Raw genomic sequence first — 56,696 nt, forward strand, 5'->3', positions numbered from 1 at the left:
ATCAGCCCGCAACCTGCGCACAGTGCCAGTTCAATATTCCCGCATCGCGCATTTCGGGCCGCCTCTGGACTTTCGAACAATTGGTTGCACAGCACCGGTACTTCGCGGAACTCCGCAATTTTCCGGTCGCTCTCTCGCTGGCAAGACGGGCAAAACGGCAGCGTCACCTTCCACGCGCCTCTCGTTCACCAGCCGCTGCCGGCAGAGCTTGTGGGGTTTTCATCAGGGCTTGATCCGCTCTACAAACACGGGCCCGAAGTCCACCGCCGCCCGATGCGCAACGAGCGCCACGGCATGGGGTTGGTCGGTCACGGGAACGCTCGCATCGGTCAATTCAATCCAGTCGCTGATCTGCCCGGAAGCCGGATGCGCCCATTGCATCCGAAGGGAATAGCCAGCTGAACCCGTCGTGACATCCAAGGGGCCACGGGCCTCCGCGATGATACGATAGGTCTCTCCTTCGACAATGTCGCGTGCATCGTATTTGCGCACGGTCGTGTGCGGTCGCGCGCCATCTTTGCGCGAAAGCTCGACGCCAAATCCGTTCTGCACGTCATAATACCACGCGATTGCATACTCCCAGCCGCGTCTCGGGGAACGGGCGTCCGGGTCATTGTGCCCGCCCCAAAGAGGAATGACGCCAAACCCGAACGGGCGCCCCGTGTTCTTGCGAAACGTAACATCGACCGTCACCCGACGTGGCCCGTCAAATGGTGGCGCCACCAGCACCAGCCGGTCATAGCCTTCCGCTCCCTCGACGGGACCAAGCCGCCATCCCTCTGCTGTCTCCCTCCGTTCCCAGACACCGTCTTGGACCTCTGCCATATCTCGCGACCAATCCCAAGAGATCGGGAACGACACTGGCTCAGGTGCATACTCAAACGGGACATTTATCTGTCGTGTAAGGCCAAGAAAGCTGGTGAACACAACCTCAACCTCGTTGAGCCCGGGGATAAGTTGGTCCGAAGGAACCTCCAACAGGATAGCTCCGGAACTCAGCCTTGGTGACTTCTCGACGAACGCACGCCAGCCACCGTTGTTCGCACGGAACACCGTCCCATCGTGCAGACGCCCGAAGACCCCCCGTTCGCCGTTCAGGTTTGCTGACAAGTCACCCGTTTTCAGGCCAATCACGCCAGGCGGGTCAAAACGCGCAACCAAATGCTCAGGACCAACCAGGAACGTCGCCTCAAGGGTCGCAAGACCAACAACGACCGAGGCGAAGGCCGCGATCAGCAAGCGCTGAAGGATCTGTTTTACCGTCAATCTGATGTCTCTGTCCGTTCCCTGAACCGGTCATACTAGACCAAACGACCAAGTCCCCATTGCGATCGTATCGCGCGCAATAAGCAACCGCACGCGGAAACGCAGCGCTGCTTCATACATTCTTTGGTGGGTAATCGCGCAGCGTTCGCGCCCGAAATGCCCCTAAAGTGTCTGGAAGAAACCCGGTTTTGAACTTGGAACTTGCATCTCACGCAGCCATACATTTGCCCAGTAATTATTGGGAATGTTTCATGAAAGTAGCGATACTCGCGGGTGGCAAGGGCTCCCGCCTCGCGGAAGAAACCGTCACGAGGCCAAAGCCCATGGTGGAAATCGGCGGCATGCCGGTCCTGATGCACATCATGAAAATCTATGCGCATTACGGGCTTGATGAGTTCGTGATTGCGCTTGGACACAAGGGAAATTTCATAAAGCGCTACTTCGCCGACTACACGACCCTTGCCGGCAACCTCACCTTTCGCACCGCCGATGGCGGGCCGCCCATTCGCAACACACAAGACACACCGGATTGGACCGTGAACCTTGTAGAAACCGGGGAAGAAACGCTGACGGGCGGGCGCGTGAAACGCCTGAAACCCTGGCTGGGCAACGGCACTTTCCTTTTGACCTGGGGCGACGGCGTCTCGGACGTCGATATTGGCAAGCTCATCGCGTTCCACCGCAGTCATGGCAAGCTTGCGACGGTGACCGCAGTGCGCCCTCCGGCGCGATATGGACACATGAGGTTCGATGGGAACACCGTGACCGCTTTCGAAGAGAAACCGCAGACGGTCGAAGGCTGGATCAACGGCGCTTTCTTTGTGCTTGAGCCCGAGGTTCTGGATTACATCGAAGGCGACATGATGATGTTCGAACATGCCCCTTTGCGAAACCTCGCGCGCGACGGTCAACTCATGGCTTACTTCCACGAAGGCTTCTGGCTGCCGATGGACACGCTGCGCGACAAGAAAGTACTCGAAGATCTTTGGGAGACAGGCGGACGGCCTTGGGCCCTTTGGGAGAAGCCCTGATGCGCGTACTCGTCACCGGGCATCAAGGCTATATCGGCACGGTCTTGACGCCGATGCTGCTGGCTGCGGGGCACGACGTTGTGGGTATGGACAGCGATCTTTACGAACGCTGCACGTTTGCCGAAGGCGGCGAAATTCCCGACATCCAATGGGTCCGCAAGGACGTTCGGCAGGCAAACCCCGGAGATTTTCTGGGCGTTGATGCGGTACTGCATCTGGCCGGGCTTTCCAACGATCCGCTCGGGGACTTTCGGCCCGAAACCACGTTCTCGATCAACTATGATGGCACGATGCAGGTCGCGCGGGCGGCCAAGGCGGCGGGTGTGGGACGCTTTGTTTTCGCCTCCACCTGCTCCAACTACGGCGCGTCCGGCAGCAGCTTCATCGACGAAAACGCGCCCTTCAATCCGGTGACGCCCTATGGCGATAGCAAGGTGCGCTGCGAACTTGACCTGTCCGACCTGGCCGATGACGGTTTTTGCGTCACGAGTTTGCGATCCGCGACGGCCTATGGCCTTGGCCCGCGCATGAGGTTCGACCTGGTGCTGAACAACCTTGTGGCTTGGGCAGTTACGACCGGTCGCATACACATGAAATCCGATGGCATGTCGTGGCGCCCGATCACGCATATCAAGGATATCGCACTTGCCTTTCGTTGCGCGCTGGAGGCCCCGTGGCATACCGTTCAACGCGAGGCTTTCAACGTGGGCGTGACTGCGCACAACTACCAGATACGGGATCTGGCAGGCATCGTGGCGCAGGTGGTACCCGATTGCAGTTTGCAGTTCGCAGACGGTGCCGGGCCGGACAAACGGTCCTACCGCGTGAATTGCGACAAGATCTCTCGCGTGTTGCCGGGCTTCGTTCCGCAATGGTCACCTGAGCGCGGGGCGCAGGAAATCTACGAGGCTTGCAGGAACTCCGGTCTCACACTTGGAGAGTTCGAAGGACCGCGCTACCAACGCATTGGCCACATCCATCAGTTGATTGCAGACCGGATCATTGGCACGGATTTGTCCCACACAGAGACGGCACGCGCAAATTGGTCGCCTGCAGCAAATTCTGAGGCCCAAGACTTTGCCCAAGACGCCGCTTCCTGCGCGTGCATCTCTTGTGGAACGTCCGGCCTGTTGCCGGTGCTCGACCTCGGTCCCATGCCCCGGTCAGACGGATTGTTGCGTGCCGATGACCTCAAGCGTTCGGAAAACCTCGTGCCACTTCGGCTTGCATTCTGTCCGGTTTGCAGCCTGAGCCAACTTCTCGAAGTTCGCCCGCCGGAGGAGATGTTCGGAGACGACTACGTCTATTTTTCATCTGTTTCCGAAGATCTTCTGAAGCATAGTCGCGACCATGCCGCCGACTTGATCGCGTCGCATGACCTTGGCCCGGACAGCCTCGTGGTCGAGGTGGCGTCAAACGACGGATACATGCTGACGAACTTTCGAGATGCCGGGGTTCCGACCCTTGGGATCGATCCGGCCCCAGAACCTGCACGGATTGCGCGTGAAAAGGGGATCGAGACGATAAACGACTTCTTCGGCAAGGCCCTTGCAACCCGCCTTGTTGCAGAACGACGAAGGGCCGACCTGATTATCGCCAACAATGTCGTCGCACATGTCGAAGAACAGAATGATCTGGTGGCGGGCATGGCAGCGCTGGTGTCCGAGACCGGCGCGGTTGTCGTGGAGTTCCCCTACGTGCGTGACCTGATCGACCACGGGGAGTTCGACACGATCTACCACGAGCATCGCTGCTATTTCTCCCTCAGTTCTGCTCAATCCCTGTTTGAACGGCACGGGCTGCACATCCGGGATGTAAGACGTCTGTCCATTCATGGTGGTTCTTTACGGATCACGTTTGGCAAGACCGGCGCACGAAGCGAAACCGTTTCTGCATTATTGGACGAAGAACGCGCCCTTGGTCTTGATCGCCTCGCCTTCTACGAAGGGTTTGCCGACAAGGTTCGCGGCTTCCGCAGCCGTGCGAGACAAATGATCGGCGATTTGAAGGCCTCTGGCGCCCGCATCGCCGCATACGGAGCAGCGGCAAAAGGCACGATCATGCTGAACTATCTTGGTATTGACGGACGCGTTATTGATTATGCCGTTGACAAGAACCCGGCCAAACAGGGCCGGTTCATGCCTGGTGTCCGTGTGCCTATTGTCGGACCCGAGGTGCTGCAAACAGACCCGCCGGACGTTCTGATCCTGCTGCCCTGGAATTTCCGCGATGAGATTGTTCGGCAGCAACAGGATTTTCTTGCGCGCGGCGGGCGCATCGTCGTTCCGATCCCGGATCTTGAGATCGTACGCGCATGAGCGCACGCGCGACATGCCCGGCCTGTGGCGGGAGCGATCTTCGCGACCTCTACCATCTGCCTGCGATACCCGCACAAAGCGTAGTCTTGCTGGAGACCGCCGAGGCGGCGCAGAACTTCCCTACGGGCGAACTTACTCTGACCCTGTGCCACCTTTGTGGGTTCCTCTTCAACAGTACATTCGACGCCAGCCTTGTGGACTACGCCGGGACCACCGAAGAAAGCCAACACTTCTCAGGCACGTTCAACCGCTTCGCGCAGGGGTTGGCGCGCGAACTTACAGAGCGGCAGGATTTGTCGAACCGCTTCACGCTCGAGATCGGCTGCGGGAAGGGCGATTTTCTGACAGAACTGGTCAGCCAAAGCGGATCCCGGGCGCTTGGGATAGATCCGGGCTACATTCCTGAGCGTTCCGCAAAGGACATTGCACCCGAGATCCGCTTTCTCCGCGACTACTTTCATCCCGCGCAGGTCGCCGAAGTGCCCGACCTGATCGTCTGTCGGCACACTCTTGAACACATCGCTGATGTCCGCCCATTCATCGAGGATATGGTAGCAGTGACCGCGGGCCAATCACGCACCCAGGTCATGTTCGAGACACCCGATGTCGCTCGGGTCCTCGCCGAAGGGGCGTTCTGGGATATCTACCACGAACACTGCTCGTATTTCACCATCGGCAGCCATGCCCGGTTGCTAAGGCGCGCTGGACTAGATGTCTCTCACAGCCGCCTTGCCTATCACGGTCAATACATCATCCAGTATGCGACGCCGGGTCAGGGCATGCCACGGCCGGAAGAGGAAGATCTCGCGCAGATCCTGGCACTGGCCGAGGCGTTTCCCACCCGGGTCGCAGCTGCGCGCCGCACTTGGACAAACAAGGTGCAAAGCGCAGCGCGCGCAGGCGGTCGGGTTGCAATCTGGGGCGGCGGATCAAAGGGCGTGTCGTTCCTGACCACAAACAGCCTGGGCCCCGAAGTAAGCCATGTGATCGACATCAACCTGCACAAACAGGGAAAGTTCATGCCGGGGACCGGCCATGTGGTCTCCGCTCCAGAAGCGCTGCGAGACGCGCCACCCGACCTCGTGATCGTGATGAACCCGGTTTATCTGGCGGAGATACGCTCAGAGCTTGAGTTCATGGGCCTCTCTCCAGAGGTGGTTGCCTTGTGACCAGCGCCGTTTGCAAGCCGCGCGGACACTGGCATGTTCAAGGTCCGCCCCGTGGCGCGGTCAAAGGACAGAAACTGATTTGTGAGCTGGCTGGTTTGCAGGGCGGCCTCCACCAACTCGGCGCTACGCTTTTTGGCCGAGGTTTGGTCCGGCGCGTTTTGGACCGCTTCAACCGAGGCCAATATACCGGCCACCGGAGTCCGGAGCTGCTGAGCCGCAATGGAAACGAGTTCATCCTTCGAATTGATCGGTCGGGAAATGCGGTCCAGCAGCCTGTTCAGCGTCCTGACAAGAGCTTGGGCTTCCGCGGGGACTTCATGCCTGATCGGTTGGTGGAAGTTGGACGCACGACAACCGCGCTGGAGCTTCTGGACGCAGGCAACGGCATCGCACCCGTTCCGATTTCTGCGATGCACGACGCCAAAAGCTCGCGATAGAACATCGTCCTTTGACCGCGCCCACGCTGTCACGCCCGGTAGGGTTTCTGACCCGTACCGGCAAGGCGGCGAGTATTGTTGCAAACCACTTAGCGGATGCAATTCTCGGTATCTGCCGCACAAGGACAAGCGCCTTGAGGCAATGCGCGCGTATGGTTGCGTCGACAGCAAGAGGCTGGAATGCGATCCCGCGTCTGGATATGCTGTAGCCCGCACGAGAAAGATGTGTGCAACCCCAGTGAGGTTTGCGCTGGATAAGTGAAAACGTTCGGAGAGGATGGCGTCAGCGCGGCCCTGTCGATCTGGTAGGTTGACCCTGCAACAGCAGCGCAATCTACTCAAAAACCGAGGTGGTTGGACAACCGCCAATCGTTGCGGCGCGCGCCCTAAGCCGTGCCCAAACCGCACGGAGGAGCCAGCCCGATGTCAGACCGCCACGAAGACGGCATGAAAATGCGCCGTAGAGTTCTGGGCGATGCCCATGTTGACCGCGCGGAAGCGGCCAAAGACACGTTCGACGCGCCGTTCCAGGCCCTGATTACCGAAGGCGCATGGGGCACTGTTTGGTCCGATGATACGATCAGTTTGCGGGACAGGTCGATGCTGACACTCGCGCTGCTCGCAGCGACCGGGAATTTTGAAGAAATACCAATGCATGTCCGCGCAACCGCCAATACCGGTGCGACCAAGGACGATGTCTTGCAGGCATTTCTGCACGTGGCGATCTACGCTGGTGTGCCACGTGCGAACCATGCAATCAAACTTGCCAAGGAGACCTATGCCGAGATGGAGGGTCAGGCATGACTGCCCCGGGCGACTACTACCAACGCAACCGTGACCTGCATCCGCCAGCAATGACACCTGGCTACAAGACCAGCGTTTCGCGCAGCCCTCGTTACGCGTTGATCTCGTTGGAGCAGACTGCATCGGAGGTCACCGGGCCAGTATTCGGACACGGGGATGTGGATGTGGGCGACAATGACCTGCTGACGAATTACGCGCAGGCTGGCGCGGCGCCGATCGGCGAGCGGATCATCCTGCACGGGCGTGTTCTGGATGAAAACGCGCGTCCAATACCAAACACTTTGGTCGAGATATGGCAGGCCAATTCAGGCGGGCGATACCGTCACAAGAAAGATACCTACCTTGCCCCGATCGATCCGAATTTCGGCGGCTGCGGCAGAACACTGACGGATGCTGAAGGATACTATGTCTTTCGCACCGTGAAGCCCGGGGCGTACCCATGGCGGAACCATATCAACAACTGGCGTCCGGGCCACATCCACCTGTCCGTTTTCGGATCGGCCTTCGTTCAGCGCCTTATCACGCAATGCTATTTCGAAGGCGACCCGTTGATCCCGCTATGTCCAATCATCCAGACGATCCCGGACACCGAGGCCATCGAACAACTGGTCGCGAAACTCGATCTGAATGCGACGGTCCCGCTGGACAGCATTGCCTACAAGTTCGACGTGGTGCTCAGGGGGCGCCGCTCGACGTTCTTCGAAAACCGTCCGGAAGGGAATTAGGAGATGCCCCAAACCTTGTCCTACCTCCGGGAAACCGCCTCGCAGACGGCAGGGCCTTACGTGCATATCGGGCTGGCGCCGGGTGCAGCTGGATTTGAGATCTATCGTCAGGAACTTGGCCGCGACATTGCCGGAGCCTCCGCGAAGGGCGAACGCATTCGTGTCGAGGGTCTGGTGATCGACGGCAGCGGCAGCCCCGTCAAGGATGTTCTTCTGGAGGTTTGGCAAGCCAATTCGGAGGGGCACTTTGCACATCCCGAAGGCGGAGGGCCAGTCGAAACCGGCTTTCGCGGCTGGGGTCGCGTCATCACGGATTTCGAAACAGGGCAGTGGGGCTTCGACACCGTCAAGCCGGGCCGCGTTCGGGGCAGAAACGGGGCCCTTCAAGCCCCTCATCTGTCTTTCTGGCTGGTAGCACGCGGCATCAATATCGGGCTCTGTACACGTATGTACTTCGAGGATGAAGCCGAGGCGAACACCATGGACCCCGTACTAAACCTGATTGAATGGGAGACGCGCCGCGACACGCTTGTTGCAAGCCGCACTGATCGGGACGGCACACCGGTGTACAGGTTCGACATCCAGCTGCAAGGCGACGCAGAAACCGTCTTTTTTGACGTTTGAGGGTGGTATGACACATCCCTGCATCATCTGCGTTGCGATTACAGGCTCGCTGCCGCGCAAGTCCGACAATCCGGCTGTACCAATCAGCATCTCGGAACAGGTTGAAAGCACGCACGAAGCCTTCGAGGCCGGGGCGAGCATTGTTCATGCGCATGTCCGCAACGTGGACGAGACGCCATCATCGGACCCAGAGAAATTCGCGCGGCTGAAGGAGGGCCTGGAGCAGCATTGCCCCGGCATGATCATCCAGTTTTCCACCGGTGGGCGATCCGGCGCCGGCAGGGAAAGGGGCGGTATGTTACCATTGCGCCCCGACATGGCCTCGTTGTCTGTCGGATCGAACAACTTTCCATCGCGTGTCTATGAGAACCCACCGGATCTGGTCGATTGGCTTGCGTCAGAGATGATCGCCTGCGGAGTGAAGCCCGAAGTGGAGGCGTTCGATCTGAGCCATATTCTCAAGGCACGAGAGATGGCCAACAACGAGCAACTCGTCGGCACCCCGTATGTCCAATTCGTCATGGGCGTGAAAAACGCCATGCCCGCCGACAAGGCGGTTTTCGATTTTTATGTTCAAACGGTCCATCGGCTCTTCGGACGGGACGCCCCGTGGTGCGCGGCAGGGATTGGACGACACCAATTGGAGCTGAACGAATGGGCAGTTGCGGCAGGGGGCCACGCGCGCACCGGCCTTGAAGACAACGTGCGCCTTGACCGGTTGACCCTGGCCCCCTCCAACGCCGCGCTGGTGCGTCGCACAACTGAAATCTGCGAAAAACATGAAAGGCCGGTCGCAAACTGGAAACAGGCGCGCAGCATACTTGGGCTCAGGCAGGTAGCAGCGTGATACCCCCTTTGAACGCAACGGGACAACGACCGCTGCAGGGCGCTTGTCGGTTCGCTACAGCTTAAACGGAGCTTGCTGAAACGAACCGAGCACAGACAACCGAAGCTCAGTGTCGCGGCACTTCAAACCGCAATCCGGTTACAGGCCCACACGTCAATCGACCTGTCCATCAACTCCGTTATCCGCGAACAACCCGGCCTTGAGGCTGGTCTCTACCAGTTCGGCCACGGACCCGAGCCTCATCTTTTCAAGAATCCGGGCCCTGTGGTGATCCACCGTCCTGGGGCTGATGCCGAGTTGTCGGGCGATCTCCTTCGACGAATTTCTGGCAGGGTTCGTTGCGATGATCAGCGCGATTTCCCGTTCGCGGTCCGTGAGAGCTTCGTAACGGGTCAGCGTCTCGGACGTCTGGAGGTTTTCCTTGCGGCGTCGCTCGTCGGTTTTGAAGGCGGCCTCGATCCGGTCGATCAACACAGACTGTTTGAACGGTTTCTCAAGAAAATCCACCGCGCCCATTTTCATTGCCTGCACCGACTCGGGGATGCCGCCGTGTCCGGTAATAAATACAATCGGGACAGAGATATTCCGATCCTTCAGGTGCCTTTGCAGCTCAAGCCCGTTCATCTTGGGCATGCCGTAATCTAAGATCAGGCACCCCGACGACGTATCGTCATAGGCTTCGAGAAACTCCAGAGCGGAAGCAAACGTCCGGACATGATAGCCACGCAGACTCAGCGCCCTCGACAAGGTTGCGCGGATATCTGCGTCGTCATCGACGAGAAAAACAATCATCTTTTCGTCCGCGACATCGGTCATCAAGAAGCCCCTTTCGCAGGGATCGTGAAACTGAAACGGGTCAGGCCCGCCAATCGTTCGTGCCAGATTTTGCCGCCATTCGCCTCGACAAGGGTCCGGCTAATCGACAGACCCAGGCCCATGCCGTCCCGCTTCGTTGTTTCGAACGGTGTAAACAGGTCAAGGCCTTCGTCGATACCCGGGCCGCCATCCTCCACGGTCACTTGCGCGAAGTCCCCATCGAGGTGCGCCGAAACCGTTACGACCTTGCGGGCACGTGGAGTCTCGGCAATCGATTCAACAGAGTTTCTGAGCAGGTTGACGACCACCTGTGCAACCTGAACCCGCACCGCGCGCGCTTCGAATTCGGGCCCTTTCGCGATGAGTATCTGCACTGAATGCTGACGGGCCTCAGACAAAACAAGCCGCCGCGACTGTTCCAGCAACTCGCGCACACCAAACTCGGTTGGCACATTCTCGTCCTTGCGCACAAGAGCGCGCAAGGCCCGGATAATGTCGGCGGCCTGATGCGCCTGCTGGTCAATTTCGCCCAGAAGTCCGCGCACCTCTTCAAAGCGGTCAGGCGTGTGCCCGATCATGTATTGCGCAGCATCCGCGTTCTGAGTGATTGCGGTCAGAGGCTGGTTGAGTTCGTGCGCAAGCCCGGTCGCCAATTCTCCCATCATTTCCTGACGGGAAAAATGGGCAATCTCACGATTGAGGGTTTCGATTTTCTCTGCCGAAGCACGCGCCTGCGTGATGTCGTCGATTGTTGCAACGATGTAGTTCTCATCCGCGCCGGCCTGCTGAAAGTAGATCCCGTTGAAACTGATCCAGACAGGCGTGCCATCCTTCGCGATCGCTTTGGCCTCGAACCCGAACGCGGCATGTTCTGCGATACTGTCACCGAATTCCTTCAGAACGTCTTCCTCATCCGGGTCCAGCAGGGATTGGAACGCAACGCCGCTCAACTGGTTTTCGGTGTATCCCAACAGTTTCGCAAAGCTCGCATTCGCGCGCAAAATACGACCCGTGGCGCTTTCGATATGGACCATTCCGCGAGAGGCCTTCTCGAAAGTCAGGCGGTACTCCGTTTCCGTTTTCTTTCTTTGGGAGATTTCGTTCACCAGCGCCGTGTTGGCGTTCTCCAGCTCCCGGTACGTGCTGGGCATCGGTTCTTCGGGATCCACCTCGCCTTGCGAGATAAGCGCAGAACGCACTGCAAAGGCCCGCACCGGGGCGTGGATGCGCTTGGCAAGCGCAAGTCCAAGGAGCGCCGTCATGACCGCAACTGCAAACGCAATCAGAGTGTTCTGGGTCCGGTTTGCCTCGATCGTTCCAATGAAATCGCTCTCGGGCGCGTAGAGGACGATGGTCCACGGGATGTCGTCCAACCCGAAGGGCATGATCAACGACACGAAACGTTCGCCCAAATGCTCGAAATCACTCTGGATTGCGGACTCAAGGGTTACACCGTCCCGGGTGAGCCGGTCTCCGAAAGCGGCGCGCGCAATCGGGTCCTTGATCTCTTCGATGGAAGGAAACTTGAGCGTTCCCCCCTCTCCGACCGTTGTCAGAAGCTCGGGGTTGGGGTGGGCGATCACGTCCCCGTTGCGATTCAGGATAAACGCGGCGCCGTTTTTACCGATCCGGAGCTGCGACAGAAAATTCGACAGTTCCTGAATCTCGATATCGACACCGACAACCCCTTGGACCTTGCCGAAAAAGTCGACGACCGGGGTGGCAGCAGTGATCCCGGGCGACTGCGATGTGAAAAAGATGTAGGGATCGGTCCAAATACTGTCGCCTTGCTCCCGCGCTTCGATGTACCAGGGCCGTGCGCGCGGGTCGTATTTGTCGTCGGGATCTATGTGTCGGCCAACATCCGAGAAAGCTTCATCACGCTGTATGAACAACGCGCGGTCAACGCTTTCCACATTGATGATTTTCGTCACATATTCCTTCAGCCCATTCCGTTTCACGTAAACAAAGTTGCCGTCTTCGTCTCCGTAATAGGCTCCCGCGAACTGCGGTGCCGAGCGCAATTGCTGAAACAACAGTCCTTCGAGATGGTCGCGATCCTCGCGCCGAACGATCTGGTTTTTTGCCAATGCCGTGGACAATTCCGCCGCGCTGCGCGCCGGCGACATGAACCATTTGGTGTGCTGAATCACATTGGTGCCGACGTCCACGAGCTGCGTTCGCGCATGTTCAAGCAGGGTTCGTTCGGATGTGAAATACGATGAGAAAACAACCACTGCCACCGCAAGAAGCTGTAAACCTGCAAGCGCGAGGGCGAGAATTGCACCAAGTGACTTCATCCGTTCCGTACATCCCTGCGACCGCTTCCAAGCGCCGAATACCACTCAGCACCGCACAGTAAAGAAGATTTGGAACTGAAATGCACTGGTTGAATGCAGCGTGCACGCTGACGAAGAAGCCGCTCTGCCCCGAGGGGCAGAGCGTGCCTGCCTGAGCCACTCACTCCCAGACAGGCATGGAAACTTCGCACTCACAAACTTCCACCGCCTTTAAAATACATCAGACGGAACAGGCATAAGCGTACGCTGCGCCGCCGAAAGACACTATTGGAGCGATTGCCTACGTAGAATTGCCTATGCCGCGCAACTCAGCTTCGGGATGTCCTCTATCCGCACAACACGCCACGTTTGCACAGTTTGATCGCGCGGCACTGATCTTTGGTAAGCTGGTTAGCGCCCGGTTTCCGACAGGGCATGGCCCTGCCGGAAACCGGACTGGGACATTCGATTTCCCAAACCCGAGCTTTGGCCGTTGGCCTGCCGCGGGTCAGAAGAAACCAGGAGAGTTCGGTCTGCAGGATGGCCCGATCCACGTGCCGCTCTCGGCGTCGGGATCAAGGCTAATCCGTGAGTGGTAGCAATCCGAACTCTGTGCCCACCTTCTGCCGATCTGACACGCGCCAACGTTCCGAAGTCCGCGCAGCCAGAATGCGTGTTCAAGTGCATCAAGCAATAGGAGGACGGCCTCGTCAAAGCAATTGCTCACATCGTCCCAGATTCTGACCTGCAGGCCCTGGATGTAGTTCTGCAATTTAGACGGTACCTGCTTTGGTTTCCCTAGCCGGCGCGCGCAGCTTCACCGAGAACTTCTTTCAACAGAGGATTTGGGAACCTTCGTTTGATCGTAACCGCACAGAATACCTCCGTAATCTCGTCGAGACGGGCAAGCTCAACCAGCCTGCCCGTGGCCAGCTCGTCCTGTACGACAATCGGCGGAATGACAGCCACGCCAGCATCTGCGCGGGCCAGAAGGCGCAACATCGCCATGTCGTCCGCTTCGGCCGCAATCTTGGGAATAAGCCCCATACGTTCGACCATCGCGTCGAACCCAGAGCGTAGCGAGGTTTCGGGCGTTGGCAGGATCAGTGGATGGGACGCAATGATATCCGTAATTTCTGTCTCGCCGGACAGGACCCGCTCCGGCGCCCCGACCAGACTGACGGGTTGCTCTGCAAGTCGGTCGACAAGGTAAAGGCTGGCTGCATCCCGGGCGGGGACAAGGTTCGTAAGAACCACGTCCAGCGACAATGCCTCCAGCCCGCGCAAGAGCTGCTCTTGTGTACCGGAACGCAGTATGACCTCGGTATCGTCGCGGCCCATGATCGGTTCGACAAAGCCGAACTGAAAATTCCGCGACAGAGTAGCCAGAGCCCCGATCCGCAACACGTTTCGCTTCCCACCGGAGGTTTTCAGCGTCGCGGTCAGGTCTTCGGCGGCCCGAAAAATCTCGTCGGCATGGTCCAGCGCGATGCGACCGGCCTCCGTCAATACGAGGTTGCGCCCACGCCGCTCAAAGAGATCGTGGCCGAGCGATGTCTCAAGCGCCTTGATCTGAGTAGACACCGCCGATTGCGAGATGTGCAGCGCGCGCGCAGCGCCTGTCAGCGTGCCGTCTCGGGCAACAGCGCGAAACAGGCGGAGATGGTGAAGGTTCAAGATCGACACAGTTCCACCCAATAGAACATTTTCGATCAAAATATGAAATTTTCTTGAACTATGCCAGTGCCTATCTCAAGGCGGAACCATCACATCGGAGACCTGTCATGGAGCAAACCCTGTCGTTGTCATTCCTCGCACCGGTAGCCCTGCTTGGCGTTGCTGCGCTGTCTTCGCAGCGATCCGGGCGACGTCCGGGCCAACTGCCTGTATGGTCCGAGAATGCGGCGCTTGCAGCTTTGGCACTTTCGGCAGGCGGCGTCCTGCAGTTTATTCTGGCCGGGCCTGCACAACTGGCGGTGTTTGAAGGTGCTGCATTCTTGGCCCTGCGCGCCGGTCCTGTCAGCGTCACGCTGGCCCTGCTGGTCGCGTTCATCGGCTGGGTCGTGATGCGCTACAGCCGCACTTATCTCGACGGCGAGGAAGGTGAGGGCAGATTCCACGGACTGATGCTGGCAACGCTCGCCGCCGTCCTCATCTTCGTTCAATCCGGCAGTCTGGCGGCGTTGATCTTGTCGGCAGCGCTGGTCGGTGTTGGCCTGCGCCACCTGATCCTGTTCTATCCTGAACGGTCCGAAGCCCGGCGCGCCGCTGCGAAATTCGCCTTGGTCTGGCATGGCGGTGATGTGATGCTGGTATGCTCTGCGCTCTTGCTTTTCGCGGCATTTGCCACAGCGGACATTGATGTGATCAACTCGATGGCCGCCAGCGCGGGCCTGACGCCCGTCGCACAAGCCGCCCTCGTTTTCCTTGTGGCTGCCGCGGTGCTCAAGACTGCCGCCTTTCCGTTGCACGGTTGGTTGACCGAGGTAATGGAGGCGCCAACCCCGGTTTCCGCACTATTGCACGCAGGCATCATCAATTCCGGCGGGGTTCTTCTGATCATGACTGCGGGCCTGGTTCAATCCAGCCCCGGCGCAATGGCGGCGTTGGTCATGATCGGCGGGTTCACGGCCCTGTTCGGCGCGGCAGTAATGCTGACACAGAGCGCGGTAAAGACCGCTCTGGCCTGGTCGACCGTGTCGCAAATGGGCTTCATGCTGCTGCAATGCGGGCTCGGACTGTGGGCTCTCGCACTTTTGCACATCGTGGCGCATTCGCTCTACAAAGCCCATGCTTTCCTGTCTTCGGGCGGTGCCGTCGCAGCGGTTGCGGGGCTGCGGCGTCCGGGTCCGGTTGCGGTCCCGAACCTCAATGCCGTCATGAAGGCCTTTGGTCTTGCGATTGTTCTTTACGGTGTGATCGCGGTGCTTTTCACGGCCCTCTTTGGTCCCAAAACCGCACAAGCGCTTGCCTTGGGCGCAATCCTGATCTTCGGCGTCGCGTACCTGGTGGCACAAGGTCTGGCAGACACTGCCCCCAGGGCTTTGACCAAACGAACCGCGCTGGCCTCGCTTGCTGCGGCGATCGCGTACTTTTCGTTCCAGGCGGTGGCCGAAGCGGTCTGGGGCCCCGCTCTGCCAACCCCCCCGGCCCCCGGTGCGCTGGAATGGGCGCTTGTCATCCTTGCCGTCGCCTCTTTCGGGTTGGTGGCGTTCGCACAAGCGCTGTTTCCATTGTGGGCGCATCATCCGTCCACGGCAGGGCTGCGCGTGCACCTTGCCAATGGTTTTTATCTGAACGCTTTGCTGGACCGCGCCATCGGCGGTTTCCGCATCACGAAACCCAATAACTGACGCGAGACTGACACCCATGTTCATGAAACATTCCGAAATCGCCCCCGCTGTGATGTCCAACGTCCTGAAAGCAGCCGAAGCAGCTGCACGGGCCATTCCACCTGCCTTCCCGCTTGAGGCAACCGTGGCCGTGAACCCGTTTCTTGGCCAGGCCACCGAGGATCTGGCGACGGCCTCTGCGCGGCTCAAAAGGGTCGCGGGCCTGCAAGCCACACAATCTGCTTCTGCGTACAGGGTCGCATTGGAAAACGGACGGATCACCGACGCGGACCTGTCCACAGCACTCGCGGCATCGACCTCGTCGCTAAAACCCGAAAGCGTTGCATCCCTGAAGTCTGCTGCGATGGGCGACGAAGACGCTCAACCCGTTGCACTGCCAACCATCGCGGCACTTGCTGCCGAGGCGACGGGGGTGGATTGGCCGGCGCTCGTTGAAAAAACCGTTGGGCTTTGGGCTGCGGGTCATTTTGACCGCGGACAGGCCCTGTGGTCGCCGACCCCGGGTACAGAGGCTTTCGCCGCGTGGCGGGCATTTGCGACCCATGATCTTACCCCAGAAATCGCCGGTCTGACTGGCTTTTGTGCGCATGTTACCCAAGCACCAGATACGGCAGAGCGTGCGATTACACGCGCAGCGGCAACCCTCGGCCTTGATGAAGCGTCCGCCGAAACCGCATTTCATCGCTTGTACATGGATCTCGGAGGCTGGTCACAGCACGCGCGGTGGCTTTTGTGGCAAGCCGAATTGGCAGGAAAGACCGATCGGACCTTGGTTGATCTGCTGGCCATCCGGTTGATCTGGGAAGAGGCACTTCTGAAGCATGTTCCAGAGATTGGACAGGCGTGGGCAGAGACAGTGGTCGCGCACGCGATGCCTGTTGCCCCAACGCGCGAGACGGTTGCTCTTGCCATTTTGCAGGACGCGAGCGACCGCGCCCATCAGCGGCAGTTGGCGGACGCTCTTGATGGTGCGTCGACCACTGGCGAAAGACCGTTTCTGCAAGCCGCGTTTTGCATCGATGTCCGGTCAGAAGTCTTTCGCCGGGCGCTTGAAACCGTGGATCCATCGATTGAAACAATCGGCTTTGCCGGCTTCTTCGGGTTGCCCCTCGCCCACAAGTCACACGGCTCCGATGTGGTTGAGGCGCATCTGCCTGTCTTGCTGAACCCGGCCGTTGAGACGACAAGCCACGCCGAGGGCCCTGCGGAACAGGACGTTCGGATCTCGGCCCGGACCTCGCGGGCTTGGGGCCGGTTCCGGCAGGCGGCAGTGTCGTCATTCGCATTCGTCGAGGCCGCAGGCCCGCTCTATGCTGGCAAGCTGGTGCGTGACGCGCTGGGGCTCGGAACAACGCCTGCGCGTCAGGAACCGGCACCGCGGGTTGTTGGTGATCTGTCCATCGAACAGAAGGTGGACACCGCGACCGCTGTCCTAAAGGCGATGAGCATGACAGAGGGCCATGGTCAGCTGATCCTCCTGCTTGGACATGGCGGACATGTCACGAACAACCCTCACGAAAGCGCGTATCATTGTGGCGCTTGCGGCGGCTACACCGGTGAAGTGTCGGCGCGCCTTCTGGCACTTCTTTTGAACGATCCAGAGACACGCGCGGGTTTGAAAGATCGCGGGATGGCTCTGCCGGAGGACACGTTGTTTGTCGCTGGTCTGCACGACACGACAACTGACCGTGTCTCTGTGTTCGAGGATAGCCTTCCACATCATAGGCCCGAGGATCTGCGCAAACTGCGCGGTTGGCTGGAGCAGGCGGGCAAGATCGCGCGGGCCGAACGGGCCGCAAAACTTCCCGGAGCGTCTGCGGACACGGTTGCGGCGCGCGCCCTCAACTGGGCCGAGGTCCGACCCGAATGGGGTCTTGCGGGGTGCGCGGCCTTCATCGCGGCACCGCGGAAGGCAACCGCTGGCAAGGATCTGAGCGGCCGCGCGTTTCTGCACAGCTATGACTGGCAGACTGATGAGGACTACAAAACTTTGGAACTGATCCTGACGGCCCCTGTGGTGGTGGCCAGTTGGATAAGCCTTCAGTATTTTGGATCCTCCGTCGCGCCCGAGGTATTCGGCGGCGGCAACAAGCTGATCCACAATGTGGTTGGCGGGATCGGCGTGATTGAAGGTAATAGTGGCCGCCTGCGCCCGGGCCTGCCGTGGCAAGCTGTCCACGATGGAAACGCGCTTGTGCACGAACCATTGCGCCTGTCGGTCATGATCGAAGCTCCGCGAGAAGCGATCCTTGACGTTCTTTCGCAGCACCCAGAGGTGCGCGGGCTTTTCGACAACAGCTGGCTGCACCTGTTCACTCTGAAGGACGGGCAGGTCGATGCGCGCTATCGGCCCGGTCTTTCGTGGGACGAGTACTCCCCTACGGAGCATGCGGCCTGATCGTCGGCTTATATCCGCATCTTTCGATAGCTGGCCGGGGTCTGCCCCGCCCAGCGCTTGAACGCCCGGGTAAACGCGCTTTGCTCTGAAAACCCCGTAAGAAATGCAATCTCGGAGAGCGAGTATTGCTCGTCTTTCATGAGACCTTCAGCGAGCTCGCGCCGCGTGGTTTCCGTCAGGGTCTGATAGCTGAGCCCATGCTCGGACAAACGCCGCTGAAACGATCTGGCGCTCATCCCCAGACTACGCGCAATATCGGCGACCTTTGGCAGGCCCTCGCTCAAGGATCGCGCGATTGCATCTTTCGTCATGGCCTCCAGAGATGGTTCATCGCGCAGGCTGCGCAGTTCCGCCTCCAAGTGGGACAACAGGAATTGCGTGATCCCTTCGTCGCCGAGCCGGGTGGGCTGCGCCATTGCCTCCGGCGATATGAGCAGGGCGTCGAGATCCGCGTCGAACCGCACCGGGCAGCCGAAGAAGGCCTCATGATCAGTAATGGATGCCGGTGCAGAGTGCTTGAACCGCACTTCGAGAGGAGTGAATGCGTCGGAGGTCACCTGCCGACAGAGCGACACGGTACTCGCAATCGTTGCTTCGTTGGACAGGCGCATCCCGAGCCTGCGAGGACCGGACCGGTGCAGGATATAAAGAACGCCCCGGTCGGTTTGGCGGAGTTCGTATTCGACGACGCTGGTCCAAAGCCGTGCATAGCGTTCAACCCGGGCAAAGGAACCGCCCAACGTTGGCGCCGCTTTCCAGGCAAGGCCAAGTGCCCCATATTCGTCGCACAGCATGGACGCCCCGACCCGGAGCGGAAGCGCAGTCGCGTCCGTTTGTTGTGCGATGCCTTCCAGCAAGTCGTAGTACACGGTGTCTCGCAGCATGACTTTGGGGTCCAGCGGCGCGTCAGATGAAAGCCCGGCCTCCGTCAGAAGTTCTGCTGCGTCGACGGTTGATCCCGCCGCAGCAATCACCTTCCGCGCGAAGAGCGACGTCACATACCCCATGCCCTTCAGTCTAGGCTAAGTCAGGGCGATATCCAAAGCGCGCGCCTTTCATCGCGGCCCGTAGGCCAGCCGATGCGCGCGCGCCGCTCTCAGCCCAGCTGATAGCCCGGTGTGGAAGCAGAGATCGCGCGCTCTTCCTCGTCCATGTCTTCGGCGATTCCTTCGAACATGGGTGTCGAAAGATATCTTTCGCCCGTATCAGGCAACATGCACAAGATGACGGCTCCGGTCTCAGCTTGCCGCGCGACCTCTTGCGAAATCGCAAATGTAGACCCACCGGATATTCCGGTCAGAATGCCTTCGGTGCTGGCCAGTTTCCGTGCCCACGCGATCCCGTCGGCGCCGGCAACCGGCAACAGCTTGTCGTAGAAGGACCGGTCGATGGATTCCTGCAAGACCTGCGGAATGAAATCCGGTGTCCAACCCTGGATCGGGTGTGGTTCGAAGGCACTATGGCTGACAAGTGGCGCGCCTGAGGCGTCGCGCTCCTGAGCGATCCCGCTGCCCAAAAGCTGTGCGTTGCCTGGTTCGGTAAGGATGATCTTGCAGTCGGGCCGTTCTTTGCGCAGCACACGGCCCACGCCGGACACCGTACCCCCGGTGCCGTAGCCCGTTACGAAGTAGTCAAGACGCTTGCCCCGGAAATCAGACAGGATCTCCTGAGCTGTGGTGTTTTCATGCATGTCGGCATTCGCTTCGGTTTCGAACTGATGCGCGAGAAACCATCCGTTTGCCTCCGCCAGTTCAACCGCCTTGCGGTACATGCCGAACCCCTTTTCCGCCCGCGGGGTCAGCACCACCTTGGCCCCAAGCATCCGCATCAGCTTGCGCCGCTCGATCGAAAAACTGTCCGCCATCGTGACCACGAGCGGATAACCCTTCTGTGCGCAGACCATCGCCAGACCGATGCCCGTATTTCCGGATGTCGCCTCCACGACAGTCTGCCCCGGAGAGAGGGACCCGTCGCGTTCGGCTGCCTCGATGATATTGAGCGCGAGCCTGTCCTTCACCGATGCCGCAGGGTTGAAGAACTCGGCTTTTACGTACAGCTCCACCCCCTCCGGCGCGAGGTTGTTGATCCGGATCACCGGGGTATTGCCGACCGTATCAAGGATGGAGCCAAAGAGTTTTCCCTGCCCCTCCGTCTTACGCATGGGAGGTCCTGAACCCATATTCTGTCCTTTCCGAGAATGGCCGAACCGCCCGGTCCGGGTGTTCGGTTGTCTTCGCCAAACGAGGTGCTGAAGGCTGGAGGTCTGCCAACCAGAGGCTCCTCGCACCGCAGCAGTCGTCCCTGATGGTGACTGGTTTTCTTGCGAATCTCAACTTTGCGCGGTCTAGAGCGCCTCCGCGAGGATTGCGGCGTAATGTGCGTCCTCCAACACAACAGCGTTCTTCTTGCTGGACGATGCGCCCGCCGATTGGCTGGCCAACTCTGCAAAATCGGATTCAACGACCCCGAAGGAGGCAAGCCGGGGCAGGCCGTTTGCGTTTTGCCAACTTTCCAACCCAGACAAGTCGTCCCCACCCTGTTTCGGTGCGAACACCTCAGCAATTGCGGCACAAGCATGCAGAATGCGTCGATGCGCGTCGCTCCGCGGATCTGCAACTTTCAGGTTCTGGCGCAGAACAGGCACAAGGAAGCGTCCACACAAGACGCCGTGCGGTGCGCCGTAGCGCCCCCCCAGCACAGACGCCAGTCCGTGCGCAGCCCCAAGCCCTGAGTTTGCTAGCGCAAGCCCGCTTGTCATGCTGACCCACGCCAGATCACGCCATGCCTGCGGCGTGCCATTTTTAATCACCGCACGCAAGGACCGCAACCCAAGGTCGATGTTCAGCCGCGTAAGAGCATCGGAAAACGGCGTTGCGGCGCAGGATGTGTAGGACTCGATGGTTTGCACAACCGCATCCAGACCTGAGCTGAGGATGGTTTCGCGTCGCGCCGACGGCAAAAGCAGCGGGTCCACCAGCGCTGTGACCGGGAACAGGGCACGCCCCCGCAAACTCACCTTCGCACCCCTGGACGGGAGCTCCAGAACGGCGTTTGCCGTCACCTCGGCCCCGGTGCCGGCAGTGGTCGGTACCGCGATGCATGGGATCGGACCGGGTGCGGCCAGCAGGTCGGCGGAGATTGCGGAGAAATCTTCCTTCAGCGTCAGATCGTGACCGAGGCAAAAGGCAACCGCTTTTCCAGTGTCCAGCACAGCCCCTCCGCCGCAGGCAACAACAGCCTCTACGGCCCTGGGACGCAATTCATCCACCGCGGCATTGATCGACGCAACCGAGGGTTCACCGGCGCAACGAACCTCGGCGACCGCGTAGCCTTGGGTGCGCAGGCGGGTGACAAGCGGCTCGGCGGCCACGCCGCGCCCGCCCCGGATCAGCGCCAGACTTCGGACACCCTTGGGCAGGACGTCGGCGATCCGCGTGCTCACGCCATCGCCGAAATGCACATTGGTCGGTGCGGAAAACGCGAATGGCTGCGCGGCGATCATTACTAGAACGCCATCGTACTTTGTACGGCGCGCTGCCACGCGGCGTACTTGTCGTTCCGTGTTGCCTCGTCCATCCGCGGGGAAAACCGTTCGTCCAGCGCCCAGGATTGCGAAAACTCCGCCTGATCCGGCAGGGCCCCCATTTTCATCCCTGCCAGCCAGGCAACGCCCACGGCCGTCGTTTCCAAAACCTTTGGACGGTCGACCGGAGCTCCGATGATGTCGGCCAGAAACTGCATCGCCCAGTCAGATGCGCTCATCCCGCCATCGACACGCAGCACGCCAGCGCCGGTGTCCGAAGTCCAGTCCGAGCGCATGGCCTCCAACAGATCGCGGGTCTGATACCCGACACTTTCGAGTGCGGCACGGGCCAGATCCTCGGGCCCGGAATTGCGGGTCAGACCAAAGATGGCGCCGCGGCAGTCAGGGTTCCAATAGGGCGCACCAAGACCGGTGAACGCGGGCACCAGCACCACCGATTGAGACGGATCGGCCCGTTCGGCCAGCGGCTGCGTCTCCGAGGCTTCGCGGATCATTTTCAACCCGTCCCGCAACCATTGGACCACGGCACCCGCGACGAAGATCGATCCCTCCAGAGCGTACGTCGGCTTGCCGTCCAGCTGATAGGCAATTGTCGTCAGAAGTCGATTGTTGGAACGGACCGGTGTGTCGCCTGTGTTGAGCAGGGCAAAGCACCCGGTGCCATAGGTGGATTTGAGCATGCCGGGCTCGAAACACGCCTGCCCCAGCGTCGCCGCCTGTTGGTCGCCCGCCACACCACGGATAGGGATCGATCGCCCGAACAGATCACTTCGGCACATGCCGAAATCGGCCGCGCTGTCCTTGACCTCGGGCAGCATGTCCATCGGGATATCGAACAGATCACAGATTGTCTGGCTCCAGCGCCCCTTGCGAATATCGTAGAGCATCGTGCGCGCAGCGTTGGTGGCATCGGTCGCATGAACTTTTCCACCCGTCAGCTTCCAGATCAGGAATGTGTCGACCGTCCCAAAGAGCAACTCTCCACGTCTTGCGGCATCTCGCGCGCCTTCGACGTTATCGAGCAGCCATTTCAGCTTCGTGGCCGAGAAATAGGGATCAAGCAGCAGGCCGGTGCGGTCCGTGAACATGTCCGAATGCCCGGCATCCCGAAGGGTGCGGCACTGATCGGCAGTGCGTCGGTCCTGCCAGACAATCGCATTGTGGATCGGCTTGCCGGTGGCCTTGTTCCAGACAACGGTCGTTTCGCGCTGGTTGGTGATCCCGATGGAGACGATTTCGGACGGATCAACGGACGCGCGCTCGATCACCGCGCGGCAGGTGCCTGCGGTCGTCGCCCACAGATCGGCTGGATCATGCTCCACCCAACCCGATTGCGGAAAGATCTGCGGAAACTCTTCCTGCGCGGTGGCGACGGGGTTTAGCGCCGTGTCGAACAGGATCGCGCGAGAGGACGTGGTGCCCTGATCAATCGCCAGCACGTAGGTCATCGGATCAACTTTCTGATGGTATCATCAGCGGCCCTCACGGGTCGGCTGGGTCGTGAAAGAAACGTGGGGCGCATTATGCGCCCCACATCATCGGTGTTTACTGCCAGGACTGGATCAGTTCGTCATAGGCGACGGTCATCGGCTCTTCGTCCTCGTTCTCCAGCTTCGGGAACGGCGCCCCGGGCTGTGCGAACCAGTGCTCGGCACCAAGCTCTTCGTTCATGACCGGACCAAGATCGCCCTGAACGCCTGCGCGCTCCAGGCGCTCAAGCACGGCTTCCTGTGCTTCGCAAAGGGCATCGAGGGCTTCCTGCGCGGTCTTTTGACCGGACATTGCGTCCCCGATGTTCTGCCACCAAAGCTGCGCCAGACGCGGATAATCCGGAACGTTCGTGCCGGTCGGCGACCAAGCCACGCGCGCGGGCGAGCGGTAGAACTCCACCAGACCGCCGAGCTTGTCGGCACGCTGCGTGAAGTGATCGCTGTCGATCGTGGACTCGCGGATGAAGGTCAGGCCTACGTCCGATTTCTTGAGGTCCACGGTCTTGGAGGTCACGAACTGGGCATAGAGCCACGCGGCCTTTGCACGATCCACCGGGGTGGATTTCATCAGCGTCCAGGAGCCAGCGTCCTGATAGCCGACCTTCTGGCCCTCTTTCCAGTAGACACCGTGCGGGGAGGGCGCCATGCGCCACTTGGGCGTGCCATCCTCGTTCATCACCGGCAGGCCAGGCTCGACCGTGGCGGCGGTAAACGCGGTGTACCAGAACATCTGCTGTGCCACGTTGCCCTGCGCCGGGATTGGACCCGCTTCGGAGAACGTCATGCCAGCCGCCGCCGGGGGCGAGTACTTCTGCAGCCACTCGATCGCCTTGTTCACGGCATAGACCGCGGCGGGCGAGTTGGTGGCCCCGCCACGAGCCACACAGGATCCGACCGGCTGGGAGTTTTCGTTCACACGAATACCCCACTCGTCCACCGGCAGGCCGTTCGGCTCGCCGACGTCGCCCATGCCAGCCATGGACATCCACGCATCAGTGTAGCGCCAGCCCAGCGAGGGGTCTTTCTTGCCATAGTCCATGTTGCCAAAGACTTCGCCTTCGACGCCGAGATGGCTCAGGTCGCGACCGGTAAAGAACTCGGCAATGTCCTCATAGGCGGACCAGTTCACCGGTACGCCAAGGTCATAGCCATAGGCTTCGCGGAAGTCGGCCTTGTTCTTTTCGTCGTTGAACCAGTCGTAGCGGAACCAGTAGAGGTTCGCGAACTGCTGACTGGGCAGCTGATAAAGCTTGCCATCGGGCCCGGTGGTGAAGCTGGTGCCGATGAAGTCATCGATGTCCAGCGTCGGCAGCGTCACGTCCGCGCCCTCTCCGGCCATCCAGTCGGTCAGGTTGCGCACCTGCTGATAGCGCCAGTGGGTGCCGATCAGGTCGGAGTCGTTGATGTAGGCGTCATAGATGTTCTCGCCCGACTGCATTTGGGTTTGCAGCTTTTCGACGACGTCGCCTTCGCCGATCAGGTCATGCGTGACCTGAATGCCGGTGATCGCGGTGAACGCGGGCGCCAGCACCTGGCTTTCGTATTCGTGTGTCGTAATTGTTTCGGAGACAACCTTGATCTCCATCCCCTGAAACGGCGCTGCCGCATCGACGAAGAACTGCATTTCTGCTTCCTGCTCTTCGCGGGACAGGACGGACAGACCGGCAATCTCGTTGTCGAGAAACTCCATCGCCGCGTCCATGTCGGCGAATGTTGGCGTGGCAGACAATGCCAGCCCAACAGCCACCGCCGTTGACGTTCTAAGTGACAAGTTCATGAAAAACCTCCCTGGTTGAACTTGAGTATCGTAGCAGCCGGGCAGGTTATCCTCTCACCCGGGTATTCATCGGCGCAGTCAGACGTATCTGAACACCAGAACGGCGTAGACCGCGCAGATCACAAGGGCCCACCACTGGGCCATGTCGGTCAGGCCCAGCCAGGCCAGATTGATGAAGGCCGAGCCGAGCAGCGTTATGAACAGCCTGTCCCCGCGCGTCGTCTCAATCCGCAGCACGCCCACGCGGGGCGTCTCGGGAAACTTGATCGCAAGGATCGTGAAGGTGATGAGCAGGCTGGCGATTACCATGAAGAAGATCGCCGTCGGCCAGGTCCATGCCATCCAGTCCATTAGGATTCTCCTGCCTGAGCGAAAGCGAGGAACGAGGCAATCAATCCTAAGATAAAGAAAAGGATCGAAGAAATGTATCCCGTTCCTGCGACCCGCACGTGCCAGATATTTTTCGCCAGCCACGTTTGCTTCGAGTCCACGTTCGCATATGTCTCGGTGTCATTGAGTATTTTCATCATCGCAAAATAAAGAACTCCGACGCCGGAAAACGCGCATACCAACCCAGCGGAGAAGCATCCGACCGCAAACCACAACTCCGGAGAAACGGAGGGTCTAATAAAAATCTGTCCGGAGAGTACGAGGCCAATTGCACCGCCGTGCAACCCAATCGCGGACTTTGCGAAAAAAGTCATCAGGCCCGATACGGTATCATACCGCTTGTCGTGCAGCTGAAGAACGAACTCTTCAGAAGAAAAAACTTTCTCTGCAACCTTTGACATCACACCCTCCCCAACGCAAAGCCCTTGGCGATGTAGTTGCGCACGAAGTAAATCACCAAAGCGCCCGGCACGATGGTCAGAACCCCCGCTGCCGCAAGCACGCCCCAGTCAATACCAGCGGCCCCTTGCGTCCGGGTCATAATCGCAGCGATGGGCTTTGCGTCAACCGTGGTCAGTGTGCGGCTCAGCAGCAGTTCCACCCATGAGAACATGAAGCAGAAGAACGCCGCCACACCGATGCCCGAGGCGATCAGCGGCATGAAGATCTTCACGAAGAAGCTGCCGAAGGAATAGCCGTCGATATACGCTGTCTCGTCGATCTCTTTCGGGACGCCGCGCATGAACCCTTCGAGGATCCAGACCGCCAGCGGCACGTTAAACAGACAATGCGCCAGCGCCACGGCGATATGCGTGTCGAACAGACCGACGCTGGAGTAGAGCTGGAAGAACGGCAGCGCAAAGACCGCGGGCGGCGCCATCCGGTTGGTCAGCAGCCAGAAGAACAGGTGCTTGTCGCCCATGAAGTGATAGCGGCTGAACGCATAAGCTGCGGGCAGCGCCACGGCGAGGCTGATAACCGTGTTCATCACGACATAGATCAGCGAGTTGATGTAGCCGGTATACCAAGCCGGATCGGTCAGGATCGTTCGATAGTTGTCGAGCGTCGGGTTCGACGGCCAAAGCGTGAAGGTGCTAAGGATCTCCGTGTTGGTCTTCAAGCTCATGTTCAAAAGCCAGTAGATCGGCAGCATCAGGAACAGCAGGTACAGGGTCATGACGACCGTGCTGCTCTTGACCTTGGGCAGGGCAAAGCCGCGGCTCTCGGTGCGCGTGATCGAAGCGTCGGCCATGGATCAACCCTCCCGCTTATCGAGGTTGGTCATCACGGTGTAGAACACCCATGAGATCAGAAGGATCACGAGGAAGTACATGATCGAGAAGGCCGCAGCAGGTCCGAGGTCGAACTGACCGAGCGCCATTTTTACCAGATCGATGGACAGCATCGTGGTGGTGGAGCCCGGGCCACCGCCGGTGACCACAAACGGTTCGGTATAGATCATGAAACTGTCCATGAACCGCAACAGAACCGCGATCATCAAGACGCCCATCATCTTTGGCAGTTCGATATAACGGAATACGTTCCAGCGGCTCGCCTGATCGATCTTGGCCGCTTGATAGTAAGCGTCCGGGATGGATTTCAGTCCCGCGTAGGCCAGCAGCGCCACGAGCGAGGTCCAGTGCCAGACATCCATGACGATGATCGTCACCCAAGCCGCAAAAGGATCGCTGGTGTAGTTGTAGTCGATTCCGAGCCCGGCAAGCGTGTGGCCCAGAAGGCCAATATCCACCCGACCAAAGATTTGCCAGATGGTGCCGACCACGTTCCACGGGATCAGCAACGGTAGGGACATCATCACAAGACAAAAGCTGACCCAGAACCCGCGCTTGGGCATGTTGAGCGCAATGAAAACACCAAGCGGGATTTCGATGGCAAGGATGATGGCCGAGAACATGAGCTGGCGCCCGAGCGCGTCCCACATCCGGTCGTCACGGAGCATGTCCTGAAACCACTCCAGCCCTGCCCAGAAGAACTGGTTGTTTCCAAACGTATCCTGCACCGAGTAGTTCACGACCGTCATCAGCGGGATGACAGCAGAGAACGCCACAAGGATCAGCACCGGCAGAACAAGAAACCATGCCTTTTGATTGACTGTCTTTTCCATCAGGCGGCCTTTCCTTCGGTGCGCCAATCATCGACGTAAACATTCACATGTGCCGGATCGAAGGCCACACGGGTCATGTCGGGTGAAATCGATACGTCTTCTGCGGCAACGATATTGATTTCGCTGCCAAACAGGTCGGCGCGCACGATCTTGTGGCGACCCACGTCTTCGACGCGCCTCACCTTGACGGGCAGGCCCTCGCCATCGGTCAATTTCACGAATTCCGGGCGCACGCCCAGTTCAACCTTGCCGGACAACGGCTCAAAAGCCCGGTCCAGTTTCAGGGTGGCGCCGTGAACCGTTGCCGTCATCCCGTCGATTGAGGCCGGGATGACGTTCATGCCCGGGGAGCCGATGAAATAGCCGACAAACGTGTGCTCAGGCCGCTCAAACAGTTCCTGCGGTGTGCCGATCTGCACCACGCGCCCATCATACATGACAACGACTTTGTCAGCGAAGGTTAGTGCCTCCGTCTGGTCATGGGTCACATAGATCATCGTGTGCCCGAACTCGTGGTGGAGCGATTTCAGCTGCGTCCGCAATTCCCACTTCATGTGGGGATCAATCACCGTCAGCGGTTCGTCGAACAGGAGCGCGTTGACATCCTCACGCACCATGCCCCGACCTAGACTGATCTTTTGTTTGGCGTCTGCCGTCAGACCGCGTGCGCGCTTGTCGAGTTCGGCTTCCATCCCGATCATCGCACCGATCTGCTGCACGCGCTCGGAGATATATTGTGCGCTCGCCCCACGGTTCTTCAGCGGGAAGGCGAGGTTGTCGCGCACGGTCATCGTGTCGTAGACCACCGGAAACTGGAACACCTGCGCGATGTTGCGGTCTGCCGTACTCGCGCCGGTCACGTCCACGCCGTCAAACAGGATGCGCCCCTGGCTCGGATGCAGAAGGCCTGAGATGATGTTGAGCAAGGTCGATTTCCCGCAGCCCGACGCCCCAAGCAAGGCGTAAGCCTCGCCATCCGACCAAACATGGTTCAGTTCCTTGAGCGCAAAGTCATCTTCGCCCGCCGGGTTGGGAAGGTAGGAATGCGCGAGGTTGTCCAGCGTGATCTTTGCCATGGTCCCCTCCCTTCAGGCGGCCAGCGCGTAGGAGGCGGGCGCAACCAGCGTGCCGTCCTCGTCGAAAATGTAGACATGGCGCGGGTCAAGATAGACCTTGAGCGGCGCACCAAGTTCCAGGTCATGCACGCCATGGACCAGACCCACCCACCGTTCGCCATGATGGTCGAGATGCACGAAGGTTTCGGACCCGGTCAATTCCGTGACGACCAAACGCGTATCAAATTCCATAGCTCCTGCGCTGTGCGAGATAATCTCCACATGGTTCGGGCGGAACCCGGCAAGATAGCGACCATCTGCCAACCCCTCCATCGGACCCATCACAGGGGCGCTTTGACCATCCCCGAACATGATCTTCGCTCCGGTCTTGCTGACCCGCAGAAAGTTCATCGGCGGATCGCTGAAGACTCGTGCTGTCGTGGCATCAACGGGCTGACGGTACACCGTCGGCGTTGGCCCGAACTGCGTGACCCGCCCTTCCCAGAGCGCGGCGGTCGAGCCGCCAAGCAGAAGCGCTTCTTCAGGTTCGGTCGTGGCATATACGAAAATCGATCCGGCCTCTTCGAAGATCTTGGGAATCTCCACGCGCAGTTCTTCGCGCAGCTTGTAATCGAGGTTCGCCAAAGGCTCATCCAGCAGAACCAGCCCAGCATCCTTTACGAGGGCCCGCGCCAACGCACAGCGCTGCTGCTGCCCGCCAGAAAGCTCCAATGGCTTTCGATCCAGCAGCGGCGAAAGCTGCATCAAATCCGCGGCCTTGCGCACGGCAGCGTCAATCTCCGCCTTGGACCTCCCAAGGATGCGCATGGGCGAGGCAATGTTATCGTAGACCGTCATGGTCGGGTAATTGATGAACTGCTGGTAAACCATCGCGACCTGACGGTCTTGCACCCGCATGCCCGTAACGTCGGCGCCTTCCCAGAAAATCTGCCCCTCTGTCGGCGCATCGAGACCCGCCATCAAACGCATCAGAGAGGTTTTTCCCGACAAGGTCGGTCCAAGGAGCACATTCATCGTGCCTTTGTTCAGCGTCAGGTCGGTGGGGAAGATATGCGTGACCCCGTTCACCACCTTTGACACGTTCTTGAGTTCAAGCGTCATGGCCCCCCCTATTCCGCTGCCGCCGGATGCATTGCCCGGAAACGGTCCTTGATCCAAGTGTCGAGCCGCGCAATCTGATCCTCCGTCAGACGCAAGCCGAGCTTGCTGCGTCGCCAGACCACATCATCTGCGCATTGCGCGTATTCTTTGTCCATAAGCCACGCGACCTCCCGTGCGGTCATGGTCGCGCCGAAGTCTTCGCCAAGGTCGCTTTGTGACCTGGCACCTGCAAGAATTTCAGCGGCTTCTGTTCCGTAGGCCCGGACCAACCGCCGCGCCCAACGGTCGGACAGGAACGCGTGATCTGCACGAAGTCCCTCGATCAGCGCTGCCACGCCATCGACCGGAAAATCGCCCCCAGGCAAGGGCACGCAGGCGGTCCACGGCCCCCCAACATCCGGGAATACGGTCTTGATCTCGTCCAGAGCGCTTTCCGCAAGTCGACGATAGGTCGTGATCTTTCCACCGAAAACGTTCAGCGCGGGCGCGCCACGGCTCTTGTCCAGTTGCAGAACGTAATCGCGCGTGGCCGCTGTCGCGCTTGTAGCGCCGTCATCGTAGAGAGGCCGTACGCCGGAATAGGTCCACACGACATCCGCATCCGAAATCGGCGAGGCAAGATACTGGTTGATGAAGGTGATCAGGTAGCTCTGTTCCTCGGGCGTACATTCGGGCTCGATCGATGCATCGGGATGGTCTGCATCGGTCGTCCCGATCAGCGTAAAATCAGTCTCATACGGAATTGCAAAAATGATCCGACCATCGGTGCCTTGAAAGAAGTAGCACTTGTCGTGTTCGAAGAGCCGCTTTGTCACGATGTGGCTGCCCCGCACCAGCCGGACACCGCTTTGCTGATTGCTCTTGAGGGTTCCCCGCAATACGTCCCCGACCCAAGGTCCGGCCGCATTCACGACCATCTTGGCAGTCACACTGTGCATTTCACCGGTGGACGAGTTGCGAAGCTCGACGCGCCACATGCCGTCCTCGACACCAGCGGAGACGACCTTCTGTCGCGGCAGAATGGTGGCACCGTGCGCTTCGGCATCACGGGCATTCAACACGACCAAGCGTGAGTCTTCGACCCAGCAATCCGAATACTCGAATGCCTTTTCGAATTTCGGGCTCAGCGGTGCGCCCTCTGGCGTATTGCGCAGATCCAGACCACTCGTACCCGGTAGGATCTCGCGCCCACCAAGATGGTCATAAAGGAACAAACCAATCCGGATCAGCCAGGACGGGCGGCGCCCTTTCATCCACGGCATCACGACACTAAGCAGTTTCGACGTCGGCGTCGTGGTGTCAAACCGCATACTCTGATGATAGGGCAGCACGAACCGCATCGGCCATGCGATATGAGGCATTGCCTTGAGTAGAGTTTCGCGCTCGATGAGGGACTCGCGCACAAGGCGAACTTCGAAGTACTCAAGGTAACGAAGACCGCCGTGGAACAGCTTGGTCGACGCGGCAGAGGTGGCCGCCCCGATATCGTTCATCTCTGCCACGGCAACGGACAACCCGCGCCCCGCAGCGTCACGCGCAATACCACAGCCGTTTATGCCCCCGCCGATAACCAGCAGGTCAAAGCTCGCCCTCATTGGCTTCCTCCCTCGCGCCCCTCAAGGCGCAACCAATTAGTTACAAAAAACGCGTGCGAATGGAAGATATAAATGTTCGTTTATGATCGATTTGTCGTAAGTATATGGTTCGAAGAGGTTTTTTAACTCCTCCATCAAAAAGGTGTGGCCGGATCGAAGCGCAAAAAAGGACTTGGGAGGTAGAATCGATCTTGAGTCATCGTAAATTCGAACAAATTCGCGCTATAACAGCGTACAAACGAACAGCAGGGTCGAAATGGTACAAACACTGCGAAAACCCGAGATCATCAATATCGCGCGTCGCGAAGGCATGGTGACGGTCGAAGGACTCGTGTCCCATTTTGGGGTGACACCGCAAACGATCCGCCGCGATCTGACAGAGTTGGCCGATGCCGGCCAACTGGATCGCGTACATGGCGGAGCCGTGCTTCCCTCCACCACGACCAATATCGGATACAGCGAACGGCGCGAACTGAACCAGTCATCCAAGGTCGACATTGCCCGGGCTGTCGCGCAGGAGATTCCCAATGACTGTTCCGTCTTTTTGAACATTGGCACCACAACCGAAGCTGTCGCGGCAGAACTGATGCGGCACGAAGGTTTGCTGGTGGTCACCAACAACATCAACATCGCGGTGGTCCTGTCGGCCAATCCGCACATCGAGGTTGTGGTCACAGGTGGGAACCTGCGGCGCTCGGATGGCGGGCTCGTTGGCGATCTCGCCAAACAGTCCATCGGCCAGTTTCGGTTCGATTTCGCAGTAATTGGATGCTCCGCCTTGCATGAAGACGGCGAGATCCTCGACTTCGACTTTCAGGAGGTAGGCGTCAGCAAGGAGATCATCAGCCGAAGCGAAACTGTTTTTCTTGCTGCCGATGCGTCCAAGTTCGAGCGTAAGGCACCAGCGCGTATCGCCTCACTGGATGCCGTAGATGTGTTCTTCACGGATGTGTCGCCGCCATCTGCGTGCCTACGTTTCTGCGCCGATGCAGGAACCCGCGTCGAGATCGCGGGAAAGGCCAACACGCCCTAGGGCGCGCTCCGCGCCCGTGCCGCAAGCACCTGCCGAACAAAGGGAAAGATCAGTGCAATCATTGCAGTCATGCCCAGAACAAGCGCGATGGGGTGGCCCGAGAAAAAGGCGAGGAAACTGCCATCGGTCAGGATCAGACCCTGGCGCAACGTAATCTCCAGCGTGGGCCCCAGAACCATCCCGATGACCAGAGGTGCCATCGGGAAGCCCTGTCGCCGCAGGATGAACCCACCGACGCCAGCGGCCCCCATCACGAGCAGGTCGAACGGATTTCCGCGCACAAAATACACCCCTACCGCGCACAAAAGCACGATAGCCGTCATCATGTATGCCTCTTTCACTCGCAGAATTGGCGCGGCCACCCGGGACAACAGAATACCCAATGGCAGCAAAAGAAGGTTGATCAGGAAAAAGCCCGCGAAGATGGCGGCAATCAGACTCGGGTTGTCCTCAACCAGTTTTGGGCCCGGTGTAATCCCATGCAGAGTCAGGGTCGCCAGCATCACCGCCGTGATCGCATCGCCCGGAATGCCCAGCGCCATCGTCGGCACCAGCGCACCGCCGGTAACCGCGTTGTTTGCGGCTTCGGAACTGACAATGCCATCCGGCTCGCCTGAGCCAAACTTGTCTCCATTGGGGGATGATCTGCGCCCCTCCGCATAGGAAATAAAGGCAGCTGTGGCCGCGCCTGTTCCCGGAAGAACACCGATAAGGTTGCCGATCAGAACGGACTTGCCAAGGTTCTTGCCCCGCCCTTTCCACATCGCGAGGCTTGGCAGCTTTACGCCCTTGAAATCGATCAGGTCTGATGTGGTGTTCAGTTTGGCACTCGCCCGCATCAGAACCTCGGACAGGGCGAAAACTCCGATAACAACCGCAAGCAGGTTGAACCCGGCGAAGAGTTGCCAGTTGTTGAACGTGAAGCGCATCTCGCCAATGATCGGGTCGCCACCGACAGTGGAAAGGAAGATCCCGATCATCCCCGCAAGCAGCCCCTTGATCACCGACCCGGTAGAGACAGACACGATGCAGGTCATGCCCAAAAGGATGAGAGTGAACGTTTCGATCGGACCGAACTCGAGCGCAAAGGCCGCCAGTTGCGGTGCGGCGAAGATCAAAACAATGGCGGATACGAGCCCCCCGATCACAGATGCAATCGTCGCCCAGCCAAGCGCCAGCCCGGCCTCGCCGCGTTGCGCCATGGGATATCCATCAAGACAGGTGGCTGCCGATTGCGGCGTTCCGGGCGTGTTGATCAGGATGGCTGCAATCGACCCGCCATAGACCGACCCGGCATAAACCGCGAGCAATAACAGGATGGCAGGGGCCTGCCCCATTGTCAGCGTAAAGGGCAGAACCATAGCCACGGCTACGGTTGATCCGATCCCGGGCATCGCCCCCAGAACAATACCAAGTACCGTGCCAAGCACCAGGACAAGAATGCCTTCGAGCGTCAGAATGATGGCAATGGCTTCGGGAAGGGAGGATAGCATGCGTGCCTCAGAACAGATGCGTGAAGCGTGACACAGGCAGCGGCATTTTCAGCATGTGATTGAAAAACAGAACCAGAGCACCGGGAACGGCGATGGCATAGAACGCCACGGTCACTGGATTTCGTATCCCGAAGATCGGCAGGGAGATCGCAGCGAAAACGACCGATGGCAAAAAGAACCCCTCGCGGCCGATGACGTTGGTGTAGACGACTGACGCGAGCAGCAGCACAAGCACACGCCACCAGTTGGCCACAGTCGGGTTACCAGACGGCGACCAGAGCGCCTGGACCAGTGCAAGAAGTGACAGCCCGATCCAGAGGACCAAGATGATGCGTGGAAAAAACACCGGAGACTGCGCCAGGTCCGTGCTCGAAAACACCTGCCCGAAGGTAGAGGCATAAAGCCCCACACCGATCAGCAACAGCCCCAGGAGGACCATCACCTGCTCATTGGCAATGCGCGACATTCTGGGTCCCTTCGGTCCGGGACCGGGCAGCCGTCGCGGCCGCCCGGAATCCGCTCAATCAGAGACCCGCGGCTTCGATCAGCGCGCCATTGGATACGTATTGCTCGCGGAAGAAGGCATCGAACTCCGCAGCGCCGCGGTAGTTGATCACCGTGCCGGAATTGGCCGCAAATTCCTTGAACCCGTCCGAGGCTACAGCCGTCTCGCACGCCGCTTCAAGCTTGGCCGTGACTTCTGGATCAAGACCCGCAGGCGCGAAGAGGCCGCCCCAGAGGTAAAGCTCGTTCAGGGGCGGCTCAATACCTGCCTCGGCAGCCGTTGGCACATCAGGATAGTTTGCAAGCCGCTCGGAATTGAACACCATCAAGGGCCGGAAATCACCACGATCCATCAAAATCTCGGTGTCTCCAAAGAACTGGATCGTTCCTGCGGTCAGTTCCTTGACAGCAGGCCCTGACCCCTGAAACGGCAGGTGCTTGAGCTTGTCCAGGATACCAAGGCCCGCAAACGCCGCTACGGTCGTAAGGTGGGTCATCGCCCCCGGACCAGAGGAGCCATAAACATACTTGCCCGGCTCTGCTTTTACAGCCTCGACCACGTCAGCGGCCGTCTGGAAAGGCGTATCGGCATTTGTGAACAACAGCGTCGGGGATGCCGCAACCGAACAGATCGGCGTCCAGCTATCCACGTTGTAAGGCACGTTCTTGATCTGCGGTTGGATCGTGGAGACCGTGATAGAGAAATAGCCCAACTGATAGCCATCCGGCCGCTGCCCCTGCAGGGCCGATGCGGCGACCGTACCGGACCCACCCGCCATGTTGGACACAAACGCATCACCGCCAATAGCTTCGGCAAAGTGGGGCGCAAACCCCCGCAGCAGCAAATCCGTCCCGCCACCCGCATTGAACGGCGCAATCAGATTGATCGGGCGCTCGGGGAAATTGTCATCGGCAAAAGCCGTGCTCGCGACAAGGGTTCCGGCCACACAACAGGCCAACGCAGTCAACTTCATGTTTATCCTCCCAAACCAGTCGGGGTGCATGCAATTGCCGAACGCGCAGCCGAATGCACCGGGGCAGCATGACTGGTTAATCTCCTCTACCCCTCCTGCGAGGTAGGCCGCATTCGCCACGAAGCATCAGGGAATGGTGTTTTCTATGCAGTTTTTTGGATGCTGCGGTTGCAATGAAGCAAAAAACCATCCATATAACATCCACACGGATGGAGAATTCAAAATTGGTGGCTCAAAAGAAACCGCGCGAAAGTCAGATCGAGACGGAAAAGATTACCATCAACCTGGGATATGTTGATCTTGGCCGCGTCGATTTGCTGGTGCGTGAAGGGTTTTACTCCAATAGGAGCGACTTCATCCGCACTGCAATTCGCAATAAACTGGATGCACACGACAAGACCGTCGCGCAATCCATTGAACGTCACACGATGGAGTTGGGATTGCGGGACTACACCAAGGCCGATCTGGAAGCGTTGCGCGACGCGTCCGAAGTCCTGCATGTCAAGGTCGTGGGCCTTGCCCGGATCGCATCGGATGTCCCGGTTGACCTTGCGGTACAGACAATCGGCTCCATCACCGTTCTGGGAGCGCTGCAAGCAAGTCCTGAAATCAAAAAGGCGCTGGCGGACCGGATAAACTGAGGCTCAACCCCTGCCGAAAGGACACATCGCATGTTCACCTTCAACGTCGGCGCCAAGCGCCCGGCGGACGATGACGCACGCACATCGCGCATCGCCGCAGCCAATGACCTGGTTCAACAAACGCTCGCCCGGCACGGACTGCTCGGTGGAGCGACCCACCCTACGGATGCGCCGGCAACACCGAACCTGTCTGCGATGAAAGATCTGCTTTCAAGAGTCCAATCGACGACCAAATCGCCCGTGCCTATCGATATCCCCGACGGCGCTAGCTTCGAAACAGCGACCTTTTCCTGCAGCGCCGGACAACGGTCCTATCGCTGTTACGTGCCCAGTTCTGCCACGACCGGAGCGACCGGCCTGGTGCTCATGCTGCATGGCTGCACGCAAACTCCGGAAGATTTTGCGATCGGCACGGGCATGAACGCCTTGGCGGAAACCCATGGCTTCGTAGTGATCTATCCCCAGCAATCGCGCGGCGACAACGCCCAATCCTGCTGGAACTGGTTCAGCCGTGGCGACCAGCGTCGGGACCGGGGCGAACCCGCCATTCTTGCAGGCCTGACCAGGGAAATTGCAGCACGATACACCGTGCCTGCCACGAAAACCTATGTCGCTGGCCTGTCAGCCGGTGGGGCCATGGCGGTTGTCATGGGCGAGACATACCCGGATGTGTTTTCGGGCGTCGGTGTGCATTCCGGACTTCCATACGGAGCAGCAAAAGACGTCGCATCGGCTTTCGCCTTGATGGCCGGAACGAACGCACCGGATCAACAGCTGGCTTGCAATACCGCGATACCAACGATCGTGTTTCACGGACAGTCGGACAAAACCGTTCACCCTGCCAATGGCGATCTGATCGCGCGGCAGGTCGCGTCAAATGCCGGTCCGCAAATGCTCGAAACCATCGAGAAGGGAGAGTGCAGAGGGCGCGCGTTTGAGAGGCTGGTCGCATCGACGCCGCAGGGACAAACGATGCTGGAGCATTGGACGGTCGAGGATCTCGGGCATGCCTGGTCGGGTGGACAATCGGGGGGATCCTATACGGACACCGCCGGACCAGATGCCAGCGGCGAAATGGTGCGCTTCTTTCTTTCCTTGTGATCCTGGTCTGGACGCCGAACCTTTCGTGTCTATCATCCGCCCGCACGAGCCTTTATCCCGATTTCGCGAGAGCAGCGTAGCATGGTGGAAAGATGAACAGACGGTCTTTCGGAGTTGGCGCGGCTGCCTGCATGCTATGCGGCTGCGCAGGGTCCGCACCGCGCAGCACGGCTTCCGGTTCAAGGTTGCCCGACGACCTGCGCCCGACGCGCAACGCCGCCTATGACACCTGGGTTCGTGGGTTTCGGGCCCGTGCGGAGGATCGCGGTTTTTCCCGATCGCTTATCGATGAAGCCTTCCGCGGCACGGGTTACCTGCCCGGCGTCGTTGCCCGCGACCGCAACCAGGTCGAGTTTAGGCGCACACTCGAAGACTATCTCGCCATCGCCGTGTCGGATGAACGTGTATCGCGGGGCCGCACTGCGTTCGCACGGCACGCAAGCACTCTGGCCAGCATCGAGGCTACCTATAGCGTCGATGCCCATATTGTCTGCGCGATCTGGGGACTTGAGAGCTTCTATGGCGACCGACAGGGATCTGTTCCGGTTGTATCGGCGACATCTACCCTTGCCTTTGACGGACGGCGCGGCGCGTTCTTTGAACGGCAGCTGCTCGCCGCACTGGACATCCTGCGCAGTGGCGACATCACGGCGGATCGCTTGACCGGAAGTTGGGCCGGGGCCATGGGACACACACAGTTCATTCCTACGTCCTATCAGGAGTTCGCCGTTGATTTCACCGGTGACGGACGGCGGGACATATGGTCCGAAGACCCGAGCGATGCCCTGGCCTCTGCCGCAGCATACCTGGCGCGCAACGGCTGGACGACCGGAGTACGCTGGGGCTCGGAAATCGTGTCTGGCGACGCGCCCGGACGGGTTATTCAGCCCCAGGCTGGGGGCCCGAAGTTTGCCGTGACCCGGAACTTCGACACGATCAAACGTTACAATAATTCCGACTCCTACGCCATTGGCGTTGGCCACCTGGCAGATCGCATCGCCGGGAGACCGCCTTTGCAAACACCGTTTCCTCCGGACGCGTTCGGCATGACCAAGGACGACAGGGTCGCCTTGCAGGAAGGCTTAACGCGCGCCGGTTTCGACACCGGCGGCGCAGATGGGGTGATAGGGCCGAACAGCCGCGCTGCGATTGAAGGGTACCAAGCTCGGATTGGTGTGCCGGTCACAGGCGACCCGTCGATCGCGCTGTTGAGATCGCTGAACTAACCACGTGTCTTCAGAGCTTATTAGGCAAGACCCAGTTTAACATGGCGTCAGCTTTGCTATGAACGAGAGACAAAGCTGACGCGGATCGAGGAACCTGATGTCTGAACCACTGCCTGACGCGGGCTGGAGCCGAACGTGCCTCACGGTGCCGGACGCGATTGTCTGCCCCCCGAAGGAGTATTTTCCCCTCGGACCGTGCGGCGTTTGGAACGATCAGGGCGACGTGGCCCAAGCCGCCCACTGGCGCAAAGGGCAACGCTTTACCACGGCCGTTGCCGAAGCCCCTGCTCCGGTCAACCACCTCAAGGGTAAGCACTTGTGGGCCGGCATCCTTTTTGGTCATTTCGGCCACTTTCTGACTGAGTCCATCTCGCGGCTTTGGGCTGTGGAAGATGAACGACCCGACAGCGTCATCTTCATCCCGCGCCATGCACGCCTCGACAATCTGGACGCGTTCAGGGGGGAAATGTGCGACCTGCTCGGGATAGGTGTGCCGATCCAGATCATCGCAGACCCTACATCGGTCGAAGAACTTGTGGTGCCGGGTCAGGGGTTCGGGCTCGGGTCGATCACGGCAGGCACTCCGGAGTTCTGGGCGATGATGCAGCGCATGGCCGACCGGGTGCAGGAGGATGCCCCAAGAAAAATCTACATCTCCCGTACCGAGTTCGGTGGCAAAGGCGGGGTCATCTGCGAGGATGTTCTCGAACGCAATATGGAAGCGGCCGGCTACGAAACGCTTCACCCGCAGCGGTTATCTGTTTCCCAGCAGATTGCTGCCTACAAATCCGCAACGCATGTTGTGGGCCTCGACAGTTCCGCCTTCCACATGGTCGGCTTTGCTTCCCAACCGCAGCAGCAGGTGTCCATCGTGCTGCGACGGAACACTGACGATCATATCTACATCGCGGCGCAGCTTGAAGCGACGCTTGAAAAGCCCCCTCAAATCATCAACGCGCTGAGCGCGAACTGGGCGCCATCCGGGCAACAGAACGCGAACCACAATTCCTATGGTGAGCTTGACCATGATCGATTGTTCGGGGCGTTAAGGGACACCGGATTTGTCGATCCAAACGCATCCTGGACGCCCCCGAGCGGGGCGGAAAAAGAGGCGGCGGTAAAACAGGCCGCCGACCGGTGCGGTGAGCCCCTGGTCAGGCTGGAGGTCAAAGAAACAACCGAGACCACGTCGCCCGCGGTCCACAGGTCGACCTTGGCCACGTACATCAGATCTGAAAAGCTCATCAGCGATGGCAGGCCGAAAGTGCTGGGGGTTTGCCGTTTTTCGATGCTTGGTCGCGGAGACTGGAAAGCCTATCGTGGCCAGCCTGATGACAAGCTCGAAGACATCTATGAGCAAAAGGCCGAAGAGCTTTTCGCCGAGGCACGGATGAAATCGCGTCTGGCGACACTTGAGCATCTGACACTTGGTGCGATGACAGCGCAAAGCGATCAGGAATCGATTTTTCTGGTTTTGTCGTCGGACCGGATGCCCAAGCACTATCGCGACCGTCTCGCCGAAATCTGTAACGAGGTTCCGCAAGCGGTTCTGCAGTTCATCGAACCGATGCATGTATCGGACGCGATCCGCAAGGCGACGACCGAGATGGAGATTGAGCTGAGCGACTGCCTGCAATACCGGCTGGACGATGACGACTGCGTTGCATTTGATTTCACGCGCCGGGCCCGGCGGCATGCGCGCACGTTCTGGGATTACTCGAACTTCGCAATCAGTTTCGCCCAGCAGTACTACTGCGTCAGCGATGGCCCGACCGAAGGTATCTACAACTGGTGGAGTCCCTTCTTCAGCGCGGGGGCGAGCGTGCGACATAACTCCAAGACAGTCTTCGATTTCGGGCATTACAAGATCCCGAACCGCCTACCAGCGTTGACGGACCCGCATTTCCCGAACATCGTCACCCACCGCGGAGACAACGACACCCCACGCCATGAAGCCGCCATTCTGCGAAAAAGAGGCATGAAGCCTGCCTCCGCAAAAGAAGTCATGCGCACGCATGAGCGACACTTTCACTTCCTGTCGCCGAAGGGGCTTGAGTTGTGCGGTTTCGACAAGGTTCTGAAGCAGGCAGAGACTGCCTAACCGAGACGTGGTCTGACCTCCGTTCCTTCTGAGTTCACCTGAACCTCGAATTGCTGAGCGCGGGCACCAAGCACCGTGAACATCTCTGGCCCGGTGCCGGTCATCCACGCCTGCGTCTGCAATCCGCAAATCTCATCATAAAGCGCAGCTTGGCGGCTTGCGTCCAGATGCGCTGCAACCTCGTCCAGAAGCACGATTGGAGCCACGCCTGTATCGGCCTTCAATGCCCGGACATTCGCAAGGACAACAGAGATGAGAATGGCCTTCTGTTCTCCGGTCGAACACTCGCGGGCCGGGACATCCTTGGCTGCATACACAGCGTCCAGGTCGGTTCGATGCGGTCCGACCAAGGTGCGCCCTGCCGCCATGTCCCGCGACCGGGTCTCGGACCATGCCTGCGCGAGCGCCTCGGCACCCTGAGGATCGGACGTATTTTCGGGGCCTGTGAGCGCAAGGCGTGCTGCCGGAAACGCCGTCTGCGCCCCGGATTGTGCGGCACTGATCTTGGCCAAGGCGATGCGGCGGTTATTCTGAACCGTTGTCCCGAACTCCGCCATCTGTGTTTCCAGCGCGCGATACCAGTGGGCGTCGCGCACATCGTCCTTCAGCAAACGATTGCGGTCGCGCATCGCTTTTTCATAACCCAGCGTCGCTTCGGCGTGATCGGGAAAGAAACTGAGCGTCAAACGGTCCAAAAAGCGACGGCGTCCTTCGGCGCCCTCGATCCACAGCCGGTCCATTGACGGCACAAGCCAGAGCATGCGCGCCAAAACACCCAGAGATGTCTGGGGTGCTATCTTGCCATTGATGACGACGCGGCGCGCGGCCCCGCTCTCGCTGTAAGTTTCAATCTCATGCTCTCCGTTTGGGTCAGTCAACCTTGCACTGATCTTCCATCCCAGTGCCTCGGGCTTACGCGCCATGTCATCCGCCGATGCACGTCGCAACCCGCGCCCGGGGGACAAAAGGCTGACCGCTTCGAGAATGTTGGTTTTGCCAATGCCATTCGCGCCAAAAAGGACCACTGGACGCGTATCCAACGTCAGATCAAGCAGACGATGAGAGCGAAAATGCGAAAGGCGAAGATGTGAGAGTGACGCGGTCGTCACACCCGCATTGGCATCACGACATAGACTGCCGAGGTGTCGCCACCCTCACGCATCATGGTGGGATCAGCCGCGGAGTTGAACATGAAGACCGCGTTCTCGCGGTCGACCTGGCTAGCGATCTCCAGAAGGTACTTCGCGTTGAACCCGATCTCAAGACGCTCATCCCCGTACGCCACCGCGAGTTCTTCCTCCGCAGCACCGCTGTCCGGTGCGTTCACCGACAGGACAAGGCGATCCTCATCAAGAGCAAGTTTGACAGCGCGGGATCGTTCGGAACTGACCGTCGCCACGCGGTCGACCGCCTTGGCGAATTCCGACGCGTCGACCTCGAGTTTTCGGGTGTTGGCTGTCGGAATGACCCGCGTGTAGTCGGGAAAAGTACCGTCAATGACCTTGGAGGTCAGCGTGATCTCGGGTGTGGCAAAGCGGACTTTCGTGTCAGAGACGGACACGGCAATCGTCGCGTCATCATCGTCCAACAGCTTGCGCAGTTCGCCAACTGTCTTGCGAGGAACTATGACCCCGGGCATCGTTTCCGCGCTGTCCGGCATGTCGGCATCAATCCGGGCCAGACGGTGGCCATCGGTGGCGACACAGCGCAAGGCGCGTCCATTCTCCCCATCGGAGATATGCATGTAGACGCCGTTCAAATAGTACCGCGTTTCTTCGGTGGAGATCGCAAATTTCGATTTGTCGAACAAACGGCGCAGCGTTGGGGCCGGGGCGGCGAAGTTGCAGCTGTACTCGGTCGAGGTCATGACCGGAAAATCTTCTTTCGGGAGCGTTGCCAACGAAAAGTTCGACCGTCCCGCAACGACCTGCAAACGCCCTTTTGCGCTATCGTCGATCAATTGGACCAGAGCACCATCTGGCAGCTTCCGCACAATCTCATGTAGTGTCACCGCCGAGACGGTGGTCGCGCCCGCACGTTCCACCTGGGCTGACACCTTGTCGACGACTTCGATATCGAGATCGGTTGCGCGGAAACTGACCGTTTCACCCTCCGCCTCGATCAGGACGTTCGCCAGGATCGGGATGGTATTCCGACGCTCGACAACGGATTGCGCCTGGCTGACAGCCTTCAGCAGGGTGGCGCGTTCGATGCTGATTTTCATGGGCTAATTCCTGTTCCCCCGGGCCGCCGAGATTATCCGCACGAACGCGGTGCACAAGCGGTAAAATGAACTTTCCTTCGTTTCCCGGAAGCGTCAAGGCCCGCCGAGACAATCGGCGGGCCTTAAATCGTGATTGCTGGCTTTTTGGATCAGCCTTCCAGCGTGCGTTTCAGGATCTTGAGGTCTTCGGCAATCTGCGGGTCTTCCTCGCGCAGAGCTTCGACTTTTTTGACAGCGTGGATGACAGTCGTGTGGTCGCGCCCACCGAACCGACGGCCAATCTCCGGCAAGGAACGGGTCGTCAATGTCTTTGCCAGGAACATGGCCACTTGCCGCGGACGTGCGATCGTACGCGTTCTGCGTGGGCCGAGAAGATCCGCCATCCGCAGATTATAGTGCTTCACAACGGCCTGCATGATCTCGTCAACAGTGATCCGGCGGTCATTGGCCCGGATCATATCCGACAGAGCCTCGTGCGCGACATCTACCGTGATATGGTCCCCTGCCAAGGATGAAAAAGCGAAGAGCCGGTTTAGCGCACCTTCAAGAACGCGCACGTTGGATGAAATGCGTTGCGCAAGAAACTCGAGAACGCCATCGTCGATGATAACCTCTTCGCCAGATGCAAGGTGATCCTGCAGCCTTTGCTGCAAGATACCCAACCTGAGCTCATAGTCGGTCGGATGCAGGTCGACGACCAATCCCCAGCTTAGGCGCGACTTGATGCGGTCCTCGAGGCCGTCGATCTCCCCAGGGGCGCGATCCGCAGAGATGATGATCTGCTTCTTCTGATCCACAAGCGCGTTAAACGTGTGGAAGAACTCGTCCTGCGTGCTGTCTTTACCCGCGATAAATTGCACGTCATCGACCATCAGCAGGTCAACAGAGCGAAACATCTCCTTGAAGCCCATCGTATTTTTCTCGCGCAGTGCGCGGACGAACCGGTACATGAATTGCTCGGCAGAAAGGTACAGGACTTTCAACTCAGGGTTGCGTCGACGTGCCTCCCACGCAATTGCGTGCATCAGGTGTGTTTTACCCAGTCCGACCCCGCCATAAAGAAACAGGGGGTTGAAGGAGACCGGTCCCCCCTCTGCCACACGCCGCGCAGACGCATGTGCCAATTCATTCGGCTTCCCGACCACGAAGTTGTCAAAGGTCAGCCGTGGATCGAGCGGCGAGCTTTGCGTGGAAGAGGCTGGCATGGCATGCAGTGTCCCGGCATCATCATCGGTGTGCAGTGGCGCGTTATCTGCTGCGGCTGCCCTTGCCCGCGCATCAGCCCGCAACTGCGCCACATCAAATTCGATGCGCTTTACATTGGCTCCGGCAGACACGAGATGGCGCAGGATGTCGTCGCTATAGTTCCGTTCGACCCAGTTGCCGACAAAGTTCGAGGGAACCTCAAACTTCGCTACGCCGGCTTCGCACGTGGCGAAGCGAATTGGCTCTATCCATGTAACGTAGTTGTTTTGCCCGATGGTTTTAAGCAGATCATTTTGAACACTCCCCCAAGTGTCTTCTGTCATTTTTTGCCCTTTTTTCAGTTATCTAAGACTGCCTCCACGGCAAGCCTCGCGCCTTCCAACCGGAAAGCGTGCCCCTATGTTTTTGTGCATCCAAATCGCCTTCGAACCCTTCGGCAACGTTCACGCAAGCAATCGCGTGATCGTCCCCGATATGGGACCGCGCCACTGCTTCAGCAGCGCTCAGAGACCTTGCTCCGGACCGGCACAAGAACAGCAGCGTGGACGGTGCAGATGCCCCCAAGCTCTGTGCCAATTCCGAAAGGAAGTCCGGGTTCTCGCTCATGTGGGGATACCGCTTCCATTCGATCTGAAGCAGTGGTTTTCCCACGGGGTCGAGGTCAGGCACACCTACGAAAGTCCATTCTGCCTGTGACCGAACATCGATGAGCACTGCCGAGGTATCGTTCTCGAGAATGGTCCAGGCGTTCTGTGGGTCTACCTCAGTCACACCGGGCACATTCGCCGTGCTCATCAGCCTCCTCCTAACAAATATGAATCGCAGTTCTAGGGGTAGCAAGTCACGACCCGGACCCGCAACATATCTTATCGGTTGACTCACGGCAAAAACGTTACCGAATCTTTACACAACCACTGGTTGCATATTTAACGTCTTCAAATTCCTGTAGAAACACAAAACGCCCCGCGAGCGGGGCGTCTGAAAAAAGTCTTTTCGGACTCGGTTTAAGCGTTCAGCGCTTTCACACGTTTCGAAAGGCGCGACATTTTCCGTGCCGCTGTGTTTTTATGCAATATGCCCTTTGTCACGCCGCGCATCAGTTCCGGCTGCGCTGCCTTGAGAGCTTCGGCGGCTGCCGCTTGGTCTCCGGTTGCGATCGCTTCCTCTACCTTGCGAAGGTATGTGCGGATGCGCGACCTGCGCGCTTTGTTGACCTGAAAGCGGGCTTCGTTCTGGCGCGCGCGCTTCTTTGCCTGGGGCGAATTTGCCATGGTGTGTGTCCCTTTCCCGGGTGTCGTGTATCAGTTTCACAGCACATGATGACCCCACGGGAGCCCGGGTTCTGAAACCGGGTCGTCCGGCCTGAGCGGGCCTCACACGCATATCTGGACCGCGCTATAGTCAGAATCAGTCCGAAAGGAAAGCTGTATTTGTGCTGCCTTCCGTGTCACTTGTCCCGGAACTGTGGCTCTCGCTTCTCGATGAACGCAGACATGCCTTCGGTTTGATCTTCGGTGGCAAACATCGCGTGGAAGAGGCGTCTCTCGAACAACAGCCCTTCCCGGAGCGACGTCTCGTAGGAGCGGTTGACCGCCTCCTTGATCGCCATCGCCGTCAACTGGGACTTCTCGGCGATCTTGTGCGCCGCCCCACTTGCTTCTTCCATGAGCTTTTTGGCTGGCACGACGCGGCTGACCAAGCCGGAGCGCTCTGCCTCGTCCGCGTCCATGAAACGCCCCGTCAGGTGCATATCCATTGCCTTGGATTTTCCGACGAACCGGGTAAGACGTTGCGTTCCGCCAATACCAGCGACGACACCCAAGTTGATTTCAGGCTGTCCGAACTTCGCAGTATCCGACGCGATGATGAAATCACACATCATGGCCAGTTCGCAGCCGCCACCCAGCGCGTAGCCTGACACAGCTGCGATAATCGGCTTTCGGCAACCAAGAAGCCGCTCTACCTCAGGACCAAATAGATCTGAGCCGAACACTTCGACAAATGTCTTCTCACTCATTTCGGTGATGTCGGCGCCAGCGGCAAAGGCCTTTTCCGACCCTGTCAGGACGATACACCGGACCTTTTCGTTATCTTCCGCCGCAGTGAGTGCCTTGGCGAGTTCTCCGAGCAGTTCTGAATTGAGTGCGTTCATCGCATCCGGACGGTTCAGCTTGATCACCGCCACATGATCCTCAATCTCGACGATCAGTGTGTTGTAGGCCATTCAATGGCTCCCGAGTTCCCCAAACCCGGGCAGGGTTACCAACTGGAGCGCTAGGCGCAAGCTATCTTTGGCAGGTCGGACAGTAGAAGGACGATCTGCCGGACTGCACGACACGACGCACAACATCTGGGCAGTCTGCCGTGGCGCACTGGCCTCCTTCACGCCCATAGACCCGGAATCGGTGCTGAAAATACCCCAGGTCGCCGTCGGCCTGTCGATAGTCCCGGAGGCTGGAACCGCCTGCTTCGATCGCTTCGGACAAGACGTCGCGAATAATCGGAACCAGCTTGGCGATCCGTTTCGGCGCAACCTTACCGGCCTTGCGCGCAGGATGGATTCCCGCGCGATAGAGTGCTTCACAGACGTAGATATTGCCCAGGCCTGCAACGATTTTCTGATCCAGCAGAGCAGCTTTGACCGGCGTACCCCGCCCCCGCAGCCGCCCGACAAGATAATCTTCGTCGAACGCATTGCCCAATGGCTCCGGCCCGAGCGCAGCAAGTAACGGATGATCCTCGGCCGTGGCGGTCGGCATGAGATCCATGGCCCCAAATCGTCGGGGATCGTTGAACACGATCCGGGCGCCACCCTCCATGTCGAGGACCACATGATCATGCTTTTCGGGATCTGTTCTTGCATGATGGAACACGCCCACCTGTGCACCCTGAACGACTATGCGCCCCGACATGCCGAGATGGATCAGCAGCGTTTCCCGCGTGTCCAGATCGGCAAGGATATACTTGGAACGTCGTCGCAGCTGCGTCACGCGGGCCCCGGTCAGACGCTCCGACATACGCGGGGGAAAGGGCCATCGCAAATCCGGACGACGGATGTCTGCATGCGCGATCCGCAGCCCGGACATGACCGGATCCAACCCTCGCCGGACCGTTTCAACTTCGGGAAGTTCGGGCATTTCCGCTCCTGCCGTTGCGTCGCGTTGTAACCGCCGACTTGCGGCCTATAAGGAAGGAGATGGAAGACCAGCGGCAAGGGCCCAAATGAGCGACATGGAAGAAAAGACAACCCATTTCGGCTATCAGACCGTTCCAGAGGAAGACAAAGCGGGACTCGTGCAGGGCGTTTTTACCAACGTGGCGTCCAAGTACGATGTGATGAACGACCTGATGTCAGGCGGCCTCCATCGTGTCTGGAAAGACGCAATGATGGACTGGCTCGCGCCGCGTGACGCTCAACGCCTGCTGGATGTTGCGGGCGGTACGGGTGACATTTCCTTTCGGTTTCTCAAACGCGCTCCGGGCGCAAACGCGGTTGTGCTGGATCTGACGGAGTCGATGCTGATCGAGGGGCGTCGCCGCGCGGAGGCGGAGTCTCTGTCGGATCGTCTTGAGTGGCTCGTCGGGGACGCGATGGCCCTGCCCTTCGACGACAACAGCTTCGACGTCTACACAATCAGCTTCGGAATTCGGAATGTCACGCGCATTCAGGATGCCCTTTCAGAAGCGTACCGCGTGCTCAAACCCGGCGGGCGATTGATGGTGCTGGAATTCAGCCAGCTGCCAAATCCCGGGATGCAATGGGTCTATGATCGCTATTCGTTCAACGTCATCCCACCGATGGGCAAGTTGGTCGCGAATGACCGCGAGAGCTATCAGTATCTCGTGGAGTCGATCCGGAACTTTCCTGATCAGGAAACCTTCGCCGGCATGATCCGCTTGGCTGGATTTGAACAGGTGAAGTACCGCAACCTGACCTTCGGCGTGGCAGCGTTGCATTCCGGTTGGAAGATCTAGCATGCGCGGCCCCCACAACTTCTGGCGCCTGATCCGTACAGGGGCCACGTTCGAGCGTACCGGAGCGATGCGTGTCGCCCTCGAGGCAATGGATGCCCCGCGACCTCTTCGCGTGGCGGCAAGGGTCCTGGGCTGGCCGTTCCAGTGGCTCGGGCTGAAGGGCGATCCGGACATGCCACCGGTCACCCGGGCGCTCACGGCACTCGGACCGGCCTACATCAAGTTCGGTCAAATCCTGTCAACGCGCCCGGACGTTGTCGGCAAGGACCTCGCGTTGCAGCTTCAGGTTCTGCAAGACAAGCTGCCGCCATTCTCGGTGGCCGAGGCAAAGCGCAGCATCCAACGTGAATTCGAACAGCCTGTAGATACCCTGTTCTCGGAGTTCAGCGAACCGGTTGCAGCGGCCTCGATCGCGCAGGTGCACAGCGCACGCATTGCCAGCACGGAGGAGCGCGTGGCCGTCAAGGTCTTGCGTCCGGGCATCGAGAAGGCGTTTCGGAAAGACATTGACGCTTTCTACCTGATTGCGCGTCTGGTCGAGTTGCTCGCGCCCTCAGCACGACGGCTCAGGCCGATGGATGTCATCGCGCATTTCGAAGGTGTCGTGAATGGCGAGTTGGACCTGCGCATGGAGGCGTCTGCCGCCGGAGAGTTTGCTGCGAACACATCTGAAGATACGGGGTTTTCCGTACCTCCCGTGCATTGGGAGTTGTGTGGGCGGCGCGTGATGACACTCGGCTGGGCGGACGGCATCCCGCTGAACGAATTGGGCGCTATTCGGGATACTGGCTGCGATATGGATGCTTTGGGTCGCAGGGTTCTGGAGCTGTTCCTGAACCACGCCTTGCGGGACGGGTATTTCCACGCAGACATGCACCAGGGCAACCTGAAGCTTGGTCCGTCCGGCGACATCGTCGCGCTTGATTTCGGGATCATGGGACGGATCGACGAGTATACTCGCCGCGTTTATGCCGAGATCCTCATGGGATTTATCCGCAAGGATTACCGACGTGTAGCCGAGGTTCATTTCGAGGCGGGATACGTACCGGCAGATCAGGATGTGGATGCGTTTGCCCAGGCGCTGCGGTCAGTCGGTGAGCCGATCTTCGGTATGGACGCATCCCGCATCTCGATGGCGCGCCTGTTGGCTTACCTTTTCGAAGTGACTGAACGGTTCGGGATGGAGACAAGGACAGAATTGATCCTGCTTCAACGCACCATGGTCGTGGTGGAGGGCGTTGCACGGTCGCTGAACCCTCACATCAACATCTGGGAAGTGGCGCAACCCATCGTCAGCCAGTACATTGCCGCGAATATCGGACCAAAAGCCCTGCTTCGTGACTTGACAGCTACGGTGCGGGTTCTGGGCAAATTTGGTCCAAAACTTCCGCAACTGGCGGAGGCCGCGCTTGTGCGACAGGCCGCGCTTGATAATCCGCCACCGCAATCATCGACATGGTCGAAGTGGCAGTGGTTCGCCCTCGGCGCGACATCAGCCCTTGCGGTGAGCATCGGCCTGCATCTGCTCTAGGTCGGCGGCTTCATGCTCCATCGCCGCGGCGTATGCGTCATCGCCTTGATGGGCTTTCCAGTTGCAATAGCAGAGCATCCGCCATCGGTAGAATGGTAACAGTTGGGTTGCCCGGCGCGCGGTTTGGTCATCATCATACGCCATCAGCAAGGTTTCAGGCGTAACCGGCTCAGCGCCGTATACGACAGCCATGGCGGGGGACGTGGCATGGGCAATGTCTTCGACCGGATCACCTATTGCCGGACACTGCCAGTCGATCAAAACAAGATCTCCACTGACGGTCGAGACAGTGTTGCTCGCGATCGGATCACGGTGCACGAGGCACGGTTGAAACGGATGTACAGTCGGCAGGCACGTCGGACGCAAGGAGGTTGCCCAAGGCGGTAGCACGGTGTCTGCGAGCATCGCCTCCGCTTCCTGGAGCAGAGCGTCCGGAGCATGCGGCCGGATTGGAAATCTCTTCAGCGGTGCGATCCGGTGCAGGCGTTTTAGAACACGCGCAAGATCCGGGGCAGTTGGAACTCCGGAATTACCGGAAAGATATTGGTACAGGATAAGCACGGTGCCGTCCTGCAACGGGTGCATACCGACAGGCATCGGTGCCACGCCATGTCGAGACAGCGCACAAAGCGCTGCCCATTCGTCGTGAGGCTTGTTCTGAAACAGCGGGTTGGCGAGATCTTCTCGCGCCAGCTTCACGACGATCTGCGACCTCTCATCGCCAAGAGAAACAAGAAGTACGGTACTGGTGCGCCCGCCCGGCAAACTACGCACGTTCTCAGCACGAGCAAGGAACGGGAACGCGGAAATGGCTTCAGGGGGGAGAAAGGGTTCTAAAGATGTTGATCTGATACGCGGCATCACCCGAACGGGTATAGACAGAGGCCACGCCCGGAGCCAGCGGCTATCCCTCATCCCCGCGTCGAAGCGCCAAGACGGCAGAGGAGTCAATTCTATCACCTGCCGTCGCGATCAGGACGCTGGACGTGCCTTCGCTCCGCACTTCGGCAACCTCACGATAGGCGCTCACCGCACCGCCAGTCACGGGTTGGCCGGCAGCAGTGGCCGAGATAGTGAACTGATAGGTTCCATTCGGAAGCGGTTGTCCGGCCGAAGAAACACCCGCCCAAGTAAAGCTGCCGTCTGTCAAATCCAGCGGCAGACGCTGAACCTCCGTGCCATCCGGCCGCGACACGACTAGTTGTGCATTGTCTGCCACGCCGGGAATGGCAACTTCCAAATCAATCGGTTGACCTTCGAACCCGACCGCGCCAGACGCCAGCACTTCCATGCCAACCCAGCTTCCCATCTGCGCAATATTTCCAAGACTGGTCTGCGCTGTAAGCTGCTTGAGCAGATCATTTGTCAGGGTTTGTTGCTCAACTCCCGAGAATGTGGCGAGCTGTACGGCCAGTTCGTCGGAATCTGCAGGATCTGTCGGGTCCTGGTTTTCAAGCTGTGTGGTCAGCATCAGCAAGAAAGTCTCATAGTCGGAATTAATCGCAGTACCGCTCGACTGTCCGGTCTGCACATTAGACTGGCGCACGGTATTGGGGACCGTAGATGCTATCGCGTCCATTCCTGTCTCCTAAAGTCGCAGGTCGAGCCTGCCTTCAACAAGGGCCGTTGCGCGCGTGCGCGACAAAAGCGCGGGGTCGCCGCCCGGATCGAGCTCCGGATCGTTTTCGGCAGGGATGACGCTTTGTGAAGGCGTCAAGTCCTTTTGCGAGTCGTTCGATTGACCGTCCGAGGTCAACGCGGCGTTTGACATGTCGTAGCCTGCTTCTGCCAACTCCTGTCGCAGCAGCTCAAGGTTGCGACGAACCAGATCGAGCGTTTCCGGCCGGTCTATCTGTATCGCAATCAGCTGTGCAGCTTCGCCTCCTGAAAACGTGAGGCGCACGCGTCCGAGTTCTTCAGGGTTGAGTTGCACCTCGGTCACCCGCTGATCTGCAGCGACCGTGACCTCTCGGATTTGCGCCACAACGGAACGCGCATTCTGTTCCGTGAGCTGTGCGGGTTGGGCAAACTGAAGTTGCGACAGCGACCTTGGATTGCTGCGTTCGGTGTCAAGCAGGATTGCGCCGACATCTGCGTCAGAAACAGCGGCAAGATTCGTCAGATCCCGATCAGGAGAAATCGCGTGAGCGACCGCCGAAGCGACCACAGTCGTCGCACTAGGAGCGAGCTGCGGTCGTGTACCCGCTCCGTCTGTGGTTGCAGTCTTCTGGCGGATGGGATCACCAACCTCGTCCGCGTCAAGCGAAGGCGGTTGCGACTGCGGATTGGGCACTTGGACATCACGTTCAGAGTTGGCGCCGACAGACGGTGAAACTTGGCCGGTGTTTACGAGCGAGGGCCCGCTGAGGTCTTGTGGAGCCCGCGTCCGCGGGCCTTGGATCTGAGGCGCTTCGCTTCTTGAAGGCGGCTTAACCGGATCAAGTGGAAGACCTTTCAAATCCCGGACAATGCCGCGTCCGTCGCGTTCCGCGGACTGCACCGATATCTCTTGCGTGATACGGCCAGTGCCCTGCATGTCCGCTGTCAATTGCGCTTGAAGTGCCAGCTCGGTCTCAGCTTTTCCGACGTGCATCAGCGCTCGACGATCAGGCTCCGTTCCTAGACGCAGACCAACTTCCGGACCAGACCGCACTTGGGCTAGATCAGCGGCGACAGCTTGGGGTGGCACGGGACTGACTTCGGGCTCGGAACTGCTTTCAACCAAGATGATGGATTGCGGCGCCACCCGGCTGTGGTCGGTTTTCACGGCCCTTGCTTGACTGGAAAGTTGCGGAACCATTTCTGGTGCATCTGGGGTGGCAACCCCCAGCGCTTTGTCTGCACCTGCGTGAAATAGCTTCTCGTCTTGTTCCGTTTCCGCCGCCCGTGCGCCGAGCGTGACCGGAATTGTCAGAACAGGTTCTTCTGAAACCGGGCCGGTACTCGGGGCAACCAGACCTATCAAATCTTGAGCTGAATACGGCTTCTGTGCATCAGTTTCAGCAACAGGTAACTTTGGTGATGCCAGCGCGGAGTGTTCAGTACTGCTGCTAGCGGGGGAAAGGTCAGTAGCCTGCTTGGCCTCGGATTGCCCACCGGGGTCAGCTTGAATGCCACCGTAAAAGGACTCAACGCCAGCCAGTTGGCCGCGCGCCCTGGTTGGTCCAATCGTCCCTTCTTCAGTGGCCGCGGCTTTGTCGATAGAAGTTTTCTGTTCGGAGCGCGATCCTTGGTCCGCGTTCTGGAAGGCTTCGCCGCCTTCTTCTTGTGCGCCAGTGTCCTCAAAAGTCTCCGCTGCACGTGCGTGGACCAACTCGGCAAACTCGGCGGATGATCCTTCGGCATCCGTTTCACCGCGTCGCGCGCCCGCCAGGGTGCCTTCGTCAAAGACACGGACACCTGCCGACTTTGGTGTTGGCCCGATTCTGAGGAATTCTTCCGTCATGACCCTGTAGTAGCGGTCCTTTCCTTACGACTTCTTTACCGAGACGGGTCCATACCTTGAAAAAACCTGGAGCATTCGATGGATTCGATCAGCAGTGTACGGAGCGGCCCCTTGGTCAGATCCCAAGCGGATCTGGCCGAAGTAGCAGAGAAACTCGAAGCAGCCTTTCTTTCCGAAATGTTGAAAGCCGCGGGTGTCGGTCGCCCCCTATCGGTGATGGGGGGGGGAATAGGCGAAGAACAGTTCAGCTCTTTCTTGCGCGATGAGTATGCAAGTAATTTGGCCAGGTCTGGGGGCCTGGGCTTGGCGGAGTCGATAATCCGATCTTTGGAAAAGGCGGCGCAAAATGACTGATGTTGTAATTTTTGAAGAACTTGAAGTTGGTCTTTCGAAATTACGCAATGCACTGCGCAGTGCCTCTTTCAGCGAAATTCCGGATATTGCGAGAGAATTCGAAGCGACGCACCGAAAGCTTCAGAAGTTTGAAAACCCCACGGTGGATTTGAGTGCGATCGCAAACGAAATTACGGCGGCGCTGAAACTGATAGCTGCAGCTTCTCGCGGATTGCAATCAGCTCGAAATAGAATTGAGCAGTACGGAAAACCAAAGACGGCCTTTGTAACCTACAAAGCCTCGACGATTCGACACGGCAAAGAGCCAAAGTCGTGATGGAGCGACTTTCCAGAAAATTCTATGTAGATGGGGCGTTTGCCCGAAGCACAGTTAATCTGTTCTTAGAACGTTCTTGCGAAGACAAAAGCGCATCGATCGATGGCACAGCGGCGGAATCTGCTGTCAGCGTCAGAAGGGCGTTTCGTGAGTTCCGAAAGGACTAAGAGAAACCAAACGCAAAAGGCGTAACGGAAGGGACTAAAACCATGTCCAGCATTCTGACTAACAACAGTGCCATGGTGGCACTTCAGACACTCCAGTCAATCAACAAGGACCTCGCCAAGACCCAGGATGAGATCTCAACGGGCAAGTCGGTTGCATCAGCAAAAGACAATTCGGCTGTTTGGGCGATTTCCAAGGTTATGGAAGCAGATGTAAACGGCTTCAAAGGCATCTCTGAAAGCCTCTCGCTCGGTGAATCCACCGTTGCTGTGGCGCGGAATGCAGCCGAAACGGTCACTGACCTGCTGACGGACATCAAGGGCAAGATCGTTTCCGCACAGGAAGAGAACGTCGACCGGACGAAAATTCAAACGGATATCGACTCGCTGAGAGAGCAGATCAACTCCGTTCTCAACGCGGCTCAATTCAACGGCAAGAACCTCGTCAACAACTTTGATGAGAGCTCCATTCTGTCTTCTCTGGACCGTGACTCTGCGGGTGATGTGACCGCCAGCTACATTTCCTTCAACGGTCAGAACCTGACTTCCGATGGCGGTACACTTTCAACATCGACCGCGCTTAACCGTATCGGTACTGTGGATGACGCGGGTGCTTACACCGTAGGTGCAGGGGCTACCCTGTCAAACGCTGCCAATGACGCGACCATCACGCTGGCGACATCGCTTGACGATGGCGACACGTTGACGATCGACTTCGCTGATCAACAGTTCACTTACACCAACAATTCGGGAGGTGCGCTCGCTGTTGGCGATCTTGATGATATTGTTGCTGCGGGCTTGGCAAACTTGGGCGTCGAAGGGGTTACCACTGCCGTCACCGGCGCTGGTGAAATCACGGTTTCCTCTACCAATAAATTCGACGCAATCACAATCCAGGGCAGTTCCCCGACGACGACCGTAACAGTCGATCCCGACGCGGGTGGAAGCCAGAGCGCAGCGGCTCCCGGGGCGGCGGCCACTCTTGTAGCACGGGCCGAAACGATTTCCCTTGGTGGTACAGGCAACACCGGAGGTGTCGTAAAGGAAGGTGATGGCTTCCAAATTGCGCTTGATGGGTCAACATTCAATTACGTGGCAAAGGATGGCGACACACTCAACGACGTGGCAACCGGTCTGAAGCGGGTTATTGATGCGCAAGGTGTTGACGGCGTTTCGGTCAAGGTGAACCTCTCTGATGATCCGACCACGTCGCCGCCTACAATCCAAATTGACAACGATGGTTCGAACAACATCTCGTTGACAGTGGATGATGGCGCTGATGGTGTGGCGTCCGGTGGACTCGTCGGCCTTTCTGGCATTGATGTCACAACATCAGACGGCGCGAGGAACGCACTCAATAATATCGAGAGCCTGATCCAGACATCGATCGACGCTGCAGCTGAATTCGGCTCCATTCAGAGTCGGGTGGAAACGCAGGCCGAGTTCATCGGAAAGCTGACCGACTCGTTGAAGTCGGGCATTGGTGCTCTGGTGGACGCTGACATGGAAGCAGCATCTGCGCGCTTGCAGGCATTGCAGGTTCAACAGCAGCTCGGCACCCAGTCGCTGACAATTGCGAACCAGGCGCCGCAGAACATTCTGACTCTGTTCCGTTAACATAGTTGGCGCCGGCCGAAAGTCGGCGCCAGTACTTATTCGCCATATGCCCGCGTAGTGAAAGTTTCCGCTTCATGAACACACAAGCTGCAGCAATATCCTACTATTCGAATTCCACACGTTCGGTGGGAACGCGTCACAGCAACGAGTATGCTGTGGTTTCTCACATAACCCAAAAACTCCGAGCGGCCGAAGAACACAAGGCGAGCAACTTCCCACACTTCGTTGAGATGCTCACACTGAATCGTAAACTCTGGCAAAACTTCGGTGCTGACGTCGCAGAACCAGATAACCAGTTACCGAAAAGCCTGAAAGCGAAGATATTCTACCTCGCTGAGTTTGTCGATCAACATACGAGGCTCGTACTGAAGGGCACGGAATCCGCTATCGATTTGATTGAAATAAATGACACGATCTTGCAAGGGCTCAGGAATCAAGGCGGTCCGTCATGACCGGTCTGGTTCTCAAGTTGGGGCCGAAAGAGCGTGTACTCATAAATGGCGCTGTGATCGAAAATGGCGACCGGAGAAGCCGAATAAGCATCAGGTCTCCCAATGCCAATATCTTACGTCTAAAGGATGCAATTCATCCTGATGAAGTGACAACTCCTGTCCGGAGAGTTTGTTACTCTATTCAATTGGTTCTTTCTGGTGATGCAGAGAAAGACGAGATGAAAATGCCAATTTTGAGAGGTATCGAGCAACTCAGCCAAGTCTTTAAGGACGCTGACAGCAGATTGGCCCTAGACACATCGACGAAGTATGCGGTTTCGGAGAATTACTATCTTGCACTAAAGGCACTTCGAACTTTGCTTCAAAGAGAAGAACGGCTACTGGCTGCGAGGCCCAATGTTTGAAGCCATTGTTCCTTTTTCTGGAGTTGCAGGCTGGCAGTACCTAAACGCAACCGAGGAACGTCAACGAGAAGCCTTCGAGAAAAGTCCAATTAGGCAAAGAGACCTAGAATACTTTCGAAACAACATCGCGAGTGTCACTTCTGTTGACGAATTTGTGGAAGATACACGACTAATGCGAGTTGCTTTGGGAGCGTTTGGACTCGAAGCTGATGTCGGAAATCGAGCTTTCATAAAAACACTCATTCTAGAGGGCACCGAAGAGAGCGGCGCTTTGGCAAACCGCCTTGCCGACAAGAGGTATTTGGAGTTTGCCGAAGCTTTTACAGTCAAGAAAGTATCCGGAGGCGCACCGTTCACATCCGATGACATCGAGGAGGTAGTTACAGGCTTCCTAGAACTCAAGTTCGAAGCATCGGTTGGCACTTCAGACGAAAATCTGCGTATCGCTTTGCAGCTTGAGCGCGAGATCGCAGATATTTCCCGAAGTGTGAAGAGTGAAGATGCGCAGTACTTTACGATACTCGGATCCCCGCCGCTGCGTTTGGCATTTGAGAAAGCTTTCGGATTGCCTGAGAGTTTTTCTTCAATCGACATTGACAAACAAGTGGAAGTTCTTAAAGGCGCTGTAGCCGACAGATTTGGCAGTAGTTCACTCTCTATTTTCGAAGATCAAGAGCGCACCTCAGATCTTATTCAACTCTACCTCGTCAGAGCAACTGCGGGTGAGTACAACGGGTCCGTTGCGTCAGCACAGACTGCCCTTCGCCTTT

The 56,696-nt window shown here is 58.7% G+C and carries 53 protein-coding genes (2 of these 53 only partly in view); 22 read left to right on the forward strand and 31 right to left on the reverse strand.

Annotation, left to right across the window (positions count from 1 at the left end):
* Positions 1 to 167 carry the start of a class I SAM-dependent methyltransferase gene (locus ACP15N_RS10330; protein WP_425092185.1) on the reverse strand. The gene continues 1,006 nt to the left of window position 1, outside the view, so only the first 167 of its 1,173 coding nucleotides appear in the window; it begins with the start codon at positions 165 to 167; its stop codon lies beyond the left edge, outside the window.
* Positions 168 to 222: 55 nt separating this feature from the next.
* Positions 223 to 1,266: a hypothetical protein gene (locus ACP15N_RS10335; protein WP_425092186.1), complete on the reverse strand. Its 1,044-nt coding sequence runs from the start codon at positions 1,264 to 1,266 to the stop codon at positions 223 to 225.
* 251 nt (positions 1,267 to 1,517) lie between these two features.
* On the opposite strand from ACP15N_RS10335, the gene rfbF reads away from it, so the two are divergent.
* The 3 genes from rfbF to ACP15N_RS10350 are packed head-to-tail and all read left to right on the forward strand — an operon-like array spanning position 1,518 to position 5,784.
* A complete protein-coding gene (gene rfbF / locus ACP15N_RS10340; RefSeq protein ID WP_425092187.1) occupies positions 1,518 to 2,297 on the forward strand; it encodes a glucose-1-phosphate cytidylyltransferase in 780 nt (259 codons plus the stop codon).
* Positions 2,297 to 4,615 carry an NAD-dependent epimerase/dehydratase family protein gene (locus ACP15N_RS10345; protein ID WP_425092188.1) on the forward strand — a complete coding sequence of 773 codons (2,319 nt, stop codon included), beginning with the start codon at positions 2,297 to 2,299 and terminating at the stop codon, positions 4,613 to 4,615. Before rfbF ends, ACP15N_RS10345 begins: the two co-directional genes overlap by 1 nt.
* Positions 4,612 to 5,784, forward strand: coding sequence for a class I SAM-dependent methyltransferase (locus ACP15N_RS10350; RefSeq protein ID WP_425092189.1), 1,173 nt, complete (start codon positions 4,612 to 4,614; stop codon positions 5,782 to 5,784). The genes ACP15N_RS10345 and ACP15N_RS10350 overlap by 4 nt, the downstream gene beginning before the upstream one ends.
* Here the strand turns inward: ACP15N_RS10350 and ACP15N_RS10355 are convergent.
* Positions 5,718 to 6,110 (reverse strand): histidine kinase dimerization/phospho-acceptor domain-containing protein, encoded by a 393-nt coding sequence (locus tag ACP15N_RS10355; protein ID WP_425092451.1) that lies wholly within the window; start codon positions 6,108 to 6,110, stop codon positions 5,718 to 5,720. The two genes, ACP15N_RS10350 and ACP15N_RS10355, sit on opposite strands and share 67 nt — an antisense overlap.
* A gap of 534 nt (positions 6,111 to 6,644) precedes the next feature.
* Between ACP15N_RS10355 and pcaC the strand changes: the two genes are divergently transcribed.
* The 4 genes from pcaC to ACP15N_RS10375 are packed head-to-tail and all read left to right on the forward strand — an operon-like array spanning position 6,645 to position 9,221.
* Positions 6,645 to 7,025 carry a 4-carboxymuconolactone decarboxylase gene (pcaC, locus tag ACP15N_RS10360; RefSeq protein WP_425092190.1) on the forward strand — a complete coding sequence of 127 codons (381 nt, stop codon included), beginning with the start codon at positions 6,645 to 6,647 and terminating at the stop codon, positions 7,023 to 7,025.
* Positions 7,022 to 7,750, forward strand: coding sequence for a protocatechuate 3,4-dioxygenase subunit beta (pcaH, locus tag ACP15N_RS10365; protein WP_425092192.1), 729 nt, complete (start codon positions 7,022 to 7,024; stop codon positions 7,748 to 7,750). The genes pcaC and pcaH overlap by 4 nt, the downstream gene beginning before the upstream one ends.
* A 3-nt stretch (positions 7,751 to 7,753) precedes the next feature.
* Positions 7,754 to 8,374, forward strand: a complete 621-nt coding sequence (gene pcaG, locus ACP15N_RS10370; RefSeq protein WP_425092193.1) for a protocatechuate 3,4-dioxygenase subunit alpha — start codon at positions 7,754 to 7,756, stop codon at positions 8,372 to 8,374.
* A gap of 7 nt (positions 8,375 to 8,381) precedes the next feature.
* Positions 8,382 to 9,221 carry a 3-keto-5-aminohexanoate cleavage protein gene (locus tag ACP15N_RS10375; RefSeq protein ID WP_425092194.1) on the forward strand — a complete coding sequence of 280 codons (840 nt, stop codon included), beginning with the start codon at positions 8,382 to 8,384 and terminating at the stop codon, positions 9,219 to 9,221.
* A gap of 153 nt (positions 9,222 to 9,374) precedes the next feature.
* On the opposite strand, the gene ACP15N_RS10380 is transcribed toward ACP15N_RS10375, so the two are convergent.
* The 3 genes from ACP15N_RS10380 to ACP15N_RS10390 form a co-directional block, all read right to left on the reverse strand.
* Positions 9,375 to 10,037 carry a response regulator transcription factor gene (locus ACP15N_RS10380; protein WP_425092195.1) on the reverse strand — a complete coding sequence of 221 codons (663 nt, stop codon included), beginning with the start codon at positions 10,035 to 10,037 and terminating at the stop codon, positions 9,375 to 9,377.
* A complete protein-coding gene (locus tag ACP15N_RS10385) occupies positions 10,037 to 12,337 on the reverse strand; it encodes a cache domain-containing protein (protein WP_425092196.1) in 2,301 nt (766 codons plus the stop codon). The genes ACP15N_RS10380 and ACP15N_RS10385 overlap by 1 nt, the downstream gene beginning before the upstream one ends.
* Before the next feature lie 777 nt (positions 12,338 to 13,114).
* On the reverse strand, positions 13,115 to 14,002 hold the full coding sequence (locus tag ACP15N_RS10390) for a LysR family transcriptional regulator (protein WP_425092197.1): 888 nt from the start codon (positions 14,000 to 14,002) through the stop codon (positions 13,115 to 13,117).
* 98 nt (positions 14,003 to 14,100) lie between these two features.
* On the opposite strand from ACP15N_RS10390, the gene ACP15N_RS10395 reads away from it, so the two are divergent.
* Positions 14,101 to 15,669, forward strand: a complete 1,569-nt coding sequence (locus ACP15N_RS10395) for a proton-conducting transporter membrane subunit (RefSeq protein ID WP_425092198.1) — start codon at positions 14,101 to 14,103, stop codon at positions 15,667 to 15,669.
* Positions 15,670 to 15,685: 16 nt separating this feature from the next.
* A complete protein-coding gene (locus tag ACP15N_RS10400; protein ID WP_425092199.1) occupies positions 15,686 to 18,067 on the forward strand; it encodes a YbcC family protein in 2,382 nt (793 codons plus the stop codon).
* Positions 18,068 to 18,075: 8 nt separating this feature from the next.
* On the opposite strand, the gene ACP15N_RS10405 is transcribed toward ACP15N_RS10400, so the two are convergent.
* From ACP15N_RS10405 to glpD, 12 genes are all read right to left on the reverse strand, one after another.
* A complete protein-coding gene (locus ACP15N_RS10405) occupies positions 18,076 to 19,074 on the reverse strand; it encodes an AraC family transcriptional regulator (protein WP_425092200.1) in 999 nt (332 codons plus the stop codon).
* A gap of 89 nt (positions 19,075 to 19,163) precedes the next feature.
* On the reverse strand, positions 19,164 to 20,228 hold the full coding sequence (locus tag ACP15N_RS10410; protein ID WP_425092201.1) for a PLP-dependent cysteine synthase family protein: 1,065 nt from the start codon (positions 20,226 to 20,228) through the stop codon (positions 19,164 to 19,166).
* Between the two features lie 183 nt (positions 20,229 to 20,411).
* Entirely contained in the window at positions 20,412 to 21,569 is a 1,158-nt protein-coding gene (locus tag ACP15N_RS10415; RefSeq protein ID WP_425092202.1) for an iron-containing alcohol dehydrogenase, read from the reverse strand.
* Positions 21,570 to 21,571: 2 nt separating this feature from the next.
* Positions 21,572 to 23,059 (reverse strand): glycerol kinase GlpK, encoded by a 1,488-nt coding sequence (gene glpK / locus ACP15N_RS10420; protein WP_425092203.1) that lies wholly within the window; start codon positions 23,057 to 23,059, stop codon positions 21,572 to 21,574.
* Positions 23,060 to 23,156: 97 nt separating this feature from the next.
* On the reverse strand, positions 23,157 to 24,878 hold the full coding sequence (locus ACP15N_RS10425; protein ID WP_425092204.1) for an ABC transporter substrate-binding protein: 1,722 nt from the start codon (positions 24,876 to 24,878) through the stop codon (positions 23,157 to 23,159).
* 78 nt (positions 24,879 to 24,956) lie between these two features.
* Positions 24,957 to 25,229 carry a DUF2160 domain-containing protein gene (locus ACP15N_RS10430; protein WP_425092205.1) on the reverse strand — a complete coding sequence of 91 codons (273 nt, stop codon included), beginning with the start codon at positions 25,227 to 25,229 and terminating at the stop codon, positions 24,957 to 24,959.
* On the reverse strand, positions 25,229 to 25,669 hold the full coding sequence (locus ACP15N_RS10435) for a hypothetical protein (protein WP_425092206.1): 441 nt from the start codon (positions 25,667 to 25,669) through the stop codon (positions 25,229 to 25,231). The genes ACP15N_RS10430 and ACP15N_RS10435 overlap by 1 nt, the downstream gene beginning before the upstream one ends.
* Positions 25,669 to 26,520 (reverse strand): carbohydrate ABC transporter permease, encoded by an 852-nt coding sequence (locus ACP15N_RS10440; protein WP_425092207.1) that lies wholly within the window; start codon positions 26,518 to 26,520, stop codon positions 25,669 to 25,671. The genes ACP15N_RS10435 and ACP15N_RS10440 overlap by 1 nt, the downstream gene beginning before the upstream one ends.
* Before the next feature lie 3 nt (positions 26,521 to 26,523).
* The gene (locus tag ACP15N_RS10445; RefSeq protein WP_425092208.1) at positions 26,524 to 27,393 is read right to left on the reverse strand and encodes a carbohydrate ABC transporter permease; all 870 of its coding nucleotides are present in this window, start codon (positions 27,391 to 27,393) and stop codon (positions 26,524 to 26,526) included.
* Positions 27,393 to 28,469: an ABC transporter ATP-binding protein gene (locus tag ACP15N_RS10450; RefSeq protein ID WP_425092209.1), complete on the reverse strand. Its 1,077-nt coding sequence runs from the start codon at positions 28,467 to 28,469 to the stop codon at positions 27,393 to 27,395. Before ACP15N_RS10450 ends, ACP15N_RS10445 begins: the two co-directional genes overlap by 1 nt.
* Before the next feature lie 12 nt (positions 28,470 to 28,481).
* Complete coding sequence (locus tag ACP15N_RS10455; RefSeq protein WP_425092210.1) at positions 28,482 to 29,570, reverse strand: ABC transporter ATP-binding protein; 1,089 nt, start codon at positions 29,568 to 29,570, stop codon at positions 28,482 to 28,484.
* Between the two features lie 8 nt (positions 29,571 to 29,578).
* Positions 29,579 to 31,165 (reverse strand): glycerol-3-phosphate dehydrogenase, encoded by a 1,587-nt coding sequence (glpD, locus tag ACP15N_RS10460; RefSeq protein ID WP_425092211.1) that lies wholly within the window; start codon positions 31,163 to 31,165, stop codon positions 29,579 to 29,581.
* 256 nt (positions 31,166 to 31,421) lie between these two features.
* Here glpD and ACP15N_RS10465 point away from each other — a divergent pair, with 256 nt between their 5' ends.
* Positions 31,422 to 32,198 (forward strand): DeoR/GlpR family DNA-binding transcription regulator, encoded by a 777-nt coding sequence (locus ACP15N_RS10465; protein WP_425092212.1) that lies wholly within the window; start codon positions 31,422 to 31,424, stop codon positions 32,196 to 32,198.
* On the opposite strand, the gene ACP15N_RS10470 is transcribed toward ACP15N_RS10465, so the two are convergent.
* Genes ACP15N_RS10470 through ACP15N_RS10480 form a run of 3 tightly spaced genes read right to left on the reverse strand, consistent with a single transcriptional unit; the run spans position 32,195 to position 35,169 of the window.
* Positions 32,195 to 33,691, reverse strand: coding sequence for a tripartite tricarboxylate transporter permease (locus ACP15N_RS10470; protein ID WP_425092213.1), 1,497 nt, complete (start codon positions 33,689 to 33,691; stop codon positions 32,195 to 32,197). The two genes, ACP15N_RS10465 and ACP15N_RS10470, sit on opposite strands and share 4 nt — an antisense overlap.
* Positions 33,692 to 33,698: 7 nt before the next feature.
* Positions 33,699 to 34,157, reverse strand: coding sequence for a tripartite tricarboxylate transporter TctB family protein (locus ACP15N_RS10475; RefSeq protein ID WP_425092214.1), 459 nt, complete (start codon positions 34,155 to 34,157; stop codon positions 33,699 to 33,701).
* 58 nt (positions 34,158 to 34,215) lie between these two features.
* Positions 34,216 to 35,169 carry a Bug family tripartite tricarboxylate transporter substrate binding protein gene (locus ACP15N_RS10480; protein WP_425092215.1) on the reverse strand — a complete coding sequence of 318 codons (954 nt, stop codon included), beginning with the start codon at positions 35,167 to 35,169 and terminating at the stop codon, positions 34,216 to 34,218.
* A 227-nt stretch (positions 35,170 to 35,396) separates the two neighbouring features.
* Between ACP15N_RS10480 and ACP15N_RS10485 the strand changes: the two genes are divergently transcribed.
* The 4 genes from ACP15N_RS10485 to ACP15N_RS10500 all read left to right on the forward strand — a co-directional run bounded on the left by ACP15N_RS10485 (position 35,397) and on the right by ACP15N_RS10500 (position 40,238).
* Positions 35,397 to 35,810, forward strand: coding sequence for a CopG family transcriptional regulator (locus ACP15N_RS10485; protein WP_425092216.1), 414 nt, complete (start codon positions 35,397 to 35,399; stop codon positions 35,808 to 35,810).
* 30 nt (positions 35,811 to 35,840) lie between these two features.
* On the forward strand, positions 35,841 to 36,911 hold the full coding sequence (locus ACP15N_RS10490; protein ID WP_425092217.1) for an alpha/beta hydrolase family esterase: 1,071 nt from the start codon (positions 35,841 to 35,843) through the stop codon (positions 36,909 to 36,911).
* A 92-nt stretch (positions 36,912 to 37,003) separates the two neighbouring features.
* Positions 37,004 to 38,137, forward strand: a complete 1,134-nt coding sequence (locus tag ACP15N_RS10495) for a lytic murein transglycosylase (RefSeq protein WP_425092218.1) — start codon at positions 37,004 to 37,006, stop codon at positions 38,135 to 38,137.
* 97 nt (positions 38,138 to 38,234) lie between these two features.
* Entirely contained in the window at positions 38,235 to 40,238 is a 2,004-nt protein-coding gene (locus ACP15N_RS10500; protein WP_425092219.1) for a glycosyltransferase, read from the forward strand.
* Here the strand turns inward: ACP15N_RS10500 and recF are convergent.
* From recF to mutM, 7 genes are all read right to left on the reverse strand, one after another.
* Complete coding sequence (gene recF, locus ACP15N_RS10505) at positions 40,235 to 41,347, reverse strand: DNA replication/repair protein RecF (RefSeq protein WP_425092220.1); 1,113 nt, start codon at positions 41,345 to 41,347, stop codon at positions 40,235 to 40,237. The two genes, ACP15N_RS10500 and recF, sit on opposite strands and share 4 nt — an antisense overlap.
* Positions 41,344 to 42,462 carry a DNA polymerase III subunit beta gene (dnaN, locus tag ACP15N_RS10510; RefSeq protein ID WP_425092221.1) on the reverse strand — a complete coding sequence of 373 codons (1,119 nt, stop codon included), beginning with the start codon at positions 42,460 to 42,462 and terminating at the stop codon, positions 41,344 to 41,346. The genes recF and dnaN overlap by 4 nt, the downstream gene beginning before the upstream one ends.
* A gap of 149 nt (positions 42,463 to 42,611) precedes the next feature.
* Positions 42,612 to 43,991 (reverse strand): chromosomal replication initiator protein DnaA, encoded by a 1,380-nt coding sequence (gene dnaA / locus ACP15N_RS10515; RefSeq protein ID WP_425092222.1) that lies wholly within the window; start codon positions 43,989 to 43,991, stop codon positions 42,612 to 42,614.
* 22 nt (positions 43,992 to 44,013) lie between these two features.
* Positions 44,014 to 44,463 carry a rhodanese-like domain-containing protein gene (locus ACP15N_RS10520; RefSeq protein WP_425092223.1) on the reverse strand — a complete coding sequence of 150 codons (450 nt, stop codon included), beginning with the start codon at positions 44,461 to 44,463 and terminating at the stop codon, positions 44,014 to 44,016.
* Between the two features lie 209 nt (positions 44,464 to 44,672).
* Positions 44,673 to 44,939 (reverse strand): 30S ribosomal protein S20, encoded by a 267-nt coding sequence (rpsT, locus tag ACP15N_RS10525; protein WP_425092224.1) that lies wholly within the window; start codon positions 44,937 to 44,939, stop codon positions 44,673 to 44,675.
* A 176-nt stretch (positions 44,940 to 45,115) separates the two neighbouring features.
* Entirely contained in the window at positions 45,116 to 45,892 is a 777-nt protein-coding gene (locus tag ACP15N_RS10530) for an enoyl-CoA hydratase (RefSeq protein WP_425092225.1), read from the reverse strand.
* Positions 45,893 to 45,953: 61 nt separating this feature from the next.
* On the reverse strand, positions 45,954 to 46,805 hold the full coding sequence (mutM, locus tag ACP15N_RS10535) for a bifunctional DNA-formamidopyrimidine glycosylase/DNA-(apurinic or apyrimidinic site) lyase (protein ID WP_425092226.1): 852 nt from the start codon (positions 46,803 to 46,805) through the stop codon (positions 45,954 to 45,956).
* 85 nt (positions 46,806 to 46,890) lie between these two features.
* Here mutM and ubiE point away from each other — a divergent pair, with 85 nt between their 5' ends.
* Both ubiE and ubiB read left to right on the forward strand, forming a co-directional pair.
* Positions 46,891 to 47,643: a bifunctional demethylmenaquinone methyltransferase/2-methoxy-6-polyprenyl-1,4-benzoquinol methylase UbiE gene (gene ubiE, locus ACP15N_RS10540; protein WP_425092227.1), complete on the forward strand. Its 753-nt coding sequence runs from the start codon at positions 46,891 to 46,893 to the stop codon at positions 47,641 to 47,643.
* A gap of 1 nt (position 47,644) precedes the next feature.
* Entirely contained in the window at positions 47,645 to 49,174 is a 1,530-nt protein-coding gene (ubiB, locus tag ACP15N_RS10545) for a 2-polyprenylphenol 6-hydroxylase (RefSeq protein WP_425092228.1), read from the forward strand.
* On the opposite strand, the gene ACP15N_RS10550 is transcribed toward ubiB, so the two are convergent.
* From ACP15N_RS10550 to ACP15N_RS10560, 3 genes are read right to left on the reverse strand one after another with little or no spacing between them, the layout of a single operon-like run.
* Positions 49,136 to 50,035, reverse strand: a complete 900-nt coding sequence (locus ACP15N_RS10550) for a phosphotransferase (RefSeq protein ID WP_425092229.1) — start codon at positions 50,033 to 50,035, stop codon at positions 49,136 to 49,138. The genes ubiB and ACP15N_RS10550 overlap by 39 nt on opposite strands.
* Before the next feature lie 43 nt (positions 50,036 to 50,078).
* The gene (locus tag ACP15N_RS10555) at positions 50,079 to 50,753 is read right to left on the reverse strand and encodes a flagellar hook capping FlgD N-terminal domain-containing protein (RefSeq protein WP_425092230.1); all 675 of its coding nucleotides are present in this window, start codon (positions 50,751 to 50,753) and stop codon (positions 50,079 to 50,081) included.
* A gap of 9 nt (positions 50,754 to 50,762) precedes the next feature.
* Positions 50,763 to 52,487: a flagellar hook-length control protein FliK gene (locus tag ACP15N_RS10560; protein WP_425092231.1), complete on the reverse strand. Its 1,725-nt coding sequence runs from the start codon at positions 52,485 to 52,487 to the stop codon at positions 50,763 to 50,765.
* A 210-nt stretch (positions 52,488 to 52,697) separates the two neighbouring features.
* Here ACP15N_RS10560 and ACP15N_RS10565 point away from each other — a divergent pair, with 210 nt between their 5' ends.
* The 6 genes from ACP15N_RS10565 to ACP15N_RS10590 all read left to right on the forward strand — a co-directional run.
* Entirely contained in the window at positions 52,698 to 52,973 is a 276-nt protein-coding gene (locus tag ACP15N_RS10565; protein ID WP_425092232.1) for a rod-binding protein, read from the forward strand.
* Positions 52,966 to 53,289 carry a hypothetical protein gene (locus tag ACP15N_RS10570; protein WP_425092233.1) on the forward strand — a complete coding sequence of 108 codons (324 nt, stop codon included), beginning with the start codon at positions 52,966 to 52,968 and terminating at the stop codon, positions 53,287 to 53,289. Before ACP15N_RS10565 ends, ACP15N_RS10570 begins: the two co-directional genes overlap by 8 nt.
* A 209-nt stretch (positions 53,290 to 53,498) precedes the next feature.
* Positions 53,499 to 55,070, forward strand: a complete 1,572-nt coding sequence (locus ACP15N_RS10575; RefSeq protein ID WP_425092234.1) for a flagellin — start codon at positions 53,499 to 53,501, stop codon at positions 55,068 to 55,070.
* Positions 55,071 to 55,144: 74 nt separating this feature from the next.
* Positions 55,145 to 55,522, forward strand: coding sequence for a flagellar biosynthesis regulator FlaF (flaF, locus tag ACP15N_RS10580; RefSeq protein WP_425092235.1), 378 nt, complete (start codon positions 55,145 to 55,147; stop codon positions 55,520 to 55,522).
* Positions 55,519 to 55,926, forward strand: a complete 408-nt coding sequence (gene flbT, locus ACP15N_RS10585; RefSeq protein WP_425092236.1) for a flagellar biosynthesis repressor FlbT — start codon at positions 55,519 to 55,521, stop codon at positions 55,924 to 55,926. Before flaF ends, flbT begins: the two co-directional genes overlap by 4 nt.
* Positions 55,919 to 56,696, forward strand: partial view of a DUF1217 domain-containing protein gene (locus ACP15N_RS10590; protein WP_425092237.1) — the 5' portion only. Its footprint extends 11 nt past the window's final position; only the first 778 of its 789 coding nucleotides appear in the window; the start codon lies at positions 55,919 to 55,921; its stop codon lies off the right edge, out of view. Before flbT ends, ACP15N_RS10590 begins: the two co-directional genes overlap by 8 nt.

It is taken from the genome of Tropicimonas sp. S265A (assembly GCF_049800835.1).
Classification (GTDB): domain Bacteria; phylum Pseudomonadota; class Alphaproteobacteria; order Rhodobacterales; family Rhodobacteraceae; genus Dinoroseobacter.

Bases quoted from the DNA above. Each gene is read 5' to 3' on its own strand.
- rfbF (WP_425092187.1), top strand. From the start codon at position 1,518: ATGAAAGTAGCGATACTCGCGGGTGGCAAGGGCTCCCGCCTCGCGGAA.
- ACP15N_RS10345 (WP_425092188.1), top strand. From the start codon at position 2,297: ATGCGCGTACTCGTCACCGGGCATCAAGGCTATATCGGCACGGTCTTG.
- ACP15N_RS10350 (WP_425092189.1), top strand. From the start codon at position 4,612: ATGAGCGCACGCGCGACATGCCCGGCCTGTGGCGGGAGCGATCTTCGC.
- pcaC (WP_425092190.1), top strand. From the start codon at position 6,645: ATGTCAGACCGCCACGAAGACGGCATGAAAATGCGCCGTAGAGTTCTG.
- pcaH (WP_425092192.1), top strand. From the start codon at position 7,022: ATGACTGCCCCGGGCGACTACTACCAACGCAACCGTGACCTGCATCCG.
- pcaG (WP_425092193.1), top strand. From the start codon at position 7,754: ATGCCCCAAACCTTGTCCTACCTCCGGGAAACCGCCTCGCAGACGGCA.
- ACP15N_RS10375 (WP_425092194.1), top strand. From the start codon at position 8,382: ATGACACATCCCTGCATCATCTGCGTTGCGATTACAGGCTCGCTGCCG.
- ACP15N_RS10380 (WP_425092195.1), bottom strand. From the start codon at position 10,037: ATGACCGATGTCGCGGACGAAAAGATGATTGTTTTTCTCGTCGATGAC.
- ACP15N_RS10385 (WP_425092196.1), bottom strand. From the start codon at position 12,337: ATGAAGTCACTTGGTGCAATTCTCGCCCTCGCGCTTGCAGGTTTACAG.
- ACP15N_RS10395 (WP_425092198.1), top strand. From the start codon at position 14,101: ATGGAGCAAACCCTGTCGTTGTCATTCCTCGCACCGGTAGCCCTGCTT.
- ACP15N_RS10400 (WP_425092199.1), top strand. From the start codon at position 15,686: ATGTTCATGAAACATTCCGAAATCGCCCCCGCTGTGATGTCCAACGTC.
- ACP15N_RS10405 (WP_425092200.1), bottom strand. From the start codon at position 19,074: ATGGGGTATGTGACGTCGCTCTTCGCGCGGAAGGTGATTGCTGCGGCG.
- ACP15N_RS10410 (WP_425092201.1), bottom strand. From the start codon at position 20,228: ATGCGTAAGACGGAGGGGCAGGGAAAACTCTTTGGCTCCATCCTTGAT.
- ACP15N_RS10415 (WP_425092202.1), bottom strand. From the start codon at position 21,569: ATGATCGCCGCGCAGCCATTCGCGTTTTCCGCACCGACCAATGTGCAT.
- glpK (WP_425092203.1), bottom strand. From the start codon at position 23,059: ATGACCTACGTGCTGGCGATTGATCAGGGCACCACGTCCTCTCGCGCG.
- ACP15N_RS10425 (WP_425092204.1), bottom strand. From the start codon at position 24,878: ATGAACTTGTCACTTAGAACGTCAACGGCGGTGGCTGTTGGGCTGGCA.
- ACP15N_RS10430 (WP_425092205.1), bottom strand. From the start codon at position 25,229: ATGGACTGGATGGCATGGACCTGGCCGACGGCGATCTTCTTCATGGTA.
- ACP15N_RS10435 (WP_425092206.1), bottom strand. From the start codon at position 25,669: ATGTCAAAGGTTGCAGAGAAAGTTTTTTCTTCTGAAGAGTTCGTTCTT.
- ACP15N_RS10440 (WP_425092207.1), bottom strand. From the start codon at position 26,520: ATGGCCGACGCTTCGATCACGCGCACCGAGAGCCGCGGCTTTGCCCTG.
- ACP15N_RS10445 (WP_425092208.1), bottom strand. From the start codon at position 27,393: ATGGAAAAGACAGTCAATCAAAAGGCATGGTTTCTTGTTCTGCCGGTG.
- ACP15N_RS10450 (WP_425092209.1), bottom strand. From the start codon at position 28,469: ATGGCAAAGATCACGCTGGACAACCTCGCGCATTCCTACCTTCCCAAC.
- ACP15N_RS10455 (WP_425092210.1), bottom strand. From the start codon at position 29,570: ATGACGCTTGAACTCAAGAACGTGTCAAAGGTGGTGAACGGGGTCACG.
- glpD (WP_425092211.1), bottom strand. From the start codon at position 31,165: ATGAGGGCGAGCTTTGACCTGCTGGTTATCGGCGGGGGCATAAACGGC.
- ACP15N_RS10465 (WP_425092212.1), top strand. From the start codon at position 31,422: ATGGTACAAACACTGCGAAAACCCGAGATCATCAATATCGCGCGTCGC.
- ACP15N_RS10470 (WP_425092213.1), bottom strand. From the start codon at position 33,691: ATGCTATCCTCCCTTCCCGAAGCCATTGCCATCATTCTGACGCTCGAA.
- ACP15N_RS10475 (WP_425092214.1), bottom strand. From the start codon at position 34,157: ATGTCGCGCATTGCCAATGAGCAGGTGATGGTCCTCCTGGGGCTGTTG.
- ACP15N_RS10480 (WP_425092215.1), bottom strand. From the start codon at position 35,169: ATGAAGTTGACTGCGTTGGCCTGTTGTGTGGCCGGAACCCTTGTCGCG.
- ACP15N_RS10490 (WP_425092217.1), top strand. From the start codon at position 35,841: ATGTTCACCTTCAACGTCGGCGCCAAGCGCCCGGCGGACGATGACGCA.
- ACP15N_RS10495 (WP_425092218.1), top strand. From the start codon at position 37,004: ATGAACAGACGGTCTTTCGGAGTTGGCGCGGCTGCCTGCATGCTATGC.
- ACP15N_RS10500 (WP_425092219.1), top strand. From the start codon at position 38,235: ATGTCTGAACCACTGCCTGACGCGGGCTGGAGCCGAACGTGCCTCACG.
- dnaN (WP_425092221.1), bottom strand. From the start codon at position 42,462: ATGAAAATCAGCATCGAACGCGCCACCCTGCTGAAGGCTGTCAGCCAG.
- dnaA (WP_425092222.1), bottom strand. From the start codon at position 43,991: ATGACAGAAGACACTTGGGGGAGTGTTCAAAATGATCTGCTTAAAACC.
- ACP15N_RS10520 (WP_425092223.1), bottom strand. From the start codon at position 44,463: ATGAGCACGGCGAATGTGCCCGGTGTGACTGAGGTAGACCCACAGAAC.
- rpsT (WP_425092224.1), bottom strand. From the start codon at position 44,939: ATGGCAAATTCGCCCCAGGCAAAGAAGCGCGCGCGCCAGAACGAAGCC.
- ACP15N_RS10530 (WP_425092225.1), bottom strand. From the start codon at position 45,892: ATGGCCTACAACACACTGATCGTCGAGATTGAGGATCATGTGGCGGTG.
- mutM (WP_425092226.1), bottom strand. From the start codon at position 46,805: ATGCCCGAACTTCCCGAAGTTGAAACGGTCCGGCGAGGGTTGGATCCG.
- ubiE (WP_425092227.1), top strand. From the start codon at position 46,891: ATGAGCGACATGGAAGAAAAGACAACCCATTTCGGCTATCAGACCGTT.
- ubiB (WP_425092228.1), top strand. From the start codon at position 47,645: ATGCGCGGCCCCCACAACTTCTGGCGCCTGATCCGTACAGGGGCCACG.
- ACP15N_RS10550 (WP_425092229.1), bottom strand. From the start codon at position 50,035: ATGCCGCGTATCAGATCAACATCTTTAGAACCCTTTCTCCCCCCTGAA.
- ACP15N_RS10555 (WP_425092230.1), bottom strand. From the start codon at position 50,753: ATGGACGCGATAGCATCTACGGTCCCCAATACCGTGCGCCAGTCTAAT.
- ACP15N_RS10565 (WP_425092232.1), top strand. From the start codon at position 52,698: ATGGATTCGATCAGCAGTGTACGGAGCGGCCCCTTGGTCAGATCCCAA.
- ACP15N_RS10570 (WP_425092233.1), top strand. From the start codon at position 52,966: ATGACTGATGTTGTAATTTTTGAAGAACTTGAAGTTGGTCTTTCGAAA.
- ACP15N_RS10575 (WP_425092234.1), top strand. From the start codon at position 53,499: ATGTCCAGCATTCTGACTAACAACAGTGCCATGGTGGCACTTCAGACA.
- flaF (WP_425092235.1), top strand. From the start codon at position 55,145: ATGAACACACAAGCTGCAGCAATATCCTACTATTCGAATTCCACACGT.
- flbT (WP_425092236.1), top strand. From the start codon at position 55,519: ATGACCGGTCTGGTTCTCAAGTTGGGGCCGAAAGAGCGTGTACTCATA.